The 57,165-nt window shown below is 71.0% G+C and carries 52 protein-coding genes and 2 tRNA genes (2 of these 54 only partly in view); 11 read left to right on the top strand and 43 right to left on the bottom strand.

Features of this window, described 5'->3' with window-relative positions; genetic code table 11:
• Window positions 1-19, bottom strand: the 5' end (the start) of a protein-coding gene (locus OO68_RS02310) for an AMP-dependent synthetase/ligase (RefSeq protein ID WP_033306354.1). It extends 1,856 nt beyond the left edge of the window; only the first 19 of its 1,875 coding nucleotides appear in the window; its start codon is at window positions 17-19; its stop codon lies beyond the left edge, outside the window.
• A gap of 249 nt (window positions 20-268) precedes the next feature.
• Window positions 269-2,137 carry a translation elongation factor 4 gene (gene lepA / locus OO68_RS02315; protein WP_033306355.1) on the bottom strand — a complete coding sequence of 623 codons (1,869 nt, stop codon included), beginning with the start codon at window positions 2,135-2,137 and terminating at the stop codon, window positions 269-271.
• 240 nt (window positions 2,138-2,377) lie between these two features.
• On the opposite strand from lepA, the gene rpsT reads away from it, so the two are divergent.
• Window positions 2,378-2,644, top strand: coding sequence for a 30S ribosomal protein S20 (gene rpsT / locus OO68_RS02320; RefSeq protein ID WP_033306356.1), 267 nt, complete (start codon window positions 2,378-2,380; stop codon window positions 2,642-2,644).
• A gap of 175 nt (window positions 2,645-2,819) precedes the next feature.
• On the opposite strand, the gene OO68_RS02325 is transcribed toward rpsT, so the two are convergent.
• Window positions 2,820-3,215, bottom strand: a complete 396-nt coding sequence (locus tag OO68_RS02325; protein WP_033306478.1) for a nuclear transport factor 2 family protein — start codon at window positions 3,213-3,215, stop codon at window positions 2,820-2,822.
• Between the two features lie 100 nt (window positions 3,216-3,315).
• On the opposite strand from OO68_RS02325, the gene OO68_RS02330 reads away from it, so the two are divergent.
• Complete coding sequence (locus OO68_RS02330) at window positions 3,316-3,741, top strand: VOC family protein (RefSeq protein ID WP_051814294.1); 426 nt, start codon at window positions 3,316-3,318, stop codon at window positions 3,739-3,741.
• A gap of 100 nt (window positions 3,742-3,841) precedes the next feature.
• On the opposite strand, the gene holA is transcribed toward OO68_RS02330, so the two are convergent.
• From holA to leuS, 9 genes are all read right to left on the bottom strand, one after another.
• Complete coding sequence (holA, locus tag OO68_RS02335; protein WP_184846268.1) at window positions 3,842-4,831, bottom strand: DNA polymerase III subunit delta; 990 nt, start codon at window positions 4,829-4,831, stop codon at window positions 3,842-3,844.
• Window positions 4,832-4,924: 93 nt separating this feature from the next.
• Window positions 4,925-5,170, bottom strand: a complete 246-nt coding sequence (locus tag OO68_RS02340; RefSeq protein ID WP_078625146.1) for a hypothetical protein — start codon at window positions 5,168-5,170, stop codon at window positions 4,925-4,927.
• Window positions 5,171-5,208: 38 nt separating this feature from the next.
• Complete coding sequence (locus tag OO68_RS02345) at window positions 5,209-6,090, bottom strand: YceI family protein (protein WP_106974243.1); 882 nt, start codon at window positions 6,088-6,090, stop codon at window positions 5,209-5,211.
• 173 nt (window positions 6,091-6,263) lie between these two features.
• Window positions 6,264-7,094, bottom strand: coding sequence for an arylamine N-acetyltransferase family protein (locus OO68_RS02350; protein ID WP_033306359.1), 831 nt, complete (start codon window positions 7,092-7,094; stop codon window positions 6,264-6,266).
• A 4-nt stretch (window positions 7,095-7,098) separates the two neighbouring features.
• Entirely contained in the window at window positions 7,099-9,657 is a 2,559-nt protein-coding gene (locus tag OO68_RS02355; RefSeq protein ID WP_033306481.1) for a ComEC/Rec2 family competence protein, read from the bottom strand.
• 68 nt (window positions 9,658-9,725) lie between these two features.
• On the bottom strand, window positions 9,726-11,009 hold the full coding sequence (locus OO68_RS45210; protein ID WP_033306360.1) for a ComEA family DNA-binding protein: 1,284 nt from the start codon (window positions 11,007-11,009) through the stop codon (window positions 9,726-9,728).
• 131 nt (window positions 11,010-11,140) lie between these two features.
• Window positions 11,141-11,986 carry a DegV family protein gene (locus tag OO68_RS02365; protein WP_033306361.1) on the bottom strand — a complete coding sequence of 282 codons (846 nt, stop codon included), beginning with the start codon at window positions 11,984-11,986 and terminating at the stop codon, window positions 11,141-11,143.
• A gap of 72 nt (window positions 11,987-12,058) precedes the next feature.
• A complete protein-coding gene (locus OO68_RS02370) occupies window positions 12,059-12,886 on the bottom strand; it encodes a hypothetical protein (RefSeq protein WP_033306362.1) in 828 nt (275 codons plus the stop codon).
• A gap of 137 nt (window positions 12,887-13,023) precedes the next feature.
• Complete coding sequence (leuS, locus tag OO68_RS02375; protein WP_033306363.1) at window positions 13,024-15,903, bottom strand: leucine--tRNA ligase; 2,880 nt, start codon at window positions 15,901-15,903, stop codon at window positions 13,024-13,026.
• A gap of 470 nt (window positions 15,904-16,373) precedes the next feature.
• Between leuS and OO68_RS02380 the strand changes: the two genes are divergently transcribed.
• Together OO68_RS02380 and OO68_RS02385 are read left to right on the top strand one after the other, a co-directional pair.
• Window positions 16,374-17,639: a ferric reductase-like transmembrane domain-containing protein gene (locus OO68_RS02380; RefSeq protein WP_033306364.1), complete on the top strand. Its 1,266-nt coding sequence runs from the start codon at window positions 16,374-16,376 to the stop codon at window positions 17,637-17,639.
• On the top strand, window positions 17,636-19,246 hold the full coding sequence (locus OO68_RS02385) for an NADH-quinone oxidoreductase subunit NuoF family protein (RefSeq protein WP_033306365.1): 1,611 nt from the start codon (window positions 17,636-17,638) through the stop codon (window positions 19,244-19,246). Before OO68_RS02380 ends, OO68_RS02385 begins: the two co-directional genes overlap by 4 nt.
• Before the next feature lie 99 nt (window positions 19,247-19,345).
• Here the strand turns inward: OO68_RS02385 and OO68_RS02390 are convergent.
• The 10 genes from OO68_RS02390 to OO68_RS46695 form a co-directional block, all read right to left on the bottom strand.
• Window positions 19,346-19,418 (bottom strand) — tRNA-Ala (locus tag OO68_RS02390).
• Between the two features lie 97 nt (window positions 19,419-19,515).
• Entirely contained in the window at window positions 19,516-19,749 is a 234-nt protein-coding gene (locus OO68_RS02395) for a hypothetical protein (protein WP_006136074.1), read from the bottom strand.
• Window positions 19,750-19,752: 3 nt separating this feature from the next.
• Complete coding sequence (locus tag OO68_RS45215; RefSeq protein ID WP_106974245.1) at window positions 19,753-19,926, bottom strand: hypothetical protein; 174 nt, start codon at window positions 19,924-19,926, stop codon at window positions 19,753-19,755.
• Between the two features lie 200 nt (window positions 19,927-20,126).
• Window positions 20,127-20,199, bottom strand: a tRNA-Ala gene (locus OO68_RS02400).
• A 76-nt stretch (window positions 20,200-20,275) separates the two neighbouring features.
• Window positions 20,276-20,950: a histidine phosphatase family protein gene (locus OO68_RS02405; RefSeq protein ID WP_403551754.1), complete on the bottom strand. Its 675-nt coding sequence runs from the start codon at window positions 20,948-20,950 to the stop codon at window positions 20,276-20,278.
• Window positions 20,941-21,387 (bottom strand): ribosome silencing factor, encoded by a 447-nt coding sequence (rsfS, locus tag OO68_RS02410; protein ID WP_033306367.1) that lies wholly within the window; start codon window positions 21,385-21,387, stop codon window positions 20,941-20,943. Before rsfS ends, OO68_RS02405 begins: the two co-directional genes overlap by 10 nt.
• 104 nt (window positions 21,388-21,491) lie before the next feature.
• Complete coding sequence (locus OO68_RS02415; RefSeq protein ID WP_033306368.1) at window positions 21,492-23,186, bottom strand: LCP family protein; 1,695 nt, start codon at window positions 23,184-23,186, stop codon at window positions 21,492-21,494.
• 16 nt (window positions 23,187-23,202) lie between these two features.
• Entirely contained in the window at window positions 23,203-23,946 is a 744-nt protein-coding gene (gene nadD, locus OO68_RS02420) for a nicotinate-nucleotide adenylyltransferase (RefSeq protein WP_033306369.1), read from the bottom strand.
• Window positions 23,947-24,031: 85 nt separating this feature from the next.
• Window positions 24,032-24,196, bottom strand: a complete 165-nt coding sequence (locus tag OO68_RS46690) for a hypothetical protein (protein WP_003990192.1) — start codon at window positions 24,194-24,196, stop codon at window positions 24,032-24,034.
• Window positions 24,197-24,359: 163 nt separating this feature from the next.
• Window positions 24,360-24,521, bottom strand: a complete 162-nt coding sequence (locus tag OO68_RS46695; RefSeq protein WP_033306370.1) for a hypothetical protein — start codon at window positions 24,519-24,521, stop codon at window positions 24,360-24,362.
• 124 nt (window positions 24,522-24,645) lie between these two features.
• Here OO68_RS46695 and OO68_RS02435 point away from each other — a divergent pair, with 124 nt between their 5' ends.
• Window positions 24,646-25,767 (top strand): M48 family metallopeptidase, encoded by a 1,122-nt coding sequence (locus OO68_RS02435; RefSeq protein ID WP_033306371.1) that lies wholly within the window; start codon window positions 24,646-24,648, stop codon window positions 25,765-25,767.
• A gap of 16 nt (window positions 25,768-25,783) precedes the next feature.
• Here OO68_RS02435 and OO68_RS02440 read toward each other — a convergent pair whose 3' ends face one another.
• The 5 genes from OO68_RS02440 to proB all read right to left on the bottom strand — a co-directional run bounded on the left by OO68_RS02440 (window position 25,784) and on the right by proB (window position 30,845).
• Window positions 25,784-26,854: an SCO2583 family membrane protein gene (locus OO68_RS02440; protein ID WP_033306372.1), complete on the bottom strand. Its 1,071-nt coding sequence runs from the start codon at window positions 26,852-26,854 to the stop codon at window positions 25,784-25,786.
• 89 nt (window positions 26,855-26,943) lie between these two features.
• A complete protein-coding gene (locus OO68_RS02445) occupies window positions 26,944-27,519 on the bottom strand; it encodes an SCO2584 family spore wall biosynthesis protein (RefSeq protein ID WP_439332891.1) in 576 nt (191 codons plus the stop codon).
• A 192-nt stretch (window positions 27,520-27,711) separates the two neighbouring features.
• Window positions 27,712-28,998: a glutamate-5-semialdehyde dehydrogenase gene (locus tag OO68_RS02450; protein WP_033306374.1), complete on the bottom strand. Its 1,287-nt coding sequence runs from the start codon at window positions 28,996-28,998 to the stop codon at window positions 27,712-27,714.
• Between the two features lie 72 nt (window positions 28,999-29,070).
• Window positions 29,071-29,529 (bottom strand): DUF8830 family protein, encoded by a 459-nt coding sequence (locus OO68_RS02455; RefSeq protein WP_033306375.1) that lies wholly within the window; start codon window positions 29,527-29,529, stop codon window positions 29,071-29,073.
• 134 nt (window positions 29,530-29,663) lie between these two features.
• On the bottom strand, window positions 29,664-30,845 hold the full coding sequence (gene proB / locus OO68_RS02460) for a glutamate 5-kinase (protein WP_078625136.1): 1,182 nt from the start codon (window positions 30,843-30,845) through the stop codon (window positions 29,664-29,666).
• Between the two features lie 331 nt (window positions 30,846-31,176).
• On the opposite strand from proB, the gene OO68_RS02465 reads away from it, so the two are divergent.
• Window positions 31,177-33,210, top strand: a complete 2,034-nt coding sequence (locus OO68_RS02465) for a CDP-glycerol glycerophosphotransferase family protein (protein WP_033306377.1) — start codon at window positions 31,177-31,179, stop codon at window positions 33,208-33,210.
• A 42-nt stretch (window positions 33,211-33,252) separates the two neighbouring features.
• Here OO68_RS02465 and OO68_RS02470 read toward each other — a convergent pair whose 3' ends face one another.
• The 3 genes from OO68_RS02470 to OO68_RS02480 all read right to left on the bottom strand — a co-directional run bounded on the left by OO68_RS02470 (window position 33,253) and on the right by OO68_RS02480 (window position 38,450).
• Window positions 33,253-34,461, bottom strand: coding sequence for a glycosyltransferase family 2 protein (locus OO68_RS02470; RefSeq protein ID WP_051814296.1), 1,209 nt, complete (start codon window positions 34,459-34,461; stop codon window positions 33,253-33,255).
• A gap of 203 nt (window positions 34,462-34,664) precedes the next feature.
• Window positions 34,665-36,779, bottom strand: coding sequence for a CDP-glycerol glycerophosphotransferase family protein (locus OO68_RS02475; RefSeq protein ID WP_245236880.1), 2,115 nt, complete (start codon window positions 36,777-36,779; stop codon window positions 34,665-34,667).
• Between the two features lie 174 nt (window positions 36,780-36,953).
• Window positions 36,954-38,450 (bottom strand): bifunctional cytidylyltransferase/SDR family oxidoreductase, encoded by a 1,497-nt coding sequence (locus OO68_RS02480; RefSeq protein WP_033306380.1) that lies wholly within the window; start codon window positions 38,448-38,450, stop codon window positions 36,954-36,956.
• Window positions 38,451-38,648: 198 nt separating this feature from the next.
• Between OO68_RS02480 and OO68_RS46105 the strand changes: the two genes are divergently transcribed.
• On the top strand, window positions 38,649-38,825 hold the full coding sequence (locus OO68_RS46105) for a hypothetical protein (protein ID WP_157852662.1): 177 nt from the start codon (window positions 38,649-38,651) through the stop codon (window positions 38,823-38,825).
• Between the two features lie 47 nt (window positions 38,826-38,872).
• On the opposite strand, the gene OO68_RS02485 is transcribed toward OO68_RS46105, so the two are convergent.
• The 10 genes from OO68_RS02485 to OO68_RS02530 all read right to left on the bottom strand — a co-directional run bounded on the left by OO68_RS02485 (window position 38,873) and on the right by OO68_RS02530 (window position 51,030).
• Entirely contained in the window at window positions 38,873-40,423 is a 1,551-nt protein-coding gene (locus OO68_RS02485; protein ID WP_033306381.1) for an alkaline phosphatase D family protein, read from the bottom strand.
• A gap of 457 nt (window positions 40,424-40,880) precedes the next feature.
• The gene (gene obgE / locus OO68_RS02490) at window positions 40,881-42,317 is read right to left on the bottom strand and encodes a GTPase ObgE (protein WP_033306382.1); all 1,437 of its coding nucleotides are present in this window, start codon (window positions 42,315-42,317) and stop codon (window positions 40,881-40,883) included.
• 102 nt (window positions 42,318-42,419) lie between these two features.
• Entirely contained in the window at window positions 42,420-42,674 is a 255-nt protein-coding gene (rpmA, locus tag OO68_RS02495) for a 50S ribosomal protein L27 (RefSeq protein ID WP_031107501.1), read from the bottom strand.
• A gap of 14 nt (window positions 42,675-42,688) precedes the next feature.
• Window positions 42,689-43,009: a 50S ribosomal protein L21 gene (gene rplU, locus OO68_RS02500; protein ID WP_030836278.1), complete on the bottom strand. Its 321-nt coding sequence runs from the start codon at window positions 43,007-43,009 to the stop codon at window positions 42,689-42,691.
• Window positions 43,010-43,239: 230 nt separating this feature from the next.
• A complete protein-coding gene (locus OO68_RS02505; RefSeq protein WP_033306383.1) occupies window positions 43,240-47,379 on the bottom strand; it encodes an Rne/Rng family ribonuclease in 4,140 nt (1,379 codons plus the stop codon).
• Between the two features lie 260 nt (window positions 47,380-47,639).
• Entirely contained in the window at window positions 47,640-48,422 is a 783-nt protein-coding gene (locus OO68_RS02510; protein ID WP_033306384.1) for a TIGR03936 family radical SAM-associated protein, read from the bottom strand.
• Window positions 48,423-48,470: 48 nt separating this feature from the next.
• A complete protein-coding gene (locus OO68_RS02515) occupies window positions 48,471-49,676 on the bottom strand; it encodes a hypothetical protein (protein ID WP_033306385.1) in 1,206 nt (401 codons plus the stop codon).
• Between the two features lie 99 nt (window positions 49,677-49,775).
• Window positions 49,776-50,243 carry a GNAT family N-acetyltransferase gene (locus tag OO68_RS02520; RefSeq protein WP_033306386.1) on the bottom strand — a complete coding sequence of 156 codons (468 nt, stop codon included), beginning with the start codon at window positions 50,241-50,243 and terminating at the stop codon, window positions 49,776-49,778.
• Window positions 50,243-50,533: a helix-turn-helix domain-containing protein gene (locus tag OO68_RS02525; RefSeq protein ID WP_033306387.1), complete on the bottom strand. Its 291-nt coding sequence runs from the start codon at window positions 50,531-50,533 to the stop codon at window positions 50,243-50,245. The genes OO68_RS02520 and OO68_RS02525 overlap by 1 nt, the downstream gene beginning before the upstream one ends.
• Window positions 50,533-51,030, bottom strand: coding sequence for a DUF2975 domain-containing protein (locus OO68_RS02530; protein WP_033306388.1), 498 nt, complete (start codon window positions 51,028-51,030; stop codon window positions 50,533-50,535). The genes OO68_RS02525 and OO68_RS02530 overlap by 1 nt, the downstream gene beginning before the upstream one ends.
• Before the next feature lie 167 nt (window positions 51,031-51,197).
• Here OO68_RS02530 and OO68_RS02535 point away from each other — a divergent pair, with 167 nt between their 5' ends.
• Window positions 51,198-51,887, top strand: coding sequence for a GAF and ANTAR domain-containing protein (locus OO68_RS02535; protein WP_245236881.1), 690 nt, complete (start codon window positions 51,198-51,200; stop codon window positions 51,885-51,887).
• 421 nt (window positions 51,888-52,308) lie between these two features.
• Complete coding sequence (locus OO68_RS02540) at window positions 52,309-53,163, top strand: helix-turn-helix domain-containing protein (protein ID WP_078625137.1); 855 nt, start codon at window positions 52,309-52,311, stop codon at window positions 53,161-53,163.
• Here OO68_RS02540 and OO68_RS43660 read toward each other — a convergent pair.
• A complete protein-coding gene (locus tag OO68_RS43660) occupies window positions 53,148-53,414 on the bottom strand; it encodes a DUF397 domain-containing protein (RefSeq protein WP_078625148.1) in 267 nt (88 codons plus the stop codon). The genes OO68_RS02540 and OO68_RS43660 overlap by 16 nt on opposite strands.
• 225 nt (window positions 53,415-53,639) lie before the next feature.
• Between OO68_RS43660 and OO68_RS02545 the strand changes: the two genes are divergently transcribed.
• A complete protein-coding gene (locus tag OO68_RS02545) occupies window positions 53,640-53,852 on the top strand; it encodes a cytochrome c oxidase assembly protein COX20 family protein (RefSeq protein ID WP_033306390.1) in 213 nt (70 codons plus the stop codon).
• A 94-nt stretch (window positions 53,853-53,946) separates the two neighbouring features.
• The gene (locus OO68_RS02550; RefSeq protein WP_033306391.1) at window positions 53,947-54,552 is read left to right on the top strand and encodes a dihydrofolate reductase family protein; all 606 of its coding nucleotides are present in this window, start codon (window positions 53,947-53,949) and stop codon (window positions 54,550-54,552) included.
• A 60-nt stretch (window positions 54,553-54,612) separates the two neighbouring features.
• Here OO68_RS02550 and OO68_RS02555 read toward each other — a convergent pair whose 3' ends face one another.
• On the bottom strand, window positions 54,613-55,023 hold the full coding sequence (locus tag OO68_RS02555) for a hypothetical protein (protein WP_033306483.1): 411 nt from the start codon (window positions 55,021-55,023) through the stop codon (window positions 54,613-54,615).
• A gap of 459 nt (window positions 55,024-55,482) precedes the next feature.
• Window positions 55,483-57,165 carry the 3' portion of a TIGR03960 family B12-binding radical SAM protein gene (locus tag OO68_RS02560; RefSeq protein WP_033306484.1) on the bottom strand. The gene runs 282 nt beyond the window's last position, so only the last 1,683 of its 1,965 coding nucleotides appear in the window; its start codon lies off the right edge, out of view; the stop codon is at window positions 55,483-55,485.

Here is a 57,165-nt window from a genome sequence, read left to right on the forward strand (position 1 = left end):
GGGTCTGTGCGTCGCTCACGACATCCTCCGGGGCCCGCGACAATGCGGCTGGCTCAGGTGCGGCTGGGTTCACTCACGCGCTCTTGTTTAACTCGTGAGTAACTATCGAGCAGGGATCAGAGTAAAGGGCGACCGGCCCCTGCGTAAGGGGCCGCGGCCTGTCACTTCGTACAGAGAGCTACCCCACGGACGCACGGGGCCCGCCGCACTTTCGCACGGCGGGCCCCTGTTCAACCCGGATTGCGGTGTAACCCTCGGTAATCCGTGATTACTTCTTGCCCTTGCCCGACCCCGCACTGTCATCACTCGACAGAACGGCGATGAAGGCCTCCTGCGGAACCTCTACGGAACCCACCATCTTCATCCGCTTCTTGCCTTCCTTCTGCTTCTCCAGCAGCTTCCGCTTACGGGAGATGTCACCGCCGTAGCACTTGGCGAGGACGTCCTTGCGGATGGCGCGGATGGTCTCGCGGGCGATGACCCGGGAGCCGATGGCGGCCTGGACCGGCACCTCGAAGGCCTGCCGCGGGATGAGCTCCTTGAGCTTGGCGACGAGCCGTACGCCGTACGCGTACGCCTGGTCCTTGTGGGTGATCGCCGAGAAGGCGTCCACCTTGTCGCCGTGCAGCAGGATGTCGACCTTGACCAGGCTGGAGGTCTGCTCGCCGGTGGGCTCGTAGTCGAGCGAGGCGTAGCCGCGGGTCTTGGACTTCAGCTGGTCGAAGAAGTCGAAGACGATCTCGGCGAGCGGCAGGGTGTAGCGGATCTCCACCCGGTCCTCGGAGAGGTAGTCCATGCCGAGCAGGACACCGCGCCGGGTCTGGCACAGCTCCATGATCGAGCCGATGAACTCGCTGGGCGCCAGGATGGTGGCCCGCACGACCGGCTCGTAGACCTCCGAGATCTTGCCCTCGGGGAACTCGCTCGGGTTGGTGACGGTGTGCTCGGTGCCGTCCTCCATGAGGACGCGGTAGACCACGTTCGGCGCGGTGGCGATGAGGTCCAGGCCGAACTCGCGCTCCAGCCGCTCCCGGATCACGTCCAGGTGCAGCAGGCCGAGGAAGCCGACGCGGAAGCCGAAGCCGAGGGCGGCGGAGGTCTCCGGCTCGTAGACCAGCGCGGCGTCGTTGAGCTGGAGCTTGTCCAGGGCCTCGCGCAGCTCGGGGTAGTCCGAGCCGTCCAGCGGATAGAGCCCGGAGAAGACCATGGGCTTGGGGTCCTTGTAGCCCCCGAGTGCCTCCGTGGCCCCCTTCTGCTGGCTGGTGACGGTGTCACCGACCTTGGACTGGCGGACGTCCTTCACACCGGTGATGAGGTAGCCCACCTCGCCGACGCCCAGACCGTCGGCCGGCAGCATCTCGGGCGAGTTGGTGCCGATCTCCAGCAGCTCGTGCGTGGCGCCGGTGGACATCATCCGGATCCGCTCGCGCTTGTTGAGCTGGCCGTCGATGACACGGACGTACGTCACGACACCGCGGTAGGAGTCGTAGACCGAGTCGAAGATCATCGCGCGGGCGGGGGCGTCCTTGACGCCGACCGGCGCCGGGACCTCGGCGACGACCTTGTCGAGCAGCGCCTCGACGCCCAGGCCCGTCTTGGCGGACACCTTGAGCACGTCCTCCGGGTCGCACCCGACCAGGTTGGCGAGCTCCTCGGAGAACTTCTCGGGCTGCGCGGCCGGCAGGTCGATCTTGTTCAGCACCGGGATGATCGTGAGGTCGTTCTCCATCGCCAGGTACAGGTTGGCGAGGGTTTGCGCCTCGATCCCCTGGGCGGCGTCGACCAGGAGGATGGTCCCCTCGCACGCAGCGAGCGACCGGGAGACCTCGTAGGTGAAGTCGACGTGCCCCGGGGTGTCGATCATGTTGAGGATGTGCGTGTCGTTCTTGTCGTGGGTGGGGGCCCACGGCAGACGCACCGCCTGTGACTTGATCGTGATGCCACGCTCGCGCTCGATGTCCATGCGGTCGAGGTACTGGGCGCGCATCTGCCGCTGCTCGACCACTCCGGTCAGCTGGAGCATCCGGTCGGCGAGCGTGGACTTGCCGTGGTCGATGTGCGCGATGATGCAGAAGTTGCGGATCAGAGCCGGATCGGTACGGCTCGGCTCGGGCACGTGGCTGGGGATCGCGGGCACGCAGGGTCCTGATTCTTGAGGCGTCCGCAGTGTCTGCGGTCTCGGGTCGGATCGATACGTAGCCTCCATGGTCCCACGGGTGGGGACCACGGACGGGTTTGGGCCGCGGAAGGGGCCGCTGGTAGCCTGGGTGGCTGTGCCTCATGCCCTCTCGCAGGAGGCGCTACCTCAAGAAATCACCCGGTGCGGGAAGCGCGCGGTTGCGTGCGCCCTCGTGCCAGAACCTGAGAAGGCTCATTCGTGGCGAACATCAAGTCCCAGATCAAGCGGATCAAGACCAACGAGAAGGCCCGGCTGCGCAACAAGGCCGTCAAGTCCTCCCTGAAGACCGCGATCCGCAAGGCCCGTGAGGCTGCTGCCGCGGGTGACGTCGAGAAGGCCACCGAGTACCAGCGCGTCGCCGCGCGTCAGCTCGACAAGGCCGTCTCCAAGGGCGTCATCCACAAGAACCAGGCCGCCAACAAGAAGTCGGCGCTGGCTCAGAAGGTCGCCGCGCTCAAGGGCTGACATCTGATGTGACGCCGGAGGGAATCGAGCGGGCCCTCTCTCATCCGCTCCCGTCCGGCACCCCTCGGATCCGCGCGCGGCCTGCGTTCGCCACGCGGGCGCGGATCCAGCAGCTCGAATCGAAGGCCCCGCCTTCCGCTCTTCCCCAGAGCGGAAGGCGGGGCCTTCGGCCTGTTCAGGACCAGAACTCGTTGTTCTTGTCGATGTCCTCGACGCATTCGTCGAGGTCGGTGACCTTGTCGCCGACGATCCGGAAGATGATGCAGCCGGTGTCGTCGAGGCTCTTGCCGTTGCGCTCGGCCGTGAAGCGGGTCATGCCGACCGCGTGACCGCGGCCGTCGACACCGATGCCGATCAGTTCGGCGCGCATCGTCCCGTTCGTCTCCGCGCCCAGCCGTTCGTACATCTCGATGATCGAGTCCAGCCCTTTGAAGTCGCCCGACAACGGGTGATCTCCGGGCACGTGGTGGGTGGCGTCCCCGGCCATCAGTCCGCGCAGGGTGTCCATGTCACCGCGGGAGAACGCCTCGAATCCCTTGCGGACCAGCGCTGCGTGCGGGTGTTCAGCCATGGTCTTCGCCACCTCTCCGTCACTTGGCGTCGTCCGGCTGGTACACCCGATTCTCCTCTTCGGCAGGAGGAGGGCGACTCGATCACGGCACAGTGGAGACATGGACAAAGACGACACCAGTGCCCCGGTGCCGGTCCGCGTGGCGACCAGGCTCCCCGCCCAGGACCTGGAGCGGGCGCGGCGCTTCTACTCGGAGAAACTCGGTCTGGATCCCGTGGACGAGCGGCCCGGCGGGCTGCTCTACCGGTGCGGCGGCGCGGAGTTCGTCCTGTTCCGCTCCACTGGGTCCTCGCCCGGCACGTTCACGCAGATGGCACTGGAGGTCGAGGACATCGAGGCGGCGGTCGCCGAGCTGAAGCGGCGCGGGGTCGTCTTCGAGGAGGTCGACGCCCCCGGCTTCCGCACCCGGGGCGGCATCGCCGAGATCGAGGGGAACTACCCGAGCAAGGGCGCCCGGGGCGAACGCGGCGCCTGGTTCCGCGACAGCGAGGGGAATCTGCTGGGGGTGGGGGAGCCGGTTCTGTGAGGTGGGGGCTGCGGGTCGTCGGCCGGGCCGGGCCGGGCCGGGGAGCGGCTAACCGCGTCCTCTGGAGCGGGCCGCCCGGGGTTTGGTGACCACTGTCCGGCTAACCGCGTCCTCTGGAGCGGGCCGCCCGGGCGATGGTGACCACCGCCTTCTCCAGGGCGTACTCGGGGTCGTCGCCCCCGCCCTTCACCCCGGCGTCCGCCTCGGCCACGGCCCGCAGCGCGATCGACACGCCGTCCGGAGTCCAGCCCCGCATCTGCTGACGCACCCGGTCGATCTTCCACGGCGGCATCCCCAGCTCCCGCGCCAGGTCGGCCGGCCGCCCCCCGCGCGCGGACGACAGCTTCCCGATGGCCCGGACGCCCTGCGCGAGCGCGCTCGTGATCAGCACCGGCGCCACCCCGGTCGCCAGCGACCAGCGCAGCGCCTCCAGGGCCTCCGCCGCCCGCCCCTCGACCGCCCGGTCGGCGACCGTGAAGCTCGACGCCTCGGCCCGCCCGGTGTAGTACCGCCCGACGACCGCCTCGTCGATCGTCCCCTCGACGTCCGCGACCAGCTGCGACGCCGCCGAGGCCAGCTCCCGCAGGTCGCTGCCGATGGCGTCGACGAGTGCCTGGCACGCCTCCGGCGTGGCGGATCGCCCCATCGTCCTGAACTCACCCCGCACGAACGCCAGCCGGTCCGCCGGCTTCGTCATCTTGGGGCAGGCCACCTCACGCGCCCCCGCCTTGCGCGCCGCGTCGAGCAGCCCCTTGCCCTTGGCCCCGCCGGCATGCAGCAGCACGAGGGTGATCTCCTCGGCGGGAGCGCCCAGGTACGCCTTCACGTCCTTGATCGTGTCGGCCGACAGGTCCTGCGCGTTGCGTACGACGACGACTTTGCGCTCCGCGAAGAGCGACGGGCTCGTCAGCTCGGCGAGCGTGCCGGGCTGCAACTGGTCCGGGGTCAGGTCCCGTACGTCCGTGTCGGCGTCGGCGGCCTTCGCGGCGGCCACCACCTCCTGCACGGCACGGTCGAGGAGCAGGTCCTCCTGGCCCACGGCGAGCGTCACCGGGGCGAGGGGGTCGTCATTCGCAGTCTTCCTGGCCATCGCGCCAAGCATCCCACGTGCCACTGACAGCGGGCCCCGACGGACCGCGGACGTGCGGCGGCGACGGGCCGCCCGCCCACAGGACCCGGAGCGCTACGGCTCCTCCCGCCAGCCCTCCCACTCACCGGCCAGCCCGTCCAGCTCCCCGGCGTCCAGCCGCTCGTCCTCGTCCCTCAGGACGACCAGCCACTGAGCGTCCTCGGCGTCGTCCTCCCCGGCCAGCGCGTCCCGCACCACCTGTGGCTCCTCGACGACCCCGAACCGCTCCCGCAGCGCCTCCACCACCTCTTCCGCCGCGTCGCGGTCGGGCAGCACCAGCACATGTCGCACATCACTCACGCCGGACATTGTCCGACACCGCCTCGCGGCCCGGCCGCTCAGCCCTTGCGGACGACCTGTACGTCGAGATCGACCCTGATGCTCGGCCCCACCACCGCGATGCCCCGCGCCAGCATGGTCTGCCAGCTCACGGTGAAGTCGTCCCGGTGCAGCTCGGTCGTGGCCCGGCAGGCCGCCCGCACCTCGCCCTCCATGCCGTTGCCCAGCCCCAGGTACTCCGTGTCCAGCGTGACCGTCCGCGTCACGCCGTGCAGCGACAGCGCCCCCGTCACGGCCCACCGGTTCCCGCCCTTGTGCACGAACCGGTCGCTGTAGAACTCCAGCGTCGGGAACCGCTCGACGTCCAGGAAGTCCGCCGAGCGCAGATGGTCGTCGCGCATCCTCATGTTGGTGTCGATGGACGCCGCGTCGATCACCACATGCATCGCCGAGCGCTCCACCGGATCGGCGACCCGTATGACGCCCGCGAACGACTTGAACTGCCCGTGGATCCGGGCCAGTCCGATGTGCCGCGCGGTGAAGCCGATGGAGGAGTGCGCCGACTCGATCTCCCAGTCACCGGCGTCGGGAAGCTCCGGTGGCCGGGCCACCTGGAGCGTCACGTCCCCGAGGGACGCGAGCGTGTTCTCGGCGACCTGCGTGGTCGCCCGGTAGGGCGTGTATCCCTCCGCCGACACCGCGAGCCGGTACTCCCCCGCCGGCACCGTCGTCACGAACGACCCGTACGGGTCCGCTCCCCCACTCACCACCGGCCGCCCCGCGGCGTCCGTCACCGCGAACTCCGCATGCCGGACCGGCTCGTTGACCGGGTCCAGGACCCGGCAGACCAGCACCCCCGCACTCGGCGGTGTGGGCACCGCCGCCAGGGGACTCGTCCGGTGCACCCGGTCGGTGCGGCTTCCCCGCCAGCGGCCGATCATCCACGACTCCCTGAGTGGCTCGAAATCGCCTGTTGATCACTGTTGATCACACATTGCCGAAGACGCATTCGACCACTGGTGAGGCTTTCGAGGCAACACGTGACCACATCACGGGAATCCAGCAGATGTGCTGGTACTACGCACGAGTAGCCCCGTGTGGCCGGAATTGACTCCTACGCGGGATTTCGCGACACCGGCACCCTGTCGAGCTCGATCCCGAACCGCTCCCTGTACACCCCGAGCACCTCCTCGTCCGTCTCCAGCTCCCGCACCTCCCGCGTCCCGTCGGCCGCCGTCGCCGTGAGCGTGCGCCCGCTGAGGGTGATCCTTCCTCCGTCCCGCGTCACCCGCGAACAGACCAGCGAGCGCGTGAAATGCGACACCGGTGACGTGCTGTGCCACCACGCGCCGGCCACGAAGTCGCCCAGCACCCGCGGCCGCACCTCCAGCCGGTACTGCGGTGCGCCGCCCCGGAACACGTCCAGGTCCGCCGCCTCCGCCGTGCCGTACCCGCCACGCACCCCGGCCGCGTCCGGCTCCGCCTCGACAATCCGGAACGTGCCACCCGGATCCTGCTGTTCCCCCCGGTCCCCGAACGCCAGCGGAAGGTGGCTGTGCGCCCCGAACCCCACGTCGGCCAGCCAGTCGCCCCCGTCCACCGTCCGCACCCGCAGCGCGAGATGGTCGTAGGGGATCCCGAGCCGCCCCTCGTCCCCGTAGACCCGCGCCGCCAGCAGCGCCACGTCGTACCCCAGCGCGGCGAGCAACGCCCCGAAGGAGCCGTTGAGTTCGTAACAGAACCCGCCCCGCCGCGCGCCCACCACCTTGTCCAGCAGCCGCTTCTCCTCCAGCACGATCTCCTCGCCCAGGTGGATCGAGAGGTTCTCGAAGGGCACCGTTTGCAGGTGACGCAGGTGCAGCTCGCGCAGTGCGTCGACCGTGGGCCACGCCGGGTGCTCGACTCCCAGTCGGCGAAGGTAGGCATCAACCTGTGCTGAGTTCATGGCTTCAGTCTCGCGCCACGCTCAGCTCTCCGCCCCCTCCCATGACCGCGAGCGCGCCGTCCCGGTCCGTCCGCAGCACCGCCGCTCCCCCGTCGCGCAGCGCCGCGACCGTGCCGGGCGCCGGGTGCCCGTACGAGTTGTCCTCACCGCAGGAGATGAGGGCCAGCCTCGGGGCGACCCGGCCCATGAGACCCGGGTCCTGGTAGGCCGAGCCGTGATGGGCGACTTTCAGCACGTCCACGCCCTCCAGCGCCTCGGCCGCCGGCGACCGGGCCAGAGCCCGCTGCGCCGGGGGCTCCAGGTCCCCGAGGAGCAGCAGGCGCAGTCCGCCCGAGCGGACCAGCATGGCGACACTGGCGTCGTTCGGCCCCTCCGGCGCCCGATGAGCCGGAAGCATCCCCGGGGCCACCCCAGGGGGCGAGACGGGCGGCGAGCCCGGCGGCAGACTCGGGGGCGGGCTCGGGGACGGGCTCGGAGGCGGCCACACCACCTGCCAGGCCAACTGCCCCGTACGCCGCTGCTCCCCGGCCGCCGCCCGCGTCACGGGGATCCGCCGTGCCGCCGCCAGTCTCCCTACGAACGCGGCTTGGTCCGCGGGCTCTTCGAACCCCGTCGTCTCGATCGCGCCCACTTCCCGGCCGCGCAGCACCCCGGGCAGGCCCGCCACGTGATCGGCGTGGAAGTGGGTGAGTACGACCAGCGGGATCCTGCTGATGCCCAGTGAGCGCAGGCAGTGGTCGACGAGCTGCGGGTCGGGCCCGGCGTCCACCACCACGCCGGTCCCCCGGCCCGCCGCGAGCACCAGGGCGTCGCCCTGCCCCACGTCACACATCACCAGCCGCCAGCCCGGCGGCGGCCAGCCCGTGACCACCCGGGTCAGCGGCGGCGGTTGCACCACCGCCAGCACCAGCAGCACTCCGCAGACCCCGCACCACCAGGGATGCCCGAGCAGCCGCCGTCCGACGCGCACCACCACGACGGTCACGGCCAGGAGCAGCGCCGCGCCCGTCCACCTGCCCGGCCAGTCCACGCCCGCGCCCGGCAGCGCCGCCCCGGTCCGGGCGATCTGCGCGATCCACTCGGCGGGCCAGTGCGCGCACCAGGCCAGCGCCTCGGCCACCGGCATCGCCACCGGCGCCGTGGCCAGCGCCGCGAACCCCAGCACCGTCGCCGGCGCGATCGCGAACTCCGCGAGGAGATTGCAGGGCACCGCCACCAGGCTCACCCGCGCCGACAGCACGGCGACGATCGGCGCGCACAGGGCCTGCGCGGCCGCGGCGGCGCCCAGCGCCTCGGCCGGCCTCGGAGGCACCCCGCGCCGCTGCAGCCCGGCGCTCCAGCGCGGCGCGAGCGTGAGCAGTGCGCCGGTCGCCACGACGGACAGCAGGAACCCGTAACTCCGCGCGAGCCAGGGGTCGTACAGCACCAGCAGCAGAACCGCCGTCGCCAGCGCGGGGATCATCGATCTGCGGCGGCCGGTCGCCAGGGCGAGCAGCGCCACGGCCCCGCAGGCCGCGGCCCGCACCACGCTCGGGTCCGGTCTGCACACGACGACGAACCCGAGCGAGAGGGCACCCCCGAGCACCGCCGTCCCGCGCAGGGAGATGCCGAGCCGGGGCGCGAGCCCCCGCCGCTCGACGTGCTGCGCCAGGCCCGGCGGCCCGAGCAGCAGCGCGAGGAGAATGGTGAAGTTTGCCCCGGAGACGGCCAACGTGTGCGTGAGGTCCGTCTCCTTGAACGCCTCCTCCAGCTCCGGAGTGATCCGCGAGGTGTCCCCCACGACCAGCCCCGGCAGCAGCGCCCGGGCGTCCGCGGGCAGTCCGTCGGTCGCCTCGCGCAGCCCGGCGCGCAGCCGCCCGGCGAGCCGCTGCGGCCCCGAGGGCCCTCCCACCACGTCCGGTCCGCCCTGGCCCTGCACGCGCAGCACCGCCGCGAGCCGGTCGCCGCCCGTCATCGCGGGCGCCGACCGCGCACTGACCCGCAGCCGCGTCGACGGCAGCAGGCCGAGCCACGGTGACCGCCCCCGCCCGCCGGCCGCTCGGCCGGGAGGGGGCACGCTCATGTCGACGATCAGCAGCACCGGCGCTCGCGTCGTCACCTCCGTGCCTCCCGCCTCCTGGACGCGCCTCACGTCGGCGTCGATCAGCACAGCCGTCGGAGCCATGTGATCGCCCCGGACCCTGGGCCGGGTGAGCCGCGGGTCGGACGTGAGCTCGACCTCGGCGGTCACCGTCGCGTACTCCCGCGCCAGGCCGGGCACGGGCCCCCGGCGCAGATCCGCCCCGTGCAGCCCGGCCGAGGCGGCAGCCGCGGCCACGCACAGCAGCAGGGCTGCGGCCGAGGCCCGCGGCCAGGACGCCGTCCGGCGCCGCCGGGTCAGAGGCAGCAGTCCGACGGCCACCAGACAGCCGATCACGATGCCGAGGACCCGTTCCGGCGCCGCGTCGAGCATGAGCGCCGCCGTGCCCCAGGCCGCGAGGGCGGGTGGCACGAGCCGCAGATCCGTCGGGCCCTCCTGGCGCGGACGGGCGGTACCGAGGCGGGTGCCGGAGGAAGCGTGCACGGACGAGCGGGCGGGCCGGAGCCCGGACGCGGCCTCTTCCTGCCGGGACGGCGGGGAGGGGAGGCTGCTCACGGCCGTACGAAGTTCCGCAGGTCGGCGAAGCGGCGGTCGCCGATGCCGTTCACCTCACGCAGTTCGTCAACGGAACGGAAACCGCCGTGCTGCGTGCGGTAGTCGATGATGTGCTGGGCCAGCACCGGACCGACGCCCGGCAAGGTGTCGAGCTGGTCCGCGGTGGCCGTGTTGAGCGGGACGGGAGCCACCGGGGCGGCCGCCCCGCCCGCAGCCGCACCTGTCGTGCCGGCCGGGCCGCCAGGGGCCGTACCGCCCGCCCCGGGCCCTGTGACGGGAGCGGGCCCCCCGACGATCACCTGTTCGCCGTCCACGAGGAACCGGGCGCGGTTGAGCCCGTCGGTGTTCGTGCCCGGTTTCACCCCGCCCGCCGCGTGCAGCGCGTCCGCCACCCGCGATCCGGCCGGCAGCCGGTGGATCCCCGGCTCACGGACCTTGCCGCTGACGTCCACGACGATCGCGGCCGCCCCCGCCTTCACGGACCCCGGGGAAGCACCGGCAGGCACCCCGGCAGCACCCGGGCCCCGCTCTGCCGTGGCCTGCCCGCTCTCCTGCCGCTCCCCGAACGGCACCGCCGCCCGCACTACCTCCGGCGGCCGCACGGACTGCGAGCGGCCTGCCCAGAAATGCTGCACGGCGAACCCCGCCGCGACGACGAGCACCACCGTCAGGGCCAGCACATTCCGCCGCTCCAGACCGCACCTGGCCTGCAACCACAGCGGCATCCGCTCGCGCAGCGCGAGCCCGGCCCGCTCCCGCCAGGCCCCCTCCGCCACGCCACCGTCCACGCCCTCCGGCTCGGCGAAAGCACCTCCGCCCGACGGCCGTCGCCGGGTCTCTTCGACACCGGCAGATCCCAGTGGCCGGGTTGGCCCCGGTGGCACCGGTGGCCCCGGTGGTCCTTGCCCCGACTCCCGCCGCTCCCCTGCCCGTTCGACCGGTTCCGCCCGCCCCGGAGGTCCAGCGGACCGGGCCGACCCGGCCGACCCCGCAAGCTCGACCGCCCCGGGAAGGTCGGCGTAAGCGACCGACCCGGCAAGCTCGGCCGACCCCGAAATCTCGGCAGGCGCGGCAGACCCGGCAGGCGCCGCCGGCTCAGCCGACTCGCCGAACAAAACCCCCGCCCGCCGCCGGAGTTCCTCCCCCGACGCATGATCCCGGCGGGCCCGCCCGCGTGCGACAGGCCTGGGCCGGCGATGACGAACGCGCCCGTCGGACGCCGGCCCACGGCCCGGCCCACTGGTCGCGGTCGCTGTACGTGAACGTGATCGAAGTGCCATGCGACGAGGATCGGCCACCTCGGCCCACTCGCGATGATCTTGCTCGATTCCCGGGGACGATCCCCCGGTTGTGGACAACTCCGTCCCTCACATGGGCGACCCGAGCGTCGACCCGACCCCCACAGCAACGTTCACCGGGGCGAAACCACAACTCCCAGCAGTCCTGGTCCCGTGTGCGCCCCGATCACCGCCCCGACCTCGCTGACATGCAGATCGGCCAGCCCGGGCACCCGCGTCCGCAGCCGGTCGGCGAGGGCCGACGCCCGGTCCGGGGCGGCGAGATGGTGCACGGCTACATCCACCTGGGCGCTGCCCGCACGGTCGGCCGCGATCTCCTCAAGGCGGGCGATCGCCTTGGACGCGGTCCGCACCTTCTCCAGCGGTTCGATACGGCCGTCGGCCAGTTGCAGCAGCGGCTTCACCGCGAGCGCCGACCCCAGCAGGGCCTGCGCGGCACCGATACGGCCGCCGCGCCGCAGGTAGTCGAGGGTGTCGACGTAGAAGTAGGCGGAGGTGCCCGCGGCCTTCTTCTCCGCGGCCGCGACGGCCTCGTCCACCGTCCCGCCCGACTCCGCGGCCTCCGCGGCGGCGACCGCGCAGAACCCGAGCGCCATCGCGATCACACCGGTGTCCACCACCCGCACCGGCACCGGCGACTGCCGTGCGGCCACGACGGCCGCGTCGTACGTACCGGAGAGTTCGGCGGAGAGATGGAGGGAGACGATGCCGGTGGCGCCGGACTCGGCGACCTTGCGGTAGGTCTCCTCGAAGACCGAGGGAGCGGGCCGCGAGGTCGTCACGGGGCGCCGCTTCTGCAAAGCCTGGGCGAGGGCGCGGGTCGAGATCTCGGTGCCCTCTTCCAGCGCCCGGTCGCCGAGGACCACGGTCAGAGGTACCGCCGTGATGCCGTGACGCTCCATCGTCCGGGCCGGCAGGTAGGCCGTTGAATCGGTGACGATCGCGACATGGCGGGACATGAGCTGGAGGTTACCTGCCGTAGCGCCCGTGCGGCAGTCCGGCCCCTGCGCCCCGCTGTACGCGTGGCCGGATCAAGTGGTGCTCTCGGGGCGGGGCTTCTTCTGCCAGGGGTAGGTCGGGCGCGCTGCCGACGGCGTGATGGCGGGACGTGCCGGCTCCTGCGCCGCGCTGGACTGCGCGGTGTCCGGCCAGGTCTGCCCGGCCGTGGCGGCATCGGCGGCGGGCGCCTCGGGCCACGGCGGCGGCGCGGACTGCGACGGCGAGGCCTGCTGCCGGGCGGACGCGGGCTTCGCCGAGGACGCGGGCTGCTGCCTGGTGGAAGAGGACTGCGCCGAGGACGCGGGTTGCGGCTCGGGAGCCGTCCAGTGCCGCAGCGCCCCGGACTCCAGGTCGATCTGGGCGCTGAGCGAGTCCAGGTCGTCGTCCGCGAAGCGGCGGGCCCGGTCGCGGGCCGCCCAGCGCAGCGAGTCGGCCGAGTGCGTGATGCGTTCGGTGCGCTCGCGCAGCCCGGGCAGCCGCTCGGTGAGCGCGGCGCGGTCCGGCTCCGACTCCAGGCGCTTGAGCTCGTCGTCCAGCTCCTGGCCGTGCGCACTGAGCCGTTCAAAGAGGCCGACGGACTCCTTGAGGGACTCGTCCTCGGCGACGGCCGCGTGCAGCGCCTCCTGCGTGGCGCGCATCGAGGTGCGCAGCTTCAGCCGCAACTGGGCGAGTTCCCCCGCGGCGCCGGGCTGGGCGAAGGACTTGGCGCGCAGTGTGTGGTCCTCGACCGTGCGGCGGGCCTGGGTGATGCCGCGGTCCACGCCGCGCTTGGCGGCGCCGACCGCCTTCACGGTGGCGTACGCCCCGAGCCCGAACAGGAGCACGAAGAGCAGGGCGAAGACGGCGATCACTGCATCCACAAGGCTCCTCCTAAGGACGTCACGGTGCTGCGCGTCGCTCTTCAACGGTAAACGCAACAGGCAGGCCCGGAGTTCCAGAAAAACCCCGAACCTGCCCGTAGGGGACCACCCGGAGAGCGGTCCCCGCACCCCGGCGGCTAGGCCGGAACGATGTTCACCAGCTTCGGCGCGCGCACGATCACCTTCCGGATCCCGGCACCGTCCAGCGCGGCGACGACCTTATCGTCCGCCAGCGCGGCCTTCTCCAGCTCCTCGTCGGAGATCGACGGCGCGACCTCCAGCCGCGCCTTGACCTTGCCCTTGATCTGCACGACGCAAGTCACGGTCTCGTCGACGACGTACGCCGGGTCGGCCACCGGGAAGTCCTGGTGCACCACCGAGTCGGTGTGCCCCAGCCGGCGCCACAGCTCCTCGGCGATGTGCGGGGCCAGCGGCGCGACCATCAGCACCAGGGCCTCGGCGACCGGGCGGGACACGGCCCCGCCCACCTTGGTCAGGTGGTTGTTGAGCTCGGTGACCTTGGCGATGGCAGTGTTGAACCGCATGCCCTCCAGGTCGCCGCTCACACCGTCGATCGCCTTGTGCAGGGCACGCAGCGTCTCCTCGTCCGGCTCGGCGTCGACGACGGTCACCTCGCCGGTCGCCTCGTCGACGATGTTGCGCCACAGCCGCTGCAGCAGCCGGAACTGGCCGACCACCGCGCGCGTGTCCCACGGCCGGGAGACGTCCAGCGGGCCCATGGCCATCTCGTACAGGCGCAGCGTGTCGGCTCCGTACTCGGCGCAGATCTCGTCCGGGGTGACCGCGTTCTTCAGGGACTTGCCCATCTTGCCCAGCAGCCGGGAGACCTTCTCGCCCTGGTACCAGTAGGCGCCGTCGCGCTCCTCCACCTCTGCGGCCGGCACCGCGATGCCACGGCTGTCGCGGTACACGTAGGCCTGGATCATGCCCTGGTTGAACAGCTTGTGGAACGGCTCGGCGGACGAGACGTGCCCCAGGTCGTACAGGACCTTGGACCAGAAGCGCGCGTACAGCAGGTGCAGCACGGCGTGCTCGGCGCCGCCGACGTACAGGTCCACGCCGCCGTGCGGCTGGCCCTCACGCGGGCCCATCCAGTACTGCTCGATCTCGGGGTCGACCAGCTTCTCGGAGTTGTGCGGGTCCAGGTAGCGCAGCTCGTACCAGCAGGAACCGGCCCAGTTGGGCATGGTGTTGGTCTCGCGCCGGTACGGGCGCGGGCCACGTCCGTCACCCAGGTCCAGCGTGACGTTCACCCAGTCCTCGTTGCGGGACAGCGGCGTCTCGGGCTGGGTGTCGGCGTCGTCCGGGTCGAAGGTGCGCGGCGAGTAGTCCTCGACCTCGGGCAGCTCCAGAGGCAGCATCGACTCGGGCAGCGCGTGGGCGATGCCGTCCTCGTCGTAGACGATCGGGAAGGGCTCGCCCCAGTAGCGCTGGCGGCTGAACAGCCAGTCGCGCAGCCGGAAGTTGACGGTGCCCTCGCCGACGCCGGACCGCTCCAGCCACTCGGTGATGCGCGCCTTGGCCTCGGCGACGTCCAGGCCGTCCAGGCTGACCTCGTCGTTCGAGGAGTTGATGATCTTCGCGTCGTACGACGAGAAGGCGTTCTCCCAGGTGGAGGTGTCCGTGCCGCGGCCGTCCGTCGGCTCGACGATGCAGGTGACCGGCAGCTCGAAGGCGCGCGCGAACTCGAAGTCGCGCTGGTCACCGGCCGGGACGGCCATGATCGCGCCGGTGCCGTAGCCCATCAGGACGTAGTCGGCGATGAAGACCGGGACCTGCTCGCCGTTGACCGGGTTGGTGGCGTACGCGCCGATGAAGACGCCGGTCTTGTCCTTGGCCTCGGCCTGGCGCTCCACGTCGGACTTCGAGGCGGCCTGGGCGCGGTAGGCGGCGACGGCCTCGCCCGGGGTCGCGTGACCGCCGGTCCAGACGTCGTGCGTGCCCTCGGGCCAGGCGGCCGGGGTGAACTTCTCCACCAGCGGGTGCTCGGGCGCCAGCACCATGTAGGTGGCGCCGAACAGGGTGTCGGGGCGGGTGGTGAAGACGGTGATGCGCTCGCCGTCGATCGGGAAGTCGACGCGGGCACCCTCGCTGCGGCCGATCCAGTTGCGCTGCTGCAGCTTGATGGCCTCGGGCCAGTCCAGCTCCTCCAGGTCCTCCAGCAGCCGGTCGGCGTAGGCCGTGATGCGCATGTTCCACTGGCGCAGCTTGGCCTTGAAGACCGGGAAGTTGCCGCGCTCGGAGCGGCCCTCGGCGGTGACCTCCTCGTTGGCCAGCACGGTGCCCAGCCCGGGGCACCAGTTGACCGGCGCGTCGGAGGCGTAGGCCAGCCGGAACTCGCCCAGGACGTCGGCCTTCTCGGCGGGGCTCAGCTCGCCCCACGCGCGCGTGTGCCCCGGTACGGGCCGCTCACCGGACTCGAACTGCTCGACCAGCTCGGCGATCGGGCGGGCCCGGCGGGCGTCCTGGTCGTACCAGGAGTTGAAGATCTGCAGGAAGATCCACTGGGTCCACTTGTAGTAGTCCGGGTCGATCGTGGCGAACGACCGGCGCTTGTCGTGGCCCAGGCCCAGCCGGCGCAGCTGGGACTTCATGTTCTCCATGTTGGCTTCGGTGGACACGCGCGGGTGCGTGCCGGTCTGCACCGCGTACTGCTCGGCGGGCAGGCCGAAGGCGTCGAAGCCCAGGGTGTGCAGGACGTTGTGGCCGGTCATCCGCTGGAAGCGCGCGACGACGTCCGTGGCGATGTAGCCCAGGGGGTGGCCGACGTGCAGGCCCGCGCCGGAAGGGTACGGGAACATGTCCATGATGAACTTCTTGGGGCGGGCGACGACCTCCGGGGCCCCCGCCAGGTCACCCTTGGGGTTGGGTGCGGCGTAGGTGCCGTCGGCGTCCCAGAAGTCCTGCCAGCGTGCCTCGATCTCGGCAGCCATGGCGGCCGTGTAGCGGTGCGGCGCCGCCACCTCGGAGGTGGCGGCGGGGTTCGTCTCGCTCATGATCCTCAAAGCTCCATCGATCGTCTCTGCCTGCGGCTGTCTGGTTCGAGAAACGAAAAATCCCCTCGCACAGGAGGGGACGCCGCGCCGATGCCGGCCACTCGGTTCGTCCGGTGGCCGGGACTGATCAGCGCGGCCCGCTAAGCAGAAGGCGTACGGCACGCATGGCGCTAGGGTACCGCAGGCCCCCAGCGCGTCGCGACGCACTTCCGAGGGGCCGTCCCGGTGCCCGAAGAGCTGAACCAAGGTCAATAGTTACTTCGCGTAACAGCCGCTAAAGGACATCACAGCAGCCGGATTGTCCTTTGATAACAACGCAATAACTCAAACCTCGTACTGATCGGTATGGCTCCGCTTAGAGTTCGGCAGCGGGACCGCTGCTTTCCCGAACCGCTCGGAGTTGCCCCCATGAACCCTCATCGCAGTAACACCTCCCCCTCCCCGGCCGCCGGGACGTGGGGAGGCACGTCGTGAATCCCCACGACTCCACGGCAGACGACTCGTTCGCCGAGTTCCTCAACTTCGGTGCGGGCGTGTTGTCCCTCGTGTGTCTGACGGCATCCGTGATCTGGGGCCTCGTGGCCCAGGACCGGATCCTTCTCGACGCGCGCCGCCGCATCCTGGCGCAGGCCGTGCACCGGACCACGGCCGTCGCCTCGATCGCCTTCCTGCTGGTGCACATCGGGGTGAAGCTGGCGCTGTCCCACACCTCGTGGGTCGCCGCGGTGATCCCCTTCGGGCTGCTGTTCACCGACGACGAACTGGTCGCGGGCAGGTCGTTCCTGATCGGCCTGGGCACCCTGGCAGGCATGCTCATGATCTTCGTGGGCATCACCGGCGTGCTGCGCAACCGCTTCGCGTCCCCCGCGCCGGTCGCCGCCCGCTGGCGGGCCATGCACATGCTGGCCTACCCGGCCTGGTGCGCCGCCCTGGTCCACGGGCTCTACGCGGGTCGCGCGGCCAAGCCGATCTTCCTCATCCTGTACTGCCTGGCCCTGGTCGGCGTGGGCGGAGCGCTCGCCCTGCGCGCTGCTCCGCGCCAGGTCAAGCGCAAGGTCGCCGACAAGGTCGCCTCGCTGATCGGGCCCGGTGAGGGCCTGGGCCGCAGGGATCTGGAGGAGAGCCGGGCCCGGGCCGGCAGTGGCTCCGCGCTGCCCGGCTACGACGGCCGGGAGGCACCCGCGCGCCCCTCGGCGTCCCCGTCCGGGCCGCTGTACGAGAGGGCGGAACGCCCCGCGGCCAAGGAACCGGCGAACGGCTTCGCCGCCGCCTACCGGGCCGTCTCCGGCCCGCCCCAGGGACAGCAGGCCTTCGCGCCCGGGCCGACGACCAGCATGCAGCTGCCGCTGGACCTGCAGCCCACCGAGACCATCCCGACCGTGGACGGCCCCTCCAGCACCTCGGGCAACTGGCCGATCCCGTCCCCGCCCCCGGTCGGCGAGGCCCCGCCGTCGGCCTACGACCCGCTCCAGGACACGGGCTTCAACATCCCGCCCTACGACCCCCTGCAGGACACCGGACAAAGCATCCCGGCCTATGGCAATCCAGGCGCCGCCGGCTACGGATCGAGTGACGTGTACGACACGGGTGAGACGAACGCCGCCTTCGACACGTACTACCCGAACGACACGTACAACAGCGGTCCCGCCACTGACACACGTCCCGGTGCGTCCTACGACTTCGACGCTCCGGGATCGGGCGAACCTTGGAACACGCCTTCCGGAGGCTTTAAGTGAACGAGGCCCTGCCCGACGTACCCGAAGTCCGCGTGGTCGGCCTTCCCCAGCTCACGTCGGGCTTCGACCTTGTCGATCGGCTCGATCTGCCCATGCACCTCAAGGTGCACGGGCCGCTCGAGCCGATGGGCGGTGAGCAGCTCGCGCAGCTCGCCGAACGCATCAGCCTGAAGGGCCGCGGCGGCGCGGGCTTCCCCTTCCACAAGAAGCTGCGCTCGGTCGCCGAGGCGGCGATCAAGCGCGGCGTCCGGCCGGTCGTCGTCGTGAACGGCAGCGAGGACGAGCCGGCCTGCCGCAAGGACACGGTGCTGATCAACCGCGCCCCTCATCTGATCCTGGACGGTGCTCTGCTGTGCGCCGAGGCCCTGGGTGCCCGCACGCTCGTGGTGGGGGTCACCCGTGAGTCGACCCAGCGCTCCATGGAGGCCGCGCTCGCCGAACGCGGCCTCAACAACGGCCGCCGCTCGGCGCTGCGCGCGCGGGTCCAGCGCAATCCGGTCCGCATGGTCACCGGTGCCGCCGCGTCGCTGATCCGCTCGATCGACGGCGGGCCGGCCATCCCCCCCGGCCGCAAGGTCAGCGCCTCCCAGAACGGCGTCGGCGGCGCCCCCACCCTGCTGTCCAACGCCGAGACCTTCGCCCAGCTGGCGATCGCCGCCCGCATCGGCCCGGAGCGCTACGGCAACACCGGCCTGTACGACGAGCCGGGCACCGTCATGCTCACGGTCTCCGGCGCGGTCGCCCGCCCCATGGTGATCGAGGTCCCGACGGGCGTACCCCTGCGCTACGTCCTGCAGCTCGCCGGCGCGCCGCCGGTGCCGCAGGGCGTGCTCACCGGCGGCTACCACGGCAAGTGGATCGACGCGGCGACGGTCAACGAGGCGATCGTCTCCCGCAACTCCCTGGACGCCGTGGGCGGCGCGCTCGGCGCCGGCGCGATTCTGCCGATCACTCAGGACACCTGCCCGCTGGGCGAGTCGCTGCGGGTGGCGCAGTGGCTGGCCGAGGAGAGCGCCGGCCAGTGCGGCCCCTGCTACCTCGGTCTGCCCGCCGCCGCGCGCGGCCTGGAGGACATCCTCAACGGCGGCGGTCCGGCCGCCCTGGAGGCGCTCAAGCAGGTCGCCAAGAACGTGAAGCGGCGCGGCGCGTGCTCGCACCCGGACGGCTCCGCGATGTTCATCGAGTCGACCATCAAGGCTTTCACCGACGACCTGGCCGCTCATGTCCTCGGCAACGGCTGCGGACGACCTGTGGAGGGCGTTCTGCCGCTCTTCGAGGGCGGCAGGGCCCCCACGGGCATCCCGGGCGGCGGCGAGGCGGAGGAGAACGGCCCGAGCCGCCAGAAGATCTACGTCGACTGGACGCTGTGCCGGGGCCACGGCCTGTGCGCGGACATCCTCCCGGAGGTGTTCCAGCTGGGCGCCGACGGCTTCCCGACCGTGGCGCAGGCTCAGGTACCGCGGTACGCCGAGGCGAAGGCTCTACGCGCGGTGCGCCGCTGCCCTGCGCTGGCGCTGCGCATCGAGGAGTCGGGCGCACCGGGCGCGCCGTCCCGCAACCTCCCGGTCCTCTCCCAGGGCCGCGGCCGCCGCGCTCTCGGCCGCTGAGCACACGTACGGCGGGCTCCCCCCAGGGGGCCCGCCGTTCGCATACCCACGACAAGAAGGCGGGCCATCCGATCGGATGGCCCGCCTTCTCAACTTCTGTGGAGCTAAGGAGAATTGAACTCCTGACCTCCTGCATGCCATGCAGGCGCTCTACCAACTGAGCTATAGCCCCTTGCCAGTGCTCCTCCGGGTTTCCCCGGCGGCGAAGCCAACATTACTGGCCCATCAGCCCCAACACCAAATCGGTTTCGCTTCGCCCGAAATGCCCGTTATGCCGTGACGAACGAGTAGAACCGCTTGAGCGTGCAGTGCTCCTCCAGAAGCCGGCCGTAGATCGGCTCGCCCTCCAACTCGCGGTACGTCTCGATCGGATCGCCTTTTATGATCAGCGCCCGCGCACATTCCTCGCACCAGTACTGGTAGTCGGGATTGATCGGTTCCATGTCGCGGACGATCGGAGTCCCACTGCCGCACCAGTCGCACTTCCGCCTGTGTGCACCCATCGCTCAGCTCCAGCTGTGGCCGCAGGCCGTGCACACGTAGGAAACCCCGCCGTTGTCGCCGAGCATCTGGGCCACGTGCGCGGAACCGCAGGAAGGGCAGCTGAGGCGGGTGGACATGTCCCGTGTGAACGCTGCACCGAGGAGGTGGTCGACCTCCTCGCGGATGCTCGCAGGCATCGCTACTCCTCCCGTCGGGCCGCGCCCCCTTCCGGCCGTTTGATTCTGCCACGGCCGGACCAATACGGTCAGCGACGCCTCAGTACCAGTCCGGACACGGCACCCGGCGGGGCCGTAGAGGTATACGCCTCAGCCGGGCCGAGTGACTCAAGCCGGAGCACGAAAAATCCCGCCCCCTGAGCGGGAACGGGATCTTGACGTGGAGCTAAGGAGAATTGAACTCCTGACCTCCTGCATGCCATGCAGGCGCTCTACCAACTGAGCTATAGCCCCTCGTGCTCTCCCCGCGGCCTGCGGGGCGAACAAGAAGAACTTTAGCCTGCGACCTGCCGGAAAGTGAAATCCGGGGTCAGTCGTCGTCGCCGAGGACCGGTTCCGGAAGGGTGCCGGCGTTGTGCTCCAGCAGGCGCCAGCCGCGGGCGCCTTCGCCGAGCACGGACCAGCAGCAGTTGGAGAGTCCGCCGAGGCTCTCCCAGTTGCGGGGATCGAGACCCAGCAGGCGGCCGATCGTGGTGCGGATCGTGCCGCCGTGGCTGACCACGACGAGCGTGCCGTCATCGGGGAGCTTCTCCGCGTGCCGGAGCACCACGGGGGCGGCGCGGTCGGCGACCTCGGTCTCCAGTTCGCCGCCACCGCGGCGTACGGGCTCGCCGCGCTTCCACGCGGCGTACTCCTCGCCGTACCGGGCGATGATCTCCTCGTGCGTCAGGCCCTGCCAGACGCCCGCGTAGGTCTCGCGCAGCGCCTCGTCGTGGGTGACGTGGAGGCCGGTGAGCGTGGCGAGCTCGGCGGCCGTGGCCGCGGCGCGCCGGAGGTCGGAGGCGACCATCGCGTCCGGCTTCAGGGAGGCGAGCAGCCGGGCGGCGCGGCGGGCCTGGGCGAGACCGGTCTCGGTCAGCTCGACGTCCGTGGTGCCCTGGAAGCGACGCTCCACGTTCCACGAGGTCTGGCCGTGCCGCCACAGGATGATGCGGCGGCCCCGGCCCTTTCCGGCGGACGCCTCACTGAGGGAGATCACCGCCAGTCACCGTCCAGCTCCGCCGCCTCCTCGGCCGCGCGCAGCTTGGCGTGCTCCTCGGCCTTGCCGCGGGTGGCCTTGGCCTCCTCGGGCAGGTCGAGCTCGGGGCAGTCCTTCCACAGTCGCTCCAGGGCGTAGAAGACGCGCTCCTCGCTGTGCTGCACGTGGACGACGATGTCGACGTAGTCGAGGAGCACCCAGCGGGCCTCGCGGTCGCCCTCGCGGCGCACCGGCTTCGCGCCGAGGTCCTTCGAGAGGCGCTCCTCGATCTCGTCGACGATCGCCTTGACCTGGCGGTCGTTGGGCGCGGAGGCCAGCAGGAAGGCGTCCGTGATGGACAGCACGTCACTGACGTCGTAGGCGACGATGTCGTGGGCCAGCTTGTCGGCGGCCGCCTGGGCGGCGGTGTTGATCAGCTCGTGAGAGCGGTCGGTCACGGTCACTGCATGGCTTTCGGTCGGCGGACACTTGCCACCAAGGGTCTCACGGACCGCCGTGCGCCCCCTACGCGATAACGGGGATCACGTGGGGGCGCCCCTCCCGCCGTCTAGTCGGACGACGGCTTGTAGTCCTGGCCGAGGACGACGGAGACGTCGGCGCTCCCGGAGGTCTTCCCCTTGGTCACGGAGCCCGCGGGCAGGCCCAGGGTCTTGGCGACCTCGGTTGCGTTCGCCTTGTCGGCGGCGTCGGTGTAGACGACCTCGGAGGTGGCCCGGGCGGTGCCGGTGCCGCCCTCCAGGAAGGTGAAGCCGCCGTTGAGGAGCACGACGCGGGCCTTCTCGGTGTTGTCCTTGACGCCGGTGGCGTTCTGGACGGAGACGCTCACGGCGGCGTCCTTGTCGGGGCTCTTGGCGGTGCCGCCGAGGACGTTCCGGACGATCCCCGCGCCGGTCCGCGCGCTGAGCGTGCCGTCGCTCCGGACGGGCAGCAGGTCCGTCTTGTAGTCGCCGCCCTTGGCGAGGTCGGAGAGCCCGGCGAGGAAGGTGCCGAGGTCCTTGTCGGTGAGGGACGGATCGAGGATCTGCTGGAGCGTCTGGATCGTGGTCGTCGCGGCCTGCGGGTCGGAGGACAGCTTGCGCAGGACGCTCTGCAGGACCTGCCCGAAGCGCTTCAGCTGGGCGTCCTGGGCCTCGCCGGGGGCGCGGTAGGTGGCGTAGGCGACGGCCATCTTGCCGCTGAGGGTCTGGTCCCGGCCCTTGTTGACCAGGGGGGCGGTGCCCTTCTTCTTGGCGGTGGGGTCGGGGACGTCGGTGTCGGTGTCGACGTCGATGTTGCCGACGAGGTCGACGAGGTTCTGCAGGTAGGGGGTGTCCAGGCGCCAGGTGCCCTCGATGTCGGTGCCGAGGACCGTGTCGAGCGCGTCGCGGGTGCCGTCGGAGCCGTCGTCCTCGACCGACTTGGCCAGGGTGGTCGTGGTGCCGTCGTCGCTGGTCAGCGCGAGCGAGTTGGGCAACAGGACGGTGGTGCCCCGCTGGGTGGTGGTGTTGTCGACCAGGAGGGCCGTGGCGGTGCCGTCGCCCTTGATGTCGTGCAGGTGGACGACGATCACGTCGCGCTTCTGGGCGCCGGCGGACGTCGCGGTGCCGGTCGCGGAGCCGTCGGAGGAGAGGCCGGGCAGCTTGCCCGCATACCAGAGGTAGCCGACGCCGCCGGCCGCGACGAGCGCGAGCACGACCGCCAGGGCGACGATCCGGCTGCGGGACCGGCGCCGGGCCTCCTCGCGGCGTTCGGTGCGGTTCTCGGTGAACTTCAGCCAGTCGATGACGTCTTCGGAGTTGGCGTCCGGTTCCTCGACGAAGGCGAACTGCTCGGTGTGGTACTCCCGTTGCGGCTCGGCGGGGGCTTCCTGGTCGTGCGCCGGGCCGGCCTGCTGCGGAATGTGGGCGGTCTGCTGCGCGGTCTGTTCGGCGCGGGGCTGCCGGCCGGTGGCCGCGGTGGCCTGGCCGTAGGGGTCGTGCGCGGTGCCCGGCACGGGGCCGCCGCCCTGGTGCGAGCCGGTGGCGTACGGGTCGTAGGCCCCGTAGTCGTAGGCGGGCGGTTGCGTGCCCTGCTGCGCGTACGGGTCGTAGCCGTAGCCCTGGCCGTACTGCTGGGTCTGCTGGGCGTACGGGTCGTACGTCTGCTGCTGGGGCTGCTGGGGCCGGACCTGCCGGTAGACAGGCTGGCCGTACTCGTCGTAGCCGACGAGCTCGTACTGCTCGGCGCCGTGGCCCGCGGCCCCCGCGTCGTATCGGTCGTTCACCGGTGCCCCTCTCGGCTCACTCGCCGCGGTACAGCTCGCGCTTGTCGATATAGCGCACGACTCCGTCCGGCACCAGGTACCAGATGGGATCGCCCTTGGCGACTCTCGCACGGCAGTCGGTGGAGGAGATGGCCAGAGCGGGAACCTCCACCAGCGAGACACCGCCCTCGGGGAGCCCGGAGTCGTCCAGATGGTGGCCGGGCCGGGTGGCTCCGATGAAGTGCGCCAGGGAGAACAGTTCCTCGCTGTCCCGCCAGGTGAGGATCTGGGCGAGCGCGTCGGCGCCGGTGATGAAGAACAGGTCCGTGTCCGGGTTGAGCGCCCGGAGGTCGCGCAGGGTGTCCACGGTGTAGGTGGGGCCGCCGCGGTCGATGTCGATGCGGCTCACGGAGAACTGCGGGTTCTCGGCGGTCGCGATGACCGTCATCAGGTAGCGGTCCTCGGCCGGCGAGACGCTGCGGTGGCTCTTCTGCCAGGGCTGGCCGGTCGGGACGAAGACCACCTCGTCGAGGTGGAACGCCGCGGCGACCTCGCTGGCCGCCACCAGGTGCCCGTGGTGGATCGGGTCGAAGGTGCCGCCCATGACGCCGAGGCGGCGCTTGCCCGGCCGCGACGGGCTGGTGCGGGGACCGTCGGTCCCGCCGGCCGCCGAGGAGGCACGGCGGGGCTCCGAGTGTCGCTCGGTACCGCTCGCCGTGTCCTGTGCCGGGTCGTGCGGCGTCTCGTCCGCCGGACCGGTAGGCATGTCCTGCTCTCCCATGCGTGCAGACCCTACCGGCCCTGCCTGAGGGCTCCGGCCGCCCCCGTGGTCCCCCGGGCATCCTCGGCGGGATGCCCCGCGGGTCTCAGCGGTCGCGGTTGAAGCGGGTGGTGATCCACAGCAGGAGCAGCAGGATGAAGAGCGCGCCGCCACCGGTGAGGTAGGGGCTGAGGCTCTCGTGGTTTCCGCCGTGCTCCTCGCCCTCGGCGGCGAGGGTGACCAACTGGGCAGCGGTGCTGTGGAAGCTCATCTTCGGCAGGACCTATCGCGTGTGGGCGGGTTAAAGACGTCGGCTCATCGTAAGCGGGCGCCCGCCGCGCGATCACCCCGACTCCGCCTGTTCGTCCCGCGGGCGGTCACACGCGCCGCCGCCGGGGCCGGCCCGGGGCCCGGCGGGGAACCTTCGTGCGGCCTCAGTCGTCCTTCCGTCTGTAGCCACGCAGCAGGAACCACGCGGTCAGCACACAGCCCACGATCATCACGAGCAGTACGTACCGCAGCATCCCCGGCCCCCCTTGCCGCTCGGCGGCGCTCGCGGCCTCGGCGAGCCAGGCGGATGCGGGATGGTGCTCCATGGCGGTGGTCTCCTTCGCTGTACTGCCCGACCACCGTAACTCCGCCTAGGCTGGGCTCTGCCTCGGGGAAGCAAAAGGCCGCACAAGGGGCCGCAAAGGTCACAACAGACGCATGGGGGAAGACATGTCCGACGGCCACGAGCACAACGGGCACGAGCACGTGCCGAGCAGGCAGCGCAGGCGCTTCCCCGGCATCTCCTCGCGTACGTACGAACACCCGGCCGACCGCTCCGCCCTGGTGGCGCTGCGCAAGCTGAGCGGGTTCGACACGGTGTTCAAGGCGCTCAGCGGTCTGCTGCCCGAGCGCAGTCTGCGGCTGCTGTTCCTGTCCGACTCCGTACGGGTGTCGGACCAGCAGTTCGCCCATCTGAACGTGATGCTGCGGGACGCCTGCTACATCCTGGACCTGGAGAAGGTCCCCCCGATGTACGTGAACCAGGATCCGCAGCCGAACGCGATGTGCATCGGCCTGGACGAGCCGATCATCGTCGTCACGACCGGCCTCGTCGAGCTGCTCGACGAGGAGGAGATGCGGGCGGTCGTCGGGCACGAGGTGGGGCACGCCCTGTCCGGGCACTCCGTCTACCGGACGATCCTGCTGTTCCTGACCAGCCTCGCCGTCCGGGTCGCCTGGATCCCGCTGGGCAACCTCGCGATCATGGCGATCGTGACCGGGCTGCGGGAGTGGTTCCGCAAGTCGGAGCTGAGCGCCGACCGTGCGGGGCTGCTGGTCGGGCAGGACCTGCAGGCCTCCATGCGGGGTCTGATGAAGATCGCGGGCGGCAACCACCTGCACGAGATGAACGTGGACGCGTTCCTCGCCCAGGCGGAGGAGTACGAGGCCGGGGGCGACCTGCGCGACTCCGTGCTGAAGATCCTGAACGTGTTGCCCCGCTCCCACCCCTTCACCACCGTGCGGGCGGCCGAGCTGAAGAAGTGGGCCGAGTCGCGGGACTACCAGCGGATCATGGACGGCCACTACCCGCGGCGCGACGAGGACAAGGACACCTCGGTCCGGGACTCCTGGCGGGAGTCGGCGAACCACTACAGCACCCATGTGAAGAGCTCGAAGGACCCCCTGATGAAGCTGGTCACGGACCTCGCGGGCGGCGCCGGCGACCTGGGCGACCGGGTCCGCCGCGGCTTCAGCGGCTTCACGAACTCCTCCCCGAAGCCGCCCCAGGGGCCGGAGTCGGACCCGCCCGGCTCCCCGGGGGACGACCGGCCGCCGCGCGACGGGAGCTGACCCCTTCCGGGCCTCCTCAGACCTTCGGCTGCGCGCTCGTCGCCAGGGAGCCGCACAGGGCCGTCGCGCTGCCCGTGGCGTAGGGGTCGGTGCCCGCGGGGCCGCCCTCCTTGGCCGTCTGGCCGGCGAGGAGGGGCCGGAGGTGGTTCGTGGAGTCCTCCGCGCAGGAGAGCGGGCCGGCCTGGACGTAGGAGACGACGAGCTGGGCCTGGTGCAGCCGCAGGTCGTCCCGGTCGAAACGGAAGTGCAGCTCGCGCCGGAGGGTGAACAGGGACACCTCGTCCTTGTCTCCGACCCCGGCCGGCCGCAGCGCGTACACGAACGTGTGGTCGGCGGTGACCTCCAGCGTGGACGAGTCGGCCTCGGCGGCCTGGAGTGTGCCCTGGACCCGGACCTTGCGGTCGGCGAGCTCGGCGCGCGCGGGGTCGAAGCGCACGAGCCAGCCGGTGGGCGCGTGGCGTCCGTCGGCGGTGGGGCGGGCGAAGCTCTGGTCGAACTGTTCCAGCTGGTCGGGATCGAGCAGCACGCGGACGGCCCGGACCTCACCGCCCGTGAGCACCTCCGGGTCGAGGGCCGACCGGACGATGTAGTCCTTGGCGGTGGTCAGGGCGCTCACCACCTGGCTGTCCGAGAAGTGCGCGGTGCGCCGCGAGGCGGGCAGCGGCACGCCCTCCGCGCCGGTCCTGAACTGTGCGGCGGGGCTGTGCCCGTACAGGTACTCCAGGTCGGCCGTGCCGGGCACCTTGCCCTCGGGGGCGAGGGGGATGACGGTCATCCGCAGGGGCTCGACGGGCTCCCGGGCGGCGGGGGTCTGGTAGGGGTGCCGTACGCCCATGTAGATCGCGGTGCCGAAGGCGACGGCGATCAGCAGGACCAGGACGAGGGCCTGCCGGGACAGACCCCGGCGCAGGGGCGGGCGGCGCCGCACGGCGGGCGCGTGGTCGGCGATGCGCTCCTGCGCGGAGAACTCCTGGAGGCGCGCAGCACGGACGAACGACTCGTCGAAGACGACGGATCGGTACTCGTCCTCGCCACCTCCGGGGGCGCCCTCGGGAGTCCCCTCAGGTGGGTTTCCAGGCCCGCCCATATCTTCAGGGTAGGTCGCCGGAAGCTCGGGTAAACGCCCCGCTGCACCACAAGTTCTGACAGGTTCTCACCAAAATGGGCGGGTTCCGGTCAGGGGTTGCGGGGGATCACCGAGACAGCCGGCTGGGAGTAGTCGGCGGACGCCGAGGGGGAGGCTCCGCCGCCCTGTTCCAGCCCGGTCGAGGCGGGCGGCGGCGCGGGCTCGTCGCGGTTGGAGGACGCTCCGCGGTAGACCGCCGTGAAGGCCAGCGCGACCATGCCGATGCCCATCACGAGGGCGAGCATCCAGGCGACGGGGCGGTGCCAGCGGACCTGTTTGGAGTACGGTCCCGTGCCGCCGTAGGGGTCCTCGATGACGTCGGGGTCGTCGAGCTCGTCGAGGCCGGGGTCGCGGCCGAAACCGCCACGGCCGTCCGAACCGTACCCGTCGTCGAACCGCTCGCCTCTGGTGTGGGCGCGGCGCGCCTCCGCCTCGGAGGCCTCGGCTCTCGCCTGCGCTGCTGCCAGGAGGCGCTCCACCGCGGTCGGCTCGTGCACCACGGCCGCGCGTACGAAGGCCTCGTCGAAGACCACGGAGGCGAACTCTTCGTCCGACACCCCGCGGTCGTGGTCGTCGTCGGGCTCCCGGCCGTCCGGAAACGGCGTGCCCCCCACGTCCTCCGGCACGCATCCAGAGTAGACCTGGGGGGTCAATTTGGGCAGACGGTATGGAAATTCATCCACTGGTCGAGACGGCTCCCACGGGGTCCGTGAGGGCGCACGCCGACCCGGTTCACCCCCGCCTCGCACCGACGCGCCTGCGCCGCCCGGGCGGGCACATCCATGCGCCGGCCCGCATACCGCCTTACGCCGAACGGGTCAGCGCCGGATGTGCCCGTCCCCGGTGACGATGTACTTGGTGCTGGTGAGCTCCGGCAGGCCCATGGGGCCGCGGGCGTGCAGCTTCTGCGTGGAGATGCCGATCTCCGCGCCGAAGCCGAACTGGCCGCCGTCGGTGAAGCGGGTCGAGGCGTTCACGGCGACCGTGGTCGAGTCGACCAGCTGGGTGAAGCGGCGGGCGGCCTGCTGCGAGGTCGTCACGATGGCCTCGGTGTGGCCGGAGGTCCACAGCCGGATGTGCTCGACGGCCTTCTCCAGGGAGTCCACGACCGCGGCGGCGATGTCGTACGACAGGTACTCGGTCTCCCAGTCCTCGGCCGTCGCCTCGACCACGGTGGCCTTGGAGTCCTTGGCGTAGGCCTGCACGCGCTCGTCGGCGTGCACGGTGACCCCGGCCTCGGCGAGGGCGTCCAGAGCGCGGGGCAGGAACTCCGCGGCGATGTCCTGGTGGACCAGGAGGGTCTCGGCGGCGTTGCAGACGCCGACCCGCTGGGCCTTGGAGTTGATCAGGATCTCGACGGCCATGTCGAGGTCGGCCTGGGCGTCGACGTAGACGTGGCAGTTGCCGGTGCCGGTCTCGATGACCGGGACGACGGACTCCTGGACGACCGTGTTGATCAGGGAGGCGCCGCCGCGCGGGATGAGCACGTCGACCAGGCCGCGGGCGCGCATCAGCTCGCGCACGCTGTCGCGGCTCTCGCCGGGGACGAGCTGGACGGCGTCGGCGGGCAGCCCGGCCCCGCCGACGGCGTCGCGCAGGACGCGCACGAGGGCGGTGTTCGACTGGTACGCCGAGGAGGAGCCGCGCAGCAGGACCGCGTTGCCGGACTTCAGGCAGAGGGCGGCGGCGTCGACGGTGACGTTCGGGCGGCCCTCGTAGATGATCCCGACGACGCCGAGCGGCACGCGGACCTGGCGCAGGTCGATGCCGTTGGGCAGCGTGTTACCGCGCACGACCTCGCCGACCGGGTCGGGCAGCGCGGCGACGTCGCGCACGTCGGAGGCGATGGCGCGGATCCGCTCGGGGGTGAGCGTGAGCCGGTCGATCATGCCCTCGCTGATGCCGGCCTCTCGGGCCTTGGCGACGTCCTTGGCGTTGGCCTCGACCACCTCACTCGCACGGACCTCCAGAGCGTCCGCGATGGCGAGCAGCGCGTCGTCCTTCTCGGCCCGGGGCAGCGGCGCGAGGGTCGCTGCGGCGGCCTTGGCGCGGTAGGCGGCCTCGGTGACCGGGGACATGGAGTCGTACGGAGAGAGCGTGGTCATGAGGGAAGGGTAGTGCGCCGGGCGGCTCGGTTCATCGTTCGTTCCGAAGCGCGAGACACTTCGTGGAACGGGTCAAAACGGGTGAACGCCGACCGGGGACGCCGGCGGCGGTCCGTACCCCTCGGCGATGCGCTGGTGGTAGGTCGCGCGGTCGATGACCTCCAGGCCGACGATCTCCCAGGGCGGCAGCCCGGCGGTCTGCCGGTGCTCGCCCCACAGGCGCAGGGCGACGGCGGCCGCGTCGTGCAGGTCGCGGGCCTCCTCCCAGTACCGGATCTCCGCGTGGTCGACCGCGTACCGGCTGGTCAGGAAGAAGGGATGGTCGTGGGCGAGCTGCTCCAGGGCGCGCCGGACCTCCGGGAGCGGGGCCTCCTTGCCGGAGACGCTGAGGGTGACGTGCCACAGGCGCGGGGTGTCGCCGGGTTCCTCGCCCTGGAACCGGTCCCCGGCCGCCACGCTCGTCAGGGCGCGCTCCTCACCGGCCGCGCGGGAGCCGGCACCACCGCGGGACGCCTGAGCCCCAGGGCGCACTCGTCGCACGACGGCCTCCTTCTGCACGTGGCGCTGCTGCGGAACAGTTCCCCGAGACAAAGTTGAGCAGGCCGCAAGGGATCGCGTGGCGGTTTTGCGGAACGTCCACCACCGGGGTCGGACGTTTCGACACATTAAGGGTGCAGAACCACCAGGTCGTCCCTGTGTACGACCTCGCGCTCGTACGCAGGTCCGAGTTCGCGGGCCAGTTCCCGGGTCGAGCGGCCGATGAGCCGGGGGATCTCCTTGGCGTCGAAGTTGACGAGCCCGCGGGCCACCGCCTGCCCCCTGCCGTCCCGCAGCTCGACCGGGTCGCCGGCGCTGAACTCGCCCTCGACGGCGGCGATGCCGGCCGGCAGCAGCGACTTGCGGCGGTCCACGACGGCCTGCACGGCGCCGTCGTCCAGGGTCAGTGCGCCCTGCGGGGTGGAGGCGTGCTGGAGCCACAGCAGCCGGTCGGCGGAGCGCTTGCCGGTGGGATGGAAGTAGGTGCCGGTGTCCTGGCCGGTCAGGGCGTCGGCGGCGTGGACGGCGCTGGTGAGGACGACGGGGACGCCGGCGGCGGCCGCGATCCGGGCGGCCTCGACCTTGGTGACCATGCCGCCGGTACCGACGCCGGCCTTGCCGGTGCTGCCGATCTCGACGTGTGCGAGGTCGGCGGGGTCGCGCACCTCGCCGATGCGGGAGGTGCCGGGCCTCGCGGGGTCCCCGTCGTAGACGCCGTCCACGTCGGACAGCAGGACGAGCAGGTCGGCGTGGACGAGGTGGGCGACGAGGGCGGCGAGGCGGTCGTTGTCGCCGAAGCGGATCTCGTCCGTGGCGACGGTGTCGTTCTCGTTGACGACCGGGAAGGCGCCCATCGCGAGCAGCTTGTCCAGGGTGCGCGAGGCGTTGCGGTGGTGCGAGCGGCGGCTCATGTCGTCGGAGGTCAGCAGGACCTGCCCGACGCGGACGCCGTAGCGGGCGAAGGAGGCGGTGTAGCGGGCGACCAGCAGGCCCTGGCCGACGCTGGCGGCCGCCTGCTGCCGGGCGAGATCCTTGGGACGGCGGCGCAGGCCCAGCGGGGCGAGGCCGGCGGCGATGGCGCCCGACGAGACCAGGACGATCTCGCGCTCCCCGCCGCCCTCCCGTCTCCCGCCACCACCCTCAACCGAGGCCCTTCGGGCCGCCCCCTGGTTTCGGACCTTGGCGAGCACGTCCACCAGCGCGTCCACCCGGTCCGCGTCCAAGCCGCCCGAGGCGGTGGTCAGCGAGGAGGACCCGACCTTGACGACGATCCTGCGGGCCTCGCCCACGGCCTGCCTTGCCCCTGCCACGTCGCCGTCCGTCCCCTCGCGTCGATTCGCTCCCTCACCAGGAAATCTACGGGACTGCCGGGCAGGGCGTGGCGCCGGTCCACGTTACGGACGGTGCCGCCCGTGTCACGGGACGGCGGTCACCCTCGTCCGCTGCCGCCGCGCGCCGGGAATCCGATCTTCTTTTCCCGGCCCCACCGGCGACAGGAACGCCGCCTTCCGCTACGGTCCGACGACACGCGGCGGCGACCGCTCCGCACACCCTGACGACACGCGCGTGTCGTCAGGAGGCCGCCGCGCGTTAACCCGGACGGCCGACCTGCGCCGACCCGACGCTCCTGGAGTGACCGCAGTGCCCGTACCTCTCCCCCGCCCGCAGGCCCTTCTCAAGGGGCTGGTCACCGTCGTCCTGGCCGCCGCGTTCGCCGCACAGGCGGTCGCGGCGCTGCGGCCCGACGTTCCGCTGCTGATCGCCGCGACGGTCGTCTCCCTGGCCACCGAGGGCGTCCTGTACCGCTGGCAGCGCGGGGTGCTGTCGCTGTTCGCCAAGTCACACGCGGACATCACCGTGCGGCACGTCCTGCGTGACCTGCTGCTGGTCGTGGCCCTGCTGCGGCTGGGCGAGCAGGACCGGGAGACGGTGTACGCCCCGCTGGTGGCCGGGCTGCTCGTCTTCTACGTGCTGCACTGCGCGATCCAGGCGGTCTCCGTGCTGGTGCGCCGCACCCGCACCCTGCCGGTGGTCACCCGGAACATCGACGCCTCGGCGCTGCGGCTGTCCCCGGCCCCGTCCGTCCTGCTGCGCCGCCCCGGGCACCGGCTGCTGGTGTTCGGCCTGCCGGCCACGGCCGGGCTGCTGGCCAGCGCGCCGGGTGACCGGCCGGTGTACGCAGCCGCGGGCATCGCCCTGTCCCTCGCCCTCGGGCTGGCGGGCCTCGGCGTGCTGCTCCTGCGGCTGCTGCCGGGCCGTCGTCCGGCCGGCGAGCAGGAGGTGCTCGACTGGTTCGACGCGTGGCTGGCCGACTACCGGCCGACCGTCGGCCTGTACTTCTCCGGCGGTGCCTCCTCGGCCTACCAGGCGAACATGTGGCTGGAGCCGCTCGCCGGTCTCGAGGGCCGGCCGGTCATCGTGCTGCGCGAGCGGTTCATGGTGCAGAAGATCGCCGCGACGGACATCCCGATCGTCTGCCTGCCGAAGGTGTCGACGCTGATGCGCCTGGAGCACTCCACGCTCCAGGTCCTCATCCACCCGTCGAACTCCGGCAAGACCTCCCAGGTGCTGCGCATCCCCACGATCAAGCACACCTTCGTCAACCACGGCGAGAGCGACAAGCTCTCCTCCTGCAACCCGTACGCGAAGGCGTACGACGAGGTGTGGGTGGCCGGTCCCGCAGCGCGCGAGCGGTACGCCCTGGCCGAGGTCGGGGTCGAGGACAAGGACGTGGTGGAGACGGGCCGCCCGCAGCTGGACGGCGTGCTGCCCTACGCCGGGCCGCCAGCCGGGGCCCGGACGACCGTGCTGTACGCGCCGACCTGGGAGGGCTGGGACGGCAACCCCGGCAACACCTCGGTGATCGCGGCCGGCGAAAACCTGGTGCGGGCGCTGCTCGCGGACCCGGGCGTGCGGCTGCTGTACAAGCCGCATCCGCTGACGGGCTCGGTGGACCCGCGCGCTGGCGCGGCCGATCTGCGGATCCGGGAGCTGATCCGGGCGGCCAACCGGGAGCGGGCGGCGACGGGCCCCTCGGACAGTGCGGCACTCGCCCGCTGCGCCGCCGAGCTGGACCGGCTCACGACGTCGGTCTTCCGGGCCGGGGCCGACACCGTGGAGCGGATGCTGGTGCAGTCGGCGCCGGAGCCGGGCCGGGCGGCGGCGGTGGCGCGCGCGACGGCCGCGTGGGAGGAGGCGTACTGGGCCTCGTTGCCGGAGGGCGAGCACCAGATCATCACGGACGCCCGGCCCACGCTGTACTCCTGCTTCAACGTGGCCGACCTGCTGATCAGTGATGTGTCGAGCGTGATCAGCGACTTCCTGGCGAGCGAGAAGCCGTACGCGGTGGCCAACACCAGCGGGCTGCCGGAGGCCGCCTTCCGTGCGGCGTTCCCGACGGTGGTGGCGGCGACGGTGCTGACCCCCGACGCCGCCGGGGTGCCGGACCTGCTGGAGACGGTCCGGCACCCGGAGCACGACGAACTGGCCGAGGCGCGCGCGGAGCTGAAGCTGCGCCTGCTGGGCCCGGCGGAGCCGTCGTCGCAGGAGCGCTTCAACGACGCCGTCCGGGCGTTGTGCGGGCAGGCCCGGGACCACCGGGCACGGGTGGCGGAGCGGCTGGCCGCGGTGCCCGGCCAGCGCACCGCGACAGAGGTCCCGACCGCACCGCGCTGAGCCGCGGCAGGACCGCACCGCGCTGAGCGGCCGCAGGCGCGGTCAGGCCGCGTGCCGCACCTCCCGTGAGGTGATGACCCGCCGCGCCTTGCGCACCGCCCGGCGTACGAACGTGTCGACGCCGCCCTCGCGGTAGCCCGGGAAAGCCCGGGCCTCCCGGGGCTCGGCGAGGTAGACGGAGTCGGGGACGCCCGCGGCGCGGTCCCGGAAGTGCGGGTAGGCCAGGTACACCCGGCGGCCCTTCCTCTCCAGGAGGGCCGCCGCCTGCTTCTTGGCCTTGACGAACTTCACCACGTCCAGGAGCAGTTCCGGGCGCTGCTCGGCGACCAGGTGCAGCCGCAGCCGCTCGTGGACCTTGAGCCGGTGGGCGACGCCCTCGGTCCAGTGGGCGTCCATCAGCGGCTTGGCCAGCTCGAACTTGTGCCGGCGTATGTCCTCGCTGTCCGTCAGGTACTTGGGCCCGAACTGCGGCAGCAGCGTCACGAGGAAGGGCCGGACCATCAGCTGGTCGCGCCGGCCGCCCGCGGGGACGAGCTCGGCGATGAGCTCCATCAGGGCCCGCGCGGAGTCGAAGCGCAGCGTGTAACTGCCGCTCTTCGTCACGTGCTTGCCGTCATCGCGGCCGACCAGGTAGTAGCAGGTGTGGTCGGCGACCACGGAGACGCCGTCCGCCCGCAGATACGCCTCCATGGTGAACAGCGCGTCCTCGCCGGTGAACAGCGACTCGTCGAAACGCATGCCGTACCGGTCCAGCAGTTCGCGGCGGAACAGCTTCTGGGCGCTGAGCGTGAACTTGATGTTGGAGGAGAAGACGTCCGTCCGCTCCACCGTCTTGCCCCACATGGACTTCGGCGCCGAGCGGTTGACGCCCTCGACCTTGCCCAGCACCACGTCCGTGCCCGCCCGGTCGGCCATGCCGACCATGCGCTCCAGGGCCTCGGGGCCCAGGCGGTCGTCGGCGTCGAGGAAGAAGACGTAGCGCCCGGTGGCCTTGCCCAGGCCGACGTTGCGCGGGCCGCTGGGGCCGCCGGAGTTCTCCTGACGGATCACCAGGACGTGCATGGGAGCCCGCTCGGCGAACTCCTCCAGGTACTCCCCCGTTCCGTCCGTCGAGCCGTCGTCCACCGCGATGACCTCGACGCGTGTCGGATCGATGGTCTGTGCCTCGACGGACGAGAGGCACTCGATCAGATACGGCATCGCTTCGTACGCCCCGATGATCACACTCACATCAGGCTGCGTCACGGTCACGTTTCCCCCTAGTCAATGGGATATTCCCCCCGTATCGCCTCATTCGCTACTTGGTAGACGGGTGATCGAGGCAAGCGGTTGCCTCGCACACGGGTGTTAGTGGGACAGGTCACACATTGAGCGGACAGGGGCCGGGAAACAGGAAGAGTTCGGCCCCGAGGAGAATCTCCTCGGGGCCGAACTCTTCAGTCAGCGGCGGTAGTTCAGCCCGTGCCGACACCGTCCGTGTCACCGGCCGTGGGCACCCGCTGCCCGGGCACGGCGTTCGCCAGCTCGGCCTCGCTCTCCGCGAGGGCGGCCGCGTCCCGTGACTGCTGGCCGACGTTGCGCGTCTCGGCCTTGAGGGCGAGGTTCGCGACGGCGGTGTTGAACTGCTCCAGCGAGGTCGGCTCGTCCGGGCCCAGCAGGTACCGCTTGAGCTCCTTGCGGTCCTCGGCCAGCGGGTCGGCGTCCGGGGCGCGGACCGCGCCGAGCAGCTCGCCCAGCTCGGACGCGCTGTTGGACAGGATCACCGCGGCCCGCACCGCCGTGTTGTTCCGCTTGAACTCCTCGACGCCCACCCCGGCGGAGTCCGTGACCGCGTACGGCTTGCCGCTCGCGATGAAGTCGGAGACCACGCTGGAGATGTCGGAGACCATCGCGTCGGAGACGTTGAAGCAGTCGTACAGCCGCGGCTCGGCGCCGGTGATGACGCGGTGCTCCCAGGACGGGAAGGAACGCCAGTAGGCGTCGTTCCACTCGGCGCGCAGCCGGGCGGCCTCCTCGTGCCGGGCGACGTCGATCAGCCCGTCACGGGTGGCCACGGCCTCGTCGCCGCGGTCGCCGCCGGAGCCGGACAACTGCGCGAGCCGGGCCTCGATGCGGCTCAGCTCGGCCTTGGCCTGGGCCTGGGCGGCGGTGTCGGCGACGAACCGCGTGTTGATGGCCCGCTCCGCGGCGGCCTTCTGCACCAGGGCGGTGATCCGCCGGTGCGCGGCGCCCGCCTCCTTGCTGACGTTGCCGGTGAACGGGTGCGGCTTGTACAGGACGCGGACCGGCGGGTCGGCCTGCACGAGCTGCTTCACGATGTTCTCGCCGGCCAGCACGACCGAGGTGTTGCCCGGGTTGCCGTCCCAGCCCTCCCAGGTGGGGGCGTACAGCACGGTCGGGATGCGTCCCTCGGGCACGCCCTGCCAGGTCTGGATCGGGGCGAGCTGGGGGCGGCCGACCTCGACGATGTCGTCGTCGCGGACACCGACGTCGGCGATGGCGTAGCGGTCGCGGCCCGCGCGGCCGGCCGTCCACACCTCGTCGTAGACCTTGCTGTACGGGTTGACGCTGGCGAGCTTGTCGCTGTCGCCGTGGCCGATGAAGACGTGCTTGATGGTGGGCACGCGCAGCATGTGGATGTTCTTGCCGACGTTGGCCGCGTAGAGCGCGACGCGCACCGTGGACAGGTCCATGTTCATCAGGTGCACCCCTCCGGGCACGCAGATGACGGGGACCGTGGTGGGCGCCAGGTTGTTCAGGATGGCCCGCTCACGCAGGATGATCAGCGGCTTGGAGTCCAGCTTCTCCATGGTGTCGAGCCACATGTTGACCTGGTACGCGGAGTCCTTCGAACCGGAGAAGTACAGGACCGTCTCCGGCTTGTACTCGCCCAGCCAGTCGTCGACGGCGGCCAGGACCTTCTCGGCGTTCGGCGGGATCTTCCGGCCGCGCACGTACGGCACCAGGGCCAGGACGTACAGGGTGGCCACGGCCACGGTGATGCCGATGCCGATGAAGCCGATCAGGGCCGACTTGACCTGCGCGGCCACCAGGATGCCGACGACCGCCGCGAGGTCGAGGTGGAGCATCTTCTCGGCGGAGCGGTGCAGCAGCCTGCGGGGCGGGGCGTCCGGGATGCGGATGCGGGAGGCCAGGTCGACGTTGCGGGTGGCGACCGGCATGCGGCGGCGGTTGCGTATCAGCTGGACGAGCGCGCCGTGCGGGGCCTGCAGACCGTAGAAGGCGATGAAGCAGGCGATCGCCCCGTAGTAGATCAGGTTGTCCGCGAGGGACAGCCGGGCCAGCAGCAGGACGAGCAGCAGCTGCCGGATCAGGAAGCGGATCGACAGGCCCGCCCGCACCTTGCCGAGGCGGTTGATCAGGTAGCTGCCCTTGCGGTGCAGATAGTGGTCCGCCAGGTACGTCACGGCGGCCGCTGCCGCGAAGGCGGGAACGCTCGGGACGAGCGCGGCCAGCATGAGGGCGGGGAAGCCCGCCACCATGAGGACCGCCGCGGCCAGCTCGGCCGCGCTGCCCACCCGGGCGACGCGAATAGCGGTGGATATCACGGAGAAACCTGCTCTTGGGAGGGGTGTGCCGGTCTTGGTTCGAGAATGCGGCTGGTCTGTGAATATTCGCGAGACGGTATGGATTCAGGCCCCTGCGAACACTCCTGTCGACGAAAACCCGTTAACAGGAGAGCGCAGAGGCCTGAATTACCGAAGTCTATTTGGCGCCAATTATTACACGCCGTCCTGCCGGTCCAGCACCGTGGCCAGTGCCTGCTCGAAGCCGGAGGCCCGGGCCGCGCCGGCCGTCGGGTCCTGCTGGCGGACGTCGATGACGTGGCCGGTGAGCTCGGAGAGCAGCACGTCGAGCGACGTGCGCGCCACGGCCTCGGAGGACAGCAGGGTTCCCGAGGGCTCCTGGCCGAACGCCTTGGTGCGCATGGGGGTGGCGGTGCGCTCGGGGTTGATGCAGTTGACGCGGACGCCGTCGCCGGCCCACTCGTCGGACAGCGCCTGGGTGAGGTTCACCATGGCGGCCTTGGTGGAGGAGTACAGGCTGTACTCGGCCCGGCCGCGGGTGTAGCTGCTGGAGGTGTAGAGCAGCAACTGGCCCTTGGTCTCGGACAGGTACTTGTACGACGACCGGGCGATCTGCACCGGGGCCAGGTAGTTGACCTTCAGCGCCTCCTCGATGGTGGCGTTGTCGGTCTCGGCGAGCTTGCCTATGCGCAGCACACCGGCGGTGTTGACCACGTAGTCGATGCGGCCCGTCTCGGCGTAGGCCTTGGACAGGGCGTCGTCGACCTCCTCCGGGTTCTCCACGTGGGTGCCGGTGGTGGAGCGGCCGAGCGCGTAGACCTTGGCGCCGTAGGACTCGGCGAGCTCGGCGATGTCCTTGCCGATGCCGTAGCTGCCGCCGAAGACGACCATGGTCTTGCCGGTCAGCAGCTCGCGGTAGGCCTCCTCGGAGACCTGCTCGGGGGCGGCCGTGGAGGCGAGCTGGAAGAGCTTGTCGGCGATGAAGACGTCGACGGGCTGGGTGACCTTCATGTTGTACTCGTCACCCGCGACGACGTGGATCGGCACGTCCGGCAGGTACTTGAGCACGACGGAGCAGTCGTCGGTCGCCTGGAAGTTGGGGTCACCGGCGGCGACCTCGTAGGCCCGCTTGATCGTGGACAGCTTGAAGGCCTGCGGCGTCTGGCCGCGGCGCAGCCGGGAGCGGTCCGGGATCTCGGTGATGAACTCGCCGTCCTCGCCGTGCGTGCGCGTGACAATGATGGTGTCCGCGGACGGGATGGCCACGTCGACGGCCTGGTAGCGCTCCAGGGCGACGACGCAGTCGTCGATGACGCGCTGCGAGAGCAGGGGGCGCACGGCGTCGTGGAAGAGGACGTTGGCGTCCTCGCCCTCGGCCAGGCCCTCGCCCAGCGCGGCGATGGCGCGCTCGGTGGTCTCGTTCCGCGTGGAGCCGCCCTCGATGACCTTCGAGACCTTCTTGAATCCGGCCTTCGCGACGATCTTCTCGATGTCGGGCACATAACCCGGAGCCATCAGCACGATGATGTCGTCGATCGAATCGGCGTTCTCGAAGGTGGTCAGCGTGTGCTCGATGACTGCCTTGCCGGCGATCTTCAGCAGCTGCTTGGGGATCGACAGACCCACGCGCTGGCCGGTGCCACCGGCCAGGATCACTGCGGTGGTACGGGGCTTGGCTATGTGCTGGGACACAGGTGACCTACCTTGGGGCGACAGGGAACTTGGAAATGGTCCCACTTGTGGTTACCGCAATGCAAGGTGAGCGACCTCCACCGCATATGTGCGCGCAACCTCTCATTCACCTGGTGACGCCGGTGATTGGCGAGACGGTTCCGCCGGCGATGCAGGCGCCCCGGGAATTGCTGTGAGTAACTCCACAGAAGCGCAGCGGTGCCGGAGCCGTTCGGGCCGGCGGCGGCCGAGGACCTGTCCGAGTTCCTTGGACGATGTCCGGTGCACGGTACGCGCTTTGCGGGTGTGCCCGGCGCCACGGCGACGGCGGGGCCCGCGGAATTCCTGGTCAAGATTCCGCAGCATTTCGGTCTCGGCCGGAGCAATACGCCGTGAGCCCGGGACTCCGAGGAGTCCCGGGCTCATGCGCCACGCGGGCCGGTTCAGACGACCTCGACGCCCGGACGGCCCGCCCGGACCCTCAGCCGGGCCAGCGTGCTCGGGGTCGCCGTGGTCTGCCGGACCGTGTCGACCACCCGGACCTGGGCGTCGATGCGGTCGCGGTGGACGTCGAAGAGGTGGTAGCCGCGGTGCGCGTCGAGCAGCTTCCAGTGCGGGTTGTCCGGGCGCCGCGGGTCCCACTCCCTGCGGAAGGCCTCCTGGTCCTGGTCGCCGTTGCTGGAGATGGAGGTGCCGACGAACTCGGCTCCGACGACGTCCGAGTCCGGGTCGGCGTAGTCCGTCCTGAGATCGCTGATCATCGTCAGGTGCCGGTCGCCGGAGAGCACGACCGGGTTGCGGACCTGCTTGAACTCCTGGAGGAACCGGTTGCGTTCGGCCTGGTAGCCGTCCCAGGCGTCGTAGAACCAGAGTTTGCCCTCGCCGACCTTGAGGTCCGTCTCGGCCATCATGATCTGGGAGGCGATGAGGTTCCAGCGGGCGGGCGAGTTCTTGAGCCCGTTCAGCAGCCACCCCTTCTGCTGCGCGCCCAGCATGGTCAGCGACGGGTCCTGGGCGCCTTCCTGGCTGGTGGCCTGGTCGCTGCGGTACTGACGGGTGTCCAGGACGTTGAGCCGGGCCAGGCGGCCGAACTCCAGGCGGCGGTACATCCGGATGTGCGGGCCGTCAGGGACGGCGGTGGCACGGACCGGCATGTGCTCGTAGAACGCCTGGTAGGCGGCGGTGAGGCGGGCCACGAACGCGTCGTGCGGCTGCTTGTCGGGGTCCTGCGGGATCTCGCCGGCGAAGTCGTTGTCCACCTCGTGGTCGTCGAAGGTCACCACGAAGGGCGCGTTCGCGTGCATCGCCGCGAGGTCGGGGTCCGTCCGGTACTGGGCGTACCGGTTGCGGTACTGGACGAGGCTGAACGGCTCGCCGGTGCCCTCGTGCCGCCGCAGGGCCGTCGCCGAGGGCGTGGACTCGTAGATGTAGTCGCCGACGAACACCACCACGTCCGGGTCCTGGTCGAGCATGTCCGCGTATGGCGTGAAGTAGCCGTGCTGCCAGTTCTGGCAGGAGGCGAGAGCCATGCGCAGGGAGCCACCGGAGCTGTAAGGGTGGGGCGCGGTGCGGGTGCGGCCCACGGGCGAGAGCTGCCCGCTGGTGCGGAAGCGGTACCAGTAGGTACGGCCCGCGCGCAGTCCGCGTACGTCCACGTGAACGCTGTGCCCGTACTCGGGCCGGGCCTGGGCGGTGCCCCGTCGGACGAGCTTTCTGAACCGGTGGTCCTCCGCGAGCTGCCACTCGACGGGCACGACCCGGTCGGGCATGCCGCCGCCGTTCAGCGGGTCCGGGGCGAGCCTGGTCCACAGCACGATGCCGTCCGGGAGCGGGTCGCCCGAGGAGACGCCGAGGCTGAACACGCCGTCCGGGAGCGGTGTCTCGGCCGCGCGGGCGGCGGCGGGAACCCACAGCTGGGCGGAGGCGGCGGCGCCGAGGACCGCGGCACCCGCGGTCAGAAAGCGGCGTCGGTCGGGGGATACTGCTCCGGTCATCGGCTGACTCCCTTACCTCGCTGGCCACTTGGACACGGGGAAGCTTCACGCTCGCGGGCGGTCCGCCCGCTGAACGCCGGGGTTCACGTACATGACAACTAAGCAGACAAAGAGAGACTCGCCGCCAGCATCGGAACAAGCCGTTGCGGGGGCGAGTCTGACAGGTGATCAATACCGGGTCGGCGAGCGAAACCCCCGAGCCGGGCCCGGAGACGCTCGTGACCGTGCCGAAGCCGGCCGACCCGGTCGTGGTGAATGTGTTGACCGGTCCGTGGAAACGCCCGGACCGTCATGGGTGCGCTTCAGGAAGACCGCGCGCGGGCACGTCAGCTCCCTCGGTCCGCCGGGCAGTCAGGTGCCGGTGAGGAACAAGATCCTCACCGGCACCGCTCTGTACGGCTCACCGGAGAACGGCTTGGCCGGGCCCGAGTCCGTTGCGCAGGTGCTTTCTGCCGGCTCAGAACGGCTCGAAGTCGTCGAACTCCTGCTGCGCCTCGTCGCGTTCGGCCTGCCGGTCCTTGCGGCGCTGCGCGGCCGGCCGCTCACCCTCGAGCCGGTGGTCCTCACCGCGGCGGCCGAGCATCTCGGCCCCGGCCGTCACGGACGGCTCCCAGTCGAAGACGACCGCGTTGTCCTCGGGTCCGATGGCCACGCCGTCGCCGCCTCGGGCGCCGGCCTTCATCAGCTCCGCTTCGACACCGAGCCGGTTGAGCCGGTCCGCGAGGTAGCCGACGGCCTCGTCGTTGTTGAAGTCGGTCTGGCGCACCCAGCGTTCGGGCTTCTCTCCGCGCACCCGGAACAGGCCGTCGGCCTCCTGCGTCACGGTGAAGCCGGTGTCGTCCACGGCCTTCGGCCGGATCACGATCCGGGTGGCCTCTTCCTTCGGCTTCGCGGCCCGCGCCTTCGCCACGACCTCCGCGAGCGCGTACGACAGCTCCTTCAGGCCCATGTGCGCCACGGCCGACACCTCGAACACGCGGTAGCCGCGCGCCTCCAGGTCGGGCCGCACCATCTCGGCCAGGTCCTTGCCGTCCGGTACGTCGATCTTGTTCAGGACGACGATCCGCGGCCGGTTGTCCAGCCCGCCGTACTGCCGCAGCTCCTCCTCGATGATGTCGAGGTCGGAGACGGGGTCGCGCTCGGACTCCAGCGTCGCGGTGTCCAGGACGTGCACGAGCACACTGCACCGCTCCACGTGCCGCAGGAACTCCAGGCCGAGGCCCTTGCCCTGGCTGGCGCCGGGGATCAGCCCGGGCACGTCGGCGATCGTGTAGACCGTCGAACCGGCCGTGACGACACCGAGGTTGGGCACGAGCGTGGTGAAGGGGTAGTCGGCGATCTTCGGCTTGGCCGCGCTCAGCACCGAGATCAGCGAGGACTTGCCGGCGCTCGGGTACCCGACGAGCGCCACGTCGGCGACGGTCTTCAGCTCCAGGACGACGTCCCGCAGGTCTCCCGGCTCACCGAGCAGCGCGAATCCGGGCGCCTTGCGCCGCGCGGAGGCCAGCGCCGCGTTGCCCAGCCCGCCCCGGCCGCCCTGTGCGGCGACGTACGACGTGCCGTGCCCGACCAGGTCGGCGAGGACGTTGCCCGCCTTGTCCAGCACGACCGTGCCGTCCGGCACCGGCAGGACGAGGTCCTGGCCGTCCTTGCCGGAGCGGTTGCCGCCCTCGCCGGGCTTGCCGTTGGTGGCCTTGCGGTGCGGCGAGTGGTGGTAGTCGAGCAGCGTGGTGACCGACTGGTCGACGGTGAGGATCACGTCCCCGCCGCGCCCGCCGTTGCCGCCGTCCGGCCCGCCGAGGGGCTTGAACTTCTCACGGTGGACGGAGGCACAGCCGTGGCCTCCGCTACCCGCGGCGACATGCAGCTCGACGCGGTCCACGAAGGTGGTCATGGGATGTGCCTCCAGTTACTGCGGGAATGTCTTGGGGTAACACGCGAAAGGCGGACCCGCTTCCCGTGAGGGAAGTGAGGTCCGCCTCGCGAAAGTTTCCGATCAGGCGACCGGAACGATGTTCACGACCTTGCGGCCACGGTGGGTGCCGAACTGCACCGAACCGGCCTCGAGGGCGAACAGCGTGTCGTCGCCACCACGGCCGACGCCGGAGCCCGGGTGGAAGTGGGTGCCACGCTGACGGACCAGGATCTCACCCGCGTTGACGACCTGACCGCCGAAGCGCTTCACGCCGAGCCGCTGGGCATTGGAGTCGCGACCGTTCCGGGTGGACGATGCGCCCTTCTTGTGTGCCATTTCTCCTCAGTCCCTTACTTCGCAGCCGTGGGGATCTCAGTGACCTTGATCGCCGTGTACTGCTGGCGGTGGCCCTGGCGACGGCGGTAACCCGTCTTGTTCTTGTAGCGCAGAATGTCGATCTTCTGGCCCTTGTGGTGGTCCACGACCTCGGCCTGGACCTTGATGCCGGCCAGCACCCACGGGTCGCTGGTCACGGCGTCGCCGTCGACAACGAGCAGGGTCGAGAGCTCGACCGAGTCGCCAACCTTGGCAGTGGAAATCTTGTCAACCTCAACGATGTCGCCGACAGCAACCTTGTGCTGGCGACCACCGCTGCGCACGATGGCGTACACGCGGAACTCACTCTCTAGCTCGGGAAACGGCACCCCCGCAGGCCAGCCACCCGACTCAGCGAGCAGCCTCTCCCGGCGCCCGGCGCCCGGAGGATGAGGTTTACGGGGATGTGACGTGTCAGTCGACACGCCGACGGTCAAGGTTACGGGGCCGCGGCCGAAGGGGTCAAACCGAGCCGGGCCCGCCACCTGTGCGACCGGTCACGCCGGTCGCACAGGCGCAGTGGATCTCAGCCCTCGTCGGTGGAGGCCGAGACGGAGGACGCGGACGACGCCGACTGCTCCGCCGCCACGGTCTTCTTCGACGTGGTCTTCTTGGCGGCGGTCTTGGTGGTCTTCGCCGCCTTCTTGGCCGTCGTCTTCTTGGCGGCGGTCTTCTTCGCCGCGGTCTTCTTGGTGGTGGCGGCCTTCTTCGCCGTGGCCTTCTTCGCCGTCTTGCGGGCCGTCTTCTTGGCGGGCGCCGACTCCTCGGCGGCCTCCTCCGTGACGGCACCGTCGGACACGGGCGCCTGCGGGGCCTCCGCGGACGCCGGGTCCTCGGACGCGGCCGACGGGACGACCACGACGGCCGTCTCCTCGGACGCCGTGGACACCGTCGGCTTGCGCACCGCGCGGCGCCGCGGACGGGCCGGGGCGGCGCTCTCGGCGGGCGCCTCGGGCTGAACGGCCGGCTCGGGCACCTCGGCGGCCTCCGCCTCGGACACCGCCGGGGCGGTCTCGGCGACCGTCACCACGGCCGCCTCGGCCCCCGCCGGAGAACCGGCCGGAGCGGACACCTTGCGGGTGGCCCGCCGCCGGGTACGGCCCTTGGGCGCGGCGTCCTCGACAGGAGCGGCCGGAGCGGCCTGCGCGGCCTCGACCACCGGGTCCTCCACGGCCATCGGCTCGGCCTGCGCCTCGGCGGCCGGCTCCGGCTGCACCGGACGGGCGACCTCCTGCTCGGCGGTCACGTCCTGAGCCGTCGGCACCTCGGCCTCGGCCTGCTCGGCCCTGCCCCGGCCGCGCCGGGTCCTGTCCCTGCCTTGCTCGGCCCTGGGCTCCGCCGTCTCGCCCCGCGGGGCACCCGCCGGAGCCGACACCCGCCGGCTCGCCCGGCGTCGCGGCCGGCCGCGGCCGGCCGCGGCCTCCGCCTCGGCGGCGCTGCTGTACAGCTCCTCGTCGGGCTCGAAGGACGGCTCGGGCAGCGCGATCGGCTCGGCGGCCTCGGCTGCGACCTCGGTCTCGGTCTCGGCCTCCTCCTCGGCGGTCTCGACGGCGGCCTCGTGCACGTGCGGCTGCTCGGCGGCACCGGCACGGGCGCGCTTCTTGCGCTTGCCGCCGCCTCCGGGGGCCGTCGGCTGCTCCATGTGCACGATGACACCGCGGCCGTTGCAGTGGACGCACGTCTCGGAGAAGGACTCCAGCAGGCCCTGCCCGACCCGCTTGCGGGTCATCTGCACGAGCCCGAGCGAGGTCACCTCGGCGACCTGGTGCTTCGTACGGTCGCGGCCCAGGCACTCCAGCAGGCGCCGCAGCACGAGGTCCCGGTTGGACTCCAGCACCATGTCGATGAAGTCGATGACGATGATGCCGCCGAGGTCGCGCAGCCGCAGCTGACGCACGATCTCCTCGGCCGCCTCCAGGTTGTTCCTGGTGACCGTCTCCTCCAGGTTGCCGCCCTGGCCGGTGAACTTGCCGGTGTTGACGTCGACGACGACCATCGCCTCGGTCCGGTCGATCACCAGCGAGCCGCCGCTGGGCAGCCAGACCTTGCGGTCGAGGGCCTTGGCGAGCTGCTCGTCGATCCGGTACGTGGCGAAGACGTCGACCTCGGAGGTCCACTTCGACAGCCGCTCGGCCAGGTCCGGCGCGACGTGCGAGACGTACCCGTGGATGGTCGACCACGCCTCGTCGCCGCTGACGACGACCTTGGAGAAGTCCTCGTTGAAGATGTCGCGCACGACCCGGACGGTCATGTCCGGCTCGCCGTACAGCAGCGTCGGCGCGTTGCCGTTCTTGGCCTTCTTCTGGATGTCCTCCCACTGCTGCTGGAGACGCTCGACGTCCCGGCGCAGCTCGTCCTCGCTCGCGCCCTCGGCGGCGGTGCGCACGATGACGCCCGCGTCCTCGGGGACGATCTTCTTGAGGATCGTCTTCAGCCGCGACCGCTCGGTGTCGGGCAGCTTGCGGCTGATGCCGGTCATCGAGCCCTCGGGCACGTACACGAGGTAGCGGCCCGGCAAGGAGACCTGGCTGGTCAGACGCGCGCCCTTGTGGCCGATCGGGTCCTTCGTCACCTGGACGAGCACCGACTGGCCGGACTTCAGGGCGGACTCGATGCGGCGCGGGCCGTTGGCCATGCCCAGCGCCTCGAAGTTGACCTCACCGGCGTACAGCACCGCGTTGCGGCCCTTGCCGATGTCGATGAAGGCGGCCTCCATCGACGGCAGCACGTTCTGCACCTTGCCGAGGTAGACGTTGCCGACGTACGAGGTCGACTGCTCCTTGTTGACGTAGTGCTCGACGAGCACGTTGTCCTCAAGGACGCCGATCTGGGTGCGGTCGCCGTGCTGGCGGACGACCATCACACGCTCGACGGCCTCGCGGCGGGCCAGGAACTCGGCCTCGGTGATGATCGGCACCCGGCGGCGGCCCTGCTCACGGCCTTCGCGGCGGCGCTGCTTCTTGGCCTCCAGACGGGTCGAGCCCTTGATGGACTGCACCTCGTCGGACGGCTCGGCCTTGGGGCGGGGCTCGCGCACCTTGACGACCGTGCGCTCCGGGTCGTCGTCGGAGGGCTCGGCCTCGGTGCCGGAGTCACCGGCACGGCGACGGCGGCGACGGCGCCGACGGCTGCTGCTGGAGCCGCCTCCGCCGGACTCGTCGCGGTCGGTGGCGTCCTCGGAGTCCTCGTCGTCCTCCTCGCCGTCCTCGGTGTCCTGCCCGGCGCTCTGCTCGGGCTCGATGTCCTCGCCGCCCTCACCGTCGGCGTCGGCGGACTCACCGCGCCTGCGGCGGCGGCCGCCCCGGCGACGGCGGCGGCGCGAGCCGGTGCCCTCGGACTCCTCCTGGTCGTCACCGTCGGCCTGGTCCTCGGCGGAGTCGTCGGCCTCCTCCGCCTCGTCGGCGGTGGTGTCGACGGCGGTGGTCTCGGGGGCCTGGGCCTCGGCCTCGTCGCCGGCACCCCGGCGCCGACGGCGGCGGCGCGAACCGCCGGCCGGCTCCTCGCGCCGGTCCTCGGCCGGTGCGGCCTCTTCGGTCTCCTCGGGCTCCGCCGCCCCGGCCGCTTCGGCGGCGGCAGCGGCGGCCGCCCGCTCCGGCGTCTGGAACTGGGGCTCGGTGAAGACGGGCGCCTGGAACAGCGCGACGGCGGGCCGCCTCGGACGCGAGGTCGGCTCGCTCTCGCCGTCGGCAGCGTCCGCGGGCACCCGGGCGGCGGCCTTCGCGGCCCGCGCGCCCTTGGCGGGCTGGGCGGGCTCGGCGAAGCCGCCGGCGGCCCGGCGCACGACCCGGCGGCGGCGCCGCGGACCGGTCTCCGCGGCGGACTCGGCAGCCTCGGCCGCGGTCTCGGCAGGGGCCTCGGCAGCGGGGGCGGGCTCGGCGGCAGCGGTCTCGGAGGCTGTGGCCTCGGATGCGCGGGCGGGCTCGGCGGCGGGGTTCTCGGTCACAGGTGCCTTCGCCTCCTCGGCGTTGCCTTCCACCGCGTCCGCGGCGGAAGGCGCCCCGGCGGGCGCGGACGCCCGCCGCGAGGCACGCCGGCGAGTCCGACGCGGAGCAGCCTCTTCAGCGGCCTCGGCACCTTCGGCGGCGCCCTCGGCCACGGCGGCAGGCTCCGGGCCGTCGGCCTCGGCCGGGGCCGCGGCCGTCTCGGCGGGCTCCGCCGGAGCGGCGGCGGGCGAGGTCACGGTGCGCGTGGCGCGGCGCCGGGTGCGCTTGGGGGCGGCGTCCTCGGACGCTTCCACGGAGGCGGCGGGGGCGGCGGCCTCGGCCGGCTCGGCGGCGGGGGTGCCGGCGGTCACCGGGACCACGGTCTCGGCGGCCTCGGCGGCCTCCGGAGCGCCGGCGGGTGCGGAGGCACGGCGCACGGCGCGACGCCGCTTGGGCGGGGCGGGCGCGGCGGCCTCTTCGCTCTCCACGGCTTCGGGAACCTGCTCCGCCTCGGCAACGGCTTCGTCGGCCAATACGACGTCGGCCTCTACGACGTCAGACGCGAGGTCCTCGGCCTCGGCGGCCGGTATGGCCGGCGCGACGGTCTCCGCCGGCGCGTCCGAGGAGGCACCGGTGGGCGGACCCGCCGGGCGGGACGCGGCACGCCGCCGCCGGCGGGGCGGCAGGGTGTCGCTGGGAGTGTTCTGTTCGGAACCCTCTGTGGGTTCGGTCGGTCCGAGCATGCGGGCTTATCTCCCGTCAGGCTCCCGGGCGCCGCGCCTGGTCCGGCGATGCCGGTGACGTCCGCGGCGCGCGCTGTGCGCGTTCGCCGCCGTCCGGGGCGCGGGCGCCGCACGGGAGCTCTCTGTGTCCTGTCTCGCCGGTTCCGTACGCCGAATGCGTACGGCCTGGCGAAAGTCTTCTGGTCGGTGCGCTGCCCGACCCAGGTGGCTCCCGAGTCCGAGGGCGGCGCTACGACGTCCGTCCCTACGCGGGACCTTCCTTACGCCGACGCCGTCGCGGCGGCAGTCGGTTCGGCCGTTGAGTGGGCCTCGACTGCCTCGCGGTCGGGCGCGAGCGGGTCGGTCACCGTGCCGGTCTCTTCATCGAACAGCCCCTGCGCCAGCCTGGTCACCGCTGCGGGGACCGGCGGCGCCAGGTCGGCCACGGCGCGGAGACCGGACAGGACGTCGTCGGGTCGTACGGCAGGCGTCACGTGCCGAACAACCAGCCGCAGTATCGCACAGGGCTGGTCCGTCGGCCTATCAGCCTGCGAACTGTGCGTTTCCGTGAGGTCGCGGACCTCCAGGCTCGCAACCGCGGCGCGGGCGTCGAACGTACGGACGCCGTTCTTGGCGAGGCGCTGGACCTCGACGGTCTCGGCCGCGTTGAAGGCGTCCGCCGCTCGACGGGCCTCCTCCGGCGGCACTCCGTCCAGCCGGAGCTCCCAGACGGAAGCCGTCAGCCGGTCGGCGAGCCCCGAGGTGCGGGCCTCGACCGCCTCGGTGATGTCGAGCCCGGTGGGCAGCGACTCGTCGAGGAGGGCCCTGAGCTGCTCCGGGTCGCGGGGCGCGGTGAGGGCGATCTCCAGGTATTCCGCCTCACTGCCCGTGCCGGTGGGTGCGGCATTGGCGTACGACACCTTCGGGTGCGGTGTGAAGCCCGCCGAGTAGGCCATCGGCACCTCGGCACGGCGCAACGCACGCTCGAAGGCGCGCTGGAAGTCACGGTGGCTGGTGAACCGGAGGCGGCCGCGCTTGGTGTAGCGCAGTCGGATGCGCTGCACCGCGGGTGCGGGCGGCGGGCCTTCGGGCTGTCGCTTGCCCAGTGTCGTTCAGTCCTTCGTGAGAGCGGTCGTACTGCTACCAAGAGTACGTGGCTCGCGCCCCGAAGGTTCCCTCCGGTCGACCGGCTGCGGCTGCCGCGGCTCACCGAAGAGCATCCGCCGGAAGTCGGCGCGGGCCTGGCGCACGGATTCCCGGGCGGCGGCCAGCGCCTGCCGGGTGGCCCGCCGCACACTGCGTGCCGCCTCGGCGGCGGGCCGCAGGACGGCGTCCCGTACGACATGCCCGACGGGCGTCAGCACACTGCGGTACACCCACCGCACCGGTTCGACGAAGATCCACCGGAAGAGGGTGCCGAGCATGCGCCCGACGGCGAGGGAGATGTGCCCGGCGACGCGCCAGGCGTGGCCGAGGGCGTCCCACACCTCCCGCCCGATGACGGCGAGGACGCGTCCGGCCGGTGTGAGGATCCAGCGCCACAGGGCGAGCGCGGGCAGGACGAACAGGACGCGGGCGATCCAGTACAGGGCCGTGCCGACACCGGTGACGATCATGCTCAGCAGCCACACGAGCCCCTTGCAGCACCAGGCGACCGCGCGGCCGACGGGTGCGAGCACCCAGGTGTACAGCCAGCGGGCGGGTACGACGACGAGGTACCTCGCGAGCCACGCCACGGCCGTCCAGACGCCGAGGCCGAGCGCGGCGAGCCCGGCGCCTGTCCCCCTTAGTACCCACATCACCGCGTGTCCGACGGGCGTGAGCAGCCAGGCGTACACCCAGCCGAGCGCAGTTCCTAGGCCCTTGGCCATCCAGCCGACTCCGGCACCGACAGCCCGGGCCGCCCATGCGATCGCGTGCCCCACGGGGGTCAGCACTTGCCGGTAGAGCCAGACCAGGGGCACGACGACGAGGACGTTGCCGAGCCATCCGAGGGCCTTGCCCAGCGGGACGACGACGTAGCGCCACAGCCCCACGAACGGCCAGACGAACACCGCCCGCCCGAGCCACAGCAGCGCCCGGCCGAGGGGCCGGAGCAGGGTGTCGTTCAGGAACCGTCCGGCCACGACGAGCGCGTCCCACAGCATCCGCACGGGGACGACCAGGACGAGCACGATGATCCGCACGGGAATCCGGATCGCGACGGCCAGACACCCCTCCGGTGCGTCGGGCTCACGCCGTACCGTCGGCCCGGCCGGCCGCTCGCGCGGATCGACACGCGCCTCGGAACCCTCGCGGGGTCGCTTCTCCAGATCCATACCGTGGTAGACGCCTTCAGTGCCCCGTCCGGATCCAGCACCGCACAGTCCCGCCCCGTTCTCCCGCAGTTCCCCCGCCCAGCCGCAAGATCATACGGCTCATACGCGGGTGACCTGCGCCTGGAGCAGCCGGGGTGACCCCTGGAAGCCGCTGCGGGCGTACGCGGGGATGGCCCGCGGGCTGGAGTGCACGGTCACGCGTTCCAGTCCGAGCTCGCGTGCTCCGTCCAGGACGGCCTGGATGAGCCGCCCGCCCAGCCCGCCGTCCCGCGCCTCGGGTACGACGTACACGCACTGGAGATCGCCGGAGGCCCGCCGCGGCGCCCGGGGCGTGGGCACCCGCTGCACCACCGCGAGCCAGGCCATGCCGATGACCCGGTCGTCCCGGACGAGGACCATGCAGCGGTGGGAGTTCGCGTTCTCCCTGGCCCAGGTCACGAAGTGCCGTACGAAACCCTCACGTTCGCCGAGGTCCTCCGAGCCGTTCTCGACGAGCCACTCCCAGCGCAGGGTGGCCACCGCGGCGAGTTCGGCGGGCCGGGCCGGGCGGATACCGATGTTGTCCATCAGGCCATTGTCGAGTCGGCCGTCGGGCCGGACGCGGGGCCGGCCGTCGAGCCGGAGGCGGGACCGGCCGTGGGGTCGGCCGGCTCCTCCGTCTCCCAGCGCAGCAGATCCCCCGGCTGGCACTCCAGCACCTCGCACAACGCGGCGAGGGTCGAGAAGCGGACCGCCTTGGCCCGGCCGTTCTTGAGGACCGCCAGGTTGGCGGGGGTGATGCCGACGCGTTCCGCCAGTTCACCCACGGACATCTTGCGTTTGGCCAGCATCACGTCGATGTCGACGGCGATGGGCATCAGATGACCTCTTCCAGCTCGGCCTGCATCTGGGCCGCCTCGATGTCGCGCGCGACGGCCTGCGCGAGCAGCATCCGCAGCACGAGCACGATCAGGGCGACGCCCAGTACGGCCACGACGACCCCGCACAGCAGCAGGACCACCCCGGGAGCCACGGCCTCGCCCGGCGCGAGCACGACCGCGAGCGCGAAGACCAGCAGGGCGGCCGCCACGAACGCGCCGATCACGATGTGCACGTAGCGGAAGGCGGCGGTGGAGAACACCGTCCCGCGACGCACCATCGTCACCAGCCGCCACACGCAGACCACGACGACCTGGACCGTCACGATACCCAGAATCGTGATCACGAGGATCGGAGTGCGCAGATACGCGTACTCGGGCCTGAGCCCGTTCATGTCGACGGCCAGCAGCGGCACCATCACCCCCTGCACGAACAACGACCCCGCGAGCAGCACCACGAGCACCCCGCGCAATCCCGCCACGGCCAGCTTCCCCATCACCACTCCTTCGATCGAACCACGATGGAAATCTATCGAAACTCGATAGGCTTCGCAAGAAGGACCCGCAGGGAGGACGAACCCGGCATGCGGCTGCCGGGGTGTGCGACGCGTGACACCGTGGCAGGAGACATGCATGGCCAGCACTCGGACCGAGGAGGACGACAGTGGACTGGCGCGTGTTCGCACGGGAGATGGCCTCCATGGCGCGTGACCTGCTCGCCCAGGACTCGGTCGGCGCCACGCTCGAGCACATCACCAGAGCGGCCAGGGAGCGCGTGCCGGGGTGCGACGCGGCCGGCGTCCTCCTCCTCCACGGCAAGAGCGTGGAGACACTGGCGCCCACCCATGATCTGGTCGTCGAGAGCGACCGGTTGCAGGAGCGCCTCACGGAGGGCCCCTGCTTCGACGCGGCCCGCGCGAGCACCGGTGAACGCGTGTTCCGCATCGCCGACTTCACGGCCGAGCAGCCCCGCTGGCCCGCCTACGCCGAGCAGGCACGCGACCTGGGCGTGGGCAGCATGATGGGCTTCCTGCTCTACACCGAGGACGAGGATCTCGGCGCGCTCGACCTCTACTCGCACCGGCCGGGGGCCTTCACGGACGACAGCGAGACCGCCGGCTGGCTGCTGGCCTCACACGCGGCGATCGCCTTCTCCAGCGCGCGCAGCCACGCCCAGATGGAGCAGGCCATGGCCACGCGCCACGCCATCGGCGAGGCCATGGGCATCCTCATGGGCAGCCACCGCCTCACCGAGGACCAGGCCTTCGACGTGCTGCGCCGCTACTCCCAGGAGAAGAACGTCAAGCTGCGCGAGGTCGCCCGGCGGGTCTGCGAAGAAGGACGCCTGATCTGACGGCTCCCCCAGCACACATTCTGAACTGGGGGAACCTGACCGGGTCGGCCCCCCGGGGGAGCGTCGCCAACCGGGCCTGCTGAGCGGGTCCCCCGCAGAACGGGGCTCTCACCTCCCGGGGGCCCTGTTGCGCGATTTTTCGCATGAGCAAGGTGAGCGGATTCGGCAATTCCCGAGGGTTGGCGAACGGAAGTCACTCAAGCGAGTGAATGCATCGATCAAACGTCTCTGTGAACCGCATTAATGTTTCATTCTTCCTCACTCCCCCCGTGCATCTCTTCAGAGTTGGCGGCGCCAACGAAGAGCCGTGAGGCATAGTGACACCTGTCAAAAATCCGCGTAGCCTTGCGAAACTGGTCGTCTTGAACACGGTCGAAAAGCCTGGCGGCGGTACGACCTGTGGCACCAGAAGGAGAAGTCCATGCCCGATGCCGACCCGATGGTTTCCCGACACCGTCTGAGCTCAGAGCTTCAAGAGGCACGCAGAAAGGCGGGTTACACACAGCCTGATGTTGCTCGGGAGACGGGATGGTCCCTGTCGAAAGTCATGCGCTTGGAGTCAGGCAGGGTGAAGATCTCCATGACGGACCTCAAGGCACTGATCAGCTTCTACGGACTCTCGCCCGAAGCCGCGAAGGATTTGCGTCGGGTGGCGGAGGAGGCGCGACGGCAGCCCTGGTGGTACGAGTACCGTTCCCTGCTGTCGGAAGGGTTTCAGTCCTACCTGGGCTACGAGGCGTCCGCGTCCGTGATCCGTAATTTCGAGGCGCTGTTCATCCCCGGCCTGTTGCAGACGGAGGAGTACGCGCACGTCGCCCTGCAGCAGTCCGTGGTCCCGGAGAAGGAGGAACTGCTCGACCTCCGTATGAAGCGCCAGGAACGCATGCTGAGTGAACCCAAAACCGAGCTGCGGTTCCTGATCGACGAGGCGGCGCTCCGACGCGTAGTGGGGACGGCCGAGTTGATGGAAGCCCAGATCCGGCATCTGCAACAGGTCAGCGCACTGGATCACGTGAGCATCGGGGTGGTGCCGTTCAGCAGCGGCCTCTACCCACTGCTGCGTTCACCGTATGTCATCTTCGAGTTCGCCAAAGCCGATCAGGAACGGGTGGTGTACCTCGAGAATCCCGACGGAAGTGTCATCCTCAACAACAAGGCGATCGTCGGCGTGCAACGGAGCGTCGAGACCTATCTCGAAGCCTTCTGGGAAATCGAGAACCGCTACGCCCAGCCCATCACCGAGTGGAGTTCACAACATTCTCAGGTCGCGGCATAGCGGGAAAGAGAATCGACAAAATATGCCCACGCCGTGGAACCGACCGAGAAACAGGGACCTCCGGAAACTTTCGAATCCCTGACCATGACGGGACAACCTAAAGCGACTTCGACGCAGTTCTCACCGCCACTGGCGGAACTCCTCCGCCACTCCGATGTCGGATCCGGAAAGGTCACGACTCCCCCAATCCCGCACTGCGGCACCGACGGCACCGTCAGGCCGCCGGCCGTCAGTATGACGGCCGGAGCCATGACTGCCAAGGCCGCCGAATACCGATGACCTAGCGTCTTTTCGGCCAAGAACAGCAAGAACAAGAAGGGGAGCGCTCGGTCAGCCGGCAAGCATCGTCCGAGTACTCCCCCACCGCGAAGTAACCTCGTCCACTCGACTCAACCAGGAAGCCTCATGGCAGACAATAACGCGAGTTGTGTCACCGGCCTGGCCCCGCGAATAGAGAACCCGGGCGGAGGTACGTCATGACTCAGGTGCCGCCTCCTCCGGCCGGAGGCCTGTCGCAACGGGCCCTGCTCATCGTCATCGCCTTGCTGACCGGCCTGCTCACCGGCCTGGCGGCGGGCGTACTGGCCGTACTCCTGCACGCGACGATCCTCGGCGCGGCCACCTGGGCAGGGGGCACCTTCATCGCCATCACCATGCTGCTGTTCAAGATCTGCGAGCTCTTGCGGTGAACGGGTGGGGCTGAGCCAAGGCTTTGGCACAGCCGATGAGTTTCTGGCTCGCGGCCGGTCCAAGCTCGTGACACCTTTCGGAAAGGACACCGCCATGTCGGAGCTTCTCGTCGACTTCATCACCTCGCTCGACGGCTACGCCTCGGGACAGGGATGGCCCGGGTTCTGGGGCCTCGAGGGCCCGGAGTACCTCGCATGGCTCGGCGAGCAGCCCGAGGCCACCTACCTGATGGGAGCGAACACGTACCGCCTGATGTCGGGCTTCGCCGCAGGCGAGGTCCCGGAGGGCCAAGACGAGTTCAGGCCCGAAGAAGAGGCGTCCGTCGACGAGCTCACGCAAGCGTCCAAGGTGGTGTTCTCCTCCTCACTCGAGGAGCCACTGACATGGGCCAACTCCACGCTCGTCCGCGACGACGCCGTCGAGGCGGTCCGCGCCATGAAGTCGAGCGGCTCGGGGCTCCTCAGCACGATCGGCAGCCTCAGCCTGTGCCGCTCCCTGCTACGAGCCGGACTCGTCGACCGCTTCCGGGTCGTGATGTTCCCGGTGATCACCGGGGCCACGGGCGAGGAACGCATCTACGACGGCTATCCGGACGTTGCCCTCGAAATGGTCGAGCACCGCACCTTCGACGGCCGCATCCAGCTGGTCGAGTACAAGCCCCGTGTGCTCGAACACCCGCCGCTCGGCGCCCCTGCGTGACGTGGCCCGGCCCGCCGGTCCTCCGACTGGCACGGGTCTTCGACGGGCTCAACGACCTGCTCAGTAGCTGACAGTGCGGTTGAAGCTGGTGATGTTGAGTTTGATGCCCTCCACGGTCTTGAGCGTCGTGGGGAACTCACCCTCGGCGGTCTGGCCAGGTTGCACGTCGGTCTCCACTTGCGAGCCGTTCGCCACGCGAGTGCCGTCGGCGTCGACCGCCTCCCACTCCCATGAATAGTTGGACTTCTCGCTGCTGCTGTTCTTGATCGTCCAAACGAGCCAGATATTGGTGATACCGGCTTCTGAGCGGTCGTCCAGCTCGAAACTGGTGAGGTCGGCCCGTTCACCCTGGGGTGCCCGCGTCTGCTCCTGCGCCGTCTTCGTGGTGGGGGTCCGTGTGGACGCAGGAGTCGTGCTCTCATCGTCATCGCCCAGCGCGACCACCAGCACGACAATGAGGATGACGATCACTGCCGCCAAGGCGCCCACACACCCCCAAAGACAGCCACGCCTCCGCTGCTTCTTCTGCGGCGGCTCAGGCGGAGATGTCCAATGCCCGGAAGGGGGAGAACCATCGCCCGGACCTCCCCACCGAGGCCCGCTAGCAGGCGGCTCACTCGCTGCCATGTCGCCTCCTCCGTAGCGGATACCGCCACGCTAGGAAGCTGTGAGCCACCCCGCGAACGGAGAGCAGCCACTCAGGCGACAGCCGTCGCGTCCAGCCCTCCAAGGAGTAGTGGCGCTCAGACCCACTCCACCTCGGACTGAATCCCGGAAGAGCCTCCAGTAAGCGGCAGAGGCGTTCTCGAGGTGTCCCGAGCGAGCCCCTGCCGCCTGCCCTCAGAGCCGACCGCCCTCAGCACCGCCGTCCTGTCGTCCTAGCCGATGTCCGACAAGGCGTCGACGGTGCGCCGCAACGCGTCGCTCACCTCAGTGCGAGTGCCCGCTGGGCGCCGGCGCCGCGTTCTTGACCGTCAGGGGCAGCAGCTTCTTGCCCGTCGGGCCGATCTGGATGCTCGTGTCCATCTGCGGGCACACCCCGCAGTCGAAGCACGGCGTCCAGCGGCAGTCGTCGACCTCGGTCTCGTCGAGGGCGTCCTGCCAGTCCTCCCAGAGCCAGTCCTTGTCCAGGCCGGAGTCGAGGTGGTCCCAGGGGAGGACCTCCTCGTAGGTGCGCTCGCGGGTGGTGTACCAGTCGACGTCGACGCCGAAGGGGGCCAGCGCCTTGTCGGCGCAGGCCATCCAGCGGTCGTACGAGAAGTGCTCGCGCCAGCCGTCGAAGCGGCCGCCGTCGTCGTAGACCGCGCGGATGACCGCGCCGATGCGGCGGTCGCCCCGGGAGAGCAGGCCCTCGACGATGCCGGGCTTGCCGTCGTGGTAGCGGAAGCCGATCGAGCGGCCGTACTTCTTGTCGCCGCGGATCTTGTCCCGCAGCTTCTGCAGCCGGGCGTCCGTCTCGTCGGCGGAGAGCTGCGGGGCCCACTGGAAGGGCGTGTGCGGCTTGGGGACGAAGCCGCCGATCGAGACCGTGCAGCGGATGTCGTTGGAGCGGGAGACCTCGCGGCCCTTGGCGATGACCTTCGTCGCCATGTCGGCGATCTGCAGGACGTCGTCGTCGGTCTCCGTCGGCAGGCCGCACATGAAGTACAGCTTCACCTGGCGCCAGCCGTTGCCGTAGGCGGTGGCGACCGTGCGGATCAGGTCGTCCTCGGAAACCATCTTGTTGATGACCTTGCGGATGCGTTCCGAGCCGCCCTCGGGGGCGAAGGTCAGGCCCGAGCGGCGGCCGTTGCGCGTCAGCTCGTTCGCGAGGTCGATGTTGAAGGCGTCCACGCGGGTGGAGGGGAGCGACAGGCCGATCTTGTCGTCCTCGTAGCGGTCGGCGAGGCCCTTGGCGATGTCGCCGATCTCCGTGTGGTCGGCGGAGGAGAGGGACAGCAGGCCGACCTCCTCGAAGCCGGTGGCCTTCAGGCCCTGCTCGACCATGTCGCCGATGCCGGTGATGGAGCGCTCGCGCACCGGGCGGGTGATCATGCCGGCCTGGCAGAAGCGGCAGCCGCGGGTGCAGCCGCGGAAGATCTCCACCGACATGCGCTCGTGGACCGTCTCGGCCAGCGGGACCAGGGGCTGCTTGGGGTAGGGCCACTCGTCGAGGTCCATGACGGTGTGCTTGGACACGCGCCACGGAACCCCGCTGCGCTTCGGCACGACGCGGGCGATACGGCCGTCCGGCAGGTACTCGACGTCGTAGAAGCCGGGGACGTACACGCCGCCCGTCTTCGCCAGACGGAAGAGGAGCTCTTCGCGGCCGCCCGGGCGGCCTTCGGCCTTCCACGCGCGGACGATCGCGGTGATCTCCAGGACCGCCTGCTCGCCGTCGCCGATCACGGCGCAGTCGATGAAGTCGGCGATCGGCTCGGGGTTGAACGCCGCGTGGCCGCCGGCCAGGACGATCGGGTCGTCGACGGTCCGGTCCTTGGACTCCAGCGGGATGCCGGCCAGGTCGAGGGCGGCCAGCATGTTCGTGTAGCCCAGCTCCGTGGAGAAGGACAGGCCGAATACGTCGAAGGCCTTCACCGGCCGGTGGCTGTCCACCGTGAACTGCGGGACGTG

This window comes from Streptomyces iakyrus (assembly GCF_000717055.1).
Classification (GTDB): Bacteria; Actinomycetota; Actinomycetes; order Streptomycetales; family Streptomycetaceae; genus Streptomyces; species Streptomyces iakyrus.

Bases quoted from the DNA above. Each gene is read 5' to 3' on its own strand.
- OO68_RS02325 (WP_033306478.1), bottom strand. From the start codon at position 3,215: ATGGCTGAACACCCGCACGCAGCGCTGGTCCGCAAGGGATTCGAGGCG.
- OO68_RS02330 (WP_051814294.1), top strand. From the start codon at position 3,316: ATGGACAAAGACGACACCAGTGCCCCGGTGCCGGTCCGCGTGGCGACC.
- holA (WP_184846268.1), bottom strand. From the start codon at position 4,831: ATGGCCAGGAAGACTGCGAATGACGACCCCCTCGCCCCGGTGACGCTC.
- OO68_RS02345 (WP_106974243.1), bottom strand. From the start codon at position 6,090: ATGATCGGCCGCTGGCGGGGAAGCCGCACCGACCGGGTGCACCGGACG.
- OO68_RS02350 (WP_033306359.1), bottom strand. From the start codon at position 7,094: ATGAACTCAGCACAGGTTGATGCCTACCTTCGCCGACTGGGAGTCGAG.
- OO68_RS45210 (WP_033306360.1), bottom strand. From the start codon at position 11,009: ATGGCACTTCGATCACGTTCACGTACAGCGACCGCGACCAGTGGGCCG.
- OO68_RS02365 (WP_033306361.1), bottom strand. From the start codon at position 11,986: ATGTCCCGCCATGTCGCGATCGTCACCGATTCAACGGCCTACCTGCCG.
- leuS (WP_033306363.1), bottom strand. From the start codon at position 15,903: ATGAGCGAGACGAACCCCGCCGCCACCTCCGAGGTGGCGGCGCCGCAC.
- OO68_RS02395 (WP_006136074.1), bottom strand. From the start codon at position 19,749: ATGGGTGCACACAGGCGGAAGTGCGACTGGTGCGGCAGTGGGACTCCG.
- OO68_RS45215 (WP_106974245.1), bottom strand. From the start codon at position 19,926: ATGCCTGCGAGCATCCGCGAGGAGGTCGACCACCTCCTCGGTGCAGCG.
- nadD (WP_033306369.1), bottom strand. From the start codon at position 23,946: ATGGGAGAGCAGGACATGCCTACCGGTCCGGCGGACGAGACGCCGCAC.
- OO68_RS46690 (WP_003990192.1), bottom strand. From the start codon at position 24,196: ATGAGCTTCCACAGCACCGCTGCCCAGTTGGTCACCCTCGCCGCCGAG.
- OO68_RS46695 (WP_033306370.1), bottom strand. From the start codon at position 24,521: ATGGAGCACCATCCCGCATCCGCCTGGCTCGCCGAGGCCGCGAGCGCC.
- OO68_RS02435 (WP_033306371.1), top strand. From the start codon at position 24,646: ATGTCCGACGGCCACGAGCACAACGGGCACGAGCACGTGCCGAGCAGG.
- OO68_RS02440 (WP_033306372.1), bottom strand. From the start codon at position 26,854: ATGGGCGGGCCTGGAAACCCACCTGAGGGGACTCCCGAGGGCGCCCCC.
- OO68_RS02450 (WP_033306374.1), bottom strand. From the start codon at position 28,998: ATGACCACGCTCTCTCCGTACGACTCCATGTCCCCGGTCACCGAGGCC.
- OO68_RS02485 (WP_033306381.1), bottom strand. From the start codon at position 40,423: ATGACCGGAGCAGTATCCCCCGACCGACGCCGCTTTCTGACCGCGGGT.
- obgE (WP_033306382.1), bottom strand. From the start codon at position 42,317: ATGACCACCTTCGTGGACCGCGTCGAGCTGCATGTCGCCGCGGGTAGC.
- rpmA (WP_031107501.1), bottom strand. From the start codon at position 42,674: ATGGCACACAAGAAGGGCGCATCGTCCACCCGGAACGGTCGCGACTCC.
- OO68_RS02505 (WP_033306383.1), bottom strand. From the start codon at position 47,379: ATGCTCGGACCGACCGAACCCACAGAGGGTTCCGAACAGAACACTCCC.
- OO68_RS02515 (WP_033306385.1), bottom strand. From the start codon at position 49,676: ATGGATCTGGAGAAGCGACCCCGCGAGGGTTCCGAGGCGCGTGTCGAT.
- OO68_RS02520 (WP_033306386.1), bottom strand. From the start codon at position 50,243: ATGGACAACATCGGTATCCGCCCGGCCCGGCCCGCCGAACTCGCCGCG.
- OO68_RS02525 (WP_033306387.1), bottom strand. From the start codon at position 50,533: ATGCCCATCGCCGTCGACATCGACGTGATGCTGGCCAAACGCAAGATG.
- OO68_RS02530 (WP_033306388.1), bottom strand. From the start codon at position 51,030: ATGGGGAAGCTGGCCGTGGCGGGATTGCGCGGGGTGCTCGTGGTGCTG.
- OO68_RS02540 (WP_078625137.1), top strand. From the start codon at position 52,309: ATGCCCGATGCCGACCCGATGGTTTCCCGACACCGTCTGAGCTCAGAG.
- OO68_RS43660 (WP_078625148.1), bottom strand. From the start codon at position 53,414: ATGGCTCCGGCCGTCATACTGACGGCCGGCGGCCTGACGGTGCCGTCG.
- OO68_RS02545 (WP_033306390.1), top strand. From the start codon at position 53,640: ATGACTCAGGTGCCGCCTCCTCCGGCCGGAGGCCTGTCGCAACGGGCC.
- OO68_RS02550 (WP_033306391.1), top strand. From the start codon at position 53,947: ATGTCGGAGCTTCTCGTCGACTTCATCACCTCGCTCGACGGCTACGCC.